Here is a 42340-nt window from a genome sequence, read left to right on the forward strand (position 1 = left end):
CCGGACAGGGTGAGCATCAGCAACTCGTCCTTGTCGCGTACGTGGTGGTAGAGCGCCATCGGCGTCGTACCGACCTCCTTGGCGACCCGGCGCATGGAGACGGCGTCGACGCCCTCCTCCCGGATGATCCGCCGGGCCACGTCGACGATCTGCGATGCCTCGATGCGGCGCGGGCGCCCCACTGGCTTGGGCCCGCGCTCCGCACTCCCTTTTTCTGCCACGGGAGCATTCTCCCCCGTTGGATTTCTATACGCGTATAGTAACCTGTCTGCCATGGTGAACTCGCAGATACAGCAAGCTCGTTGGCGAGCCGGGCTCATGCCCGTACTCCTCGCCGTGCAGTTCCTCGTCTCGCTCGACATGTCCGTCGTCAATGTCGCGCTGCCGGCCATCGGCAGCGACCTCGGATTCGGCGGCGAGTCGCTGACCTGGGTCGTCAACGCCTACGCGCTCACCTTCGGCGGCCTGCTCATGCTCGGCGGGCGGCTCGCCGACCTCGTCGGTCGGCGACGGGTGCTCATGGGCGGCTTCGCGGTCTTCGGCGCCGCGAGCCTCGCGGGCGGACTCGTCGGCTCGCCGGGGGAGTTGATTGCCGCGCGCGCCGTGCAGGGTGTCGGCGCTGCCTGTCTGGCCCCCGTCGCGTTCGCCCTCATCACCGCCACCTATCCGGCGGGGGCGGCCCGTTCACGTGCGCTCGGGCTGTGGGGCGCGGCCGGCGCGGTCGGCGGTGCGGTCGGGATGCTCGCGGGCGGACTGCTCACCGACTGGGCGGGCTGGCGCGCGGTCATGCTCATCAACGTGCCGGTGGTGATCGCCGCCCTGGCGGTGGCCCGGTACGCCGTCCCCACCGACCGGCATACGGGGGCGAGGGAGCGACTCGACCTGGCGGGCGCCCTGCTGGTCACGGCCGGAACGACCGCACTCGTCTTCGGACTGGTTCGCACGCAGGCGTCCGGCTGGACGGCCGGGCCGACCCTCGGCACCCTCGGCGGGGCGGTCCTGCTCCTCGGCGCCTTCGCCATCACGGAGGCGCGCGTACGGCGCCCGCTGCTGCGACTCGGGATCCTGGCCGGCGGCCCGGTGCTCGCCGCGAACGTCTTCACCCTGCTGATGTCGGCGGGCCAGATCGCCGCCTTCTACTTCACGTCGCTCTACATGCAGCAGGTGCTCGGGTATGGGCCCACGGCCACCGGATGTGCGTTCCTGCCGTTCTGCGCGGGCATCGTCGTGGGCTCGGCCTTCGCCACCCGCCTGATGGGGCGAGTCGGCGCGCGGGCGCTGCTGGTGGCGGGCGGGCTGCTGGGCGCGGCCGGGTTCGTGTGGTTCGCGCTTGCCGTGGCGGTCGACGGAGGCTTCTGGCTGTCGGTGCTCGGGCCGTCCGCGGTGGCGAGTGTCGGCATCGGGATGTGTTTCGTACCGATAGGGACTGCCGCCACGACGGGGGTGGCCGCGCCGGAGACCGGGATGGCCTCCGGGCTGCTCAACAGCTCGCGTCAGGTCGGTGGAGCCGTGGGGCTCGCGGTGTTGGTCACGGTCGCGGCGAGCGCGACGGGAGCCGGTCCCGCAGGGCGCGTGCAGGGGTTCTCGGCGGCCTTCTGGCTGACCTCCGGGCTGCTGACCGCGGCGTCCGTGGCGGCCGCCGTGCTGTACGGGAAGCCGCAAGGGCGGCTGCGACCTGCGAAAACGCTTCCTGGGGAAGAAATCTCGAAAGTTTCCGGAGACAGTGTCGAGACAGGCGTCGCCCGTTCGACGCATGAGTGAGAGGCAGGGACAGTCCCCGCCCCACTGCTGAAGGAGTCACCATGCCGCGCTATCTGTCGATGGTCCGTATCGACGAGGCCAATGCCCCCGCCGAGGGCCCCAGCCCCGAGCTGATGCAGCGGATGGGGGAGCTGATCGAGGAGATGACCAAGGCGGGCGTGATGCTGGACACCGCCGGGCTCACGCCCTCCTCGCAGGGCACCCGGGTCCGCTGGGAGAAGGGTGAACTGACCGTCACCGACGGCCCGTTCACCGAGTCCAAGGAGGTCGTCGGCGGCTACGCGATCATCCAGGCCAAGGACAGGGCCGAGGCGATCGAGTGGACCAAGCGCTTCCTCAAGGTCCACGAGGAGCACTGGACGGTCACGTCCGAGGTGCGGGAGATCGCGGAGGGCTGAGCGGTCGGGCGAGCGGTTCCTTGGCCTACGGCCGCCGCGCGTGTCTGAGCGGCCCTTGGCTCACGGCCGCCGCGGGTGTCTGATGGGCTGCTGTGGAACAGCAGCCCCCCAGCGCTCCCAGCACCTCAGCCCAGACTGCCGCCGCCGCGGAAGGCGTAGCCGCCTCCGACGCCGCGGTAACCGTAGAGACGATCTTCCGGATCGAATCCCCGCGGGTCATCGCCGGCGTCACCCGCATCGTCCGCGACGTAGGCATCGCCGAGGAGCTGGCGCAGGATGCCCTGGTCGCGGCGCTGGAGCAGTGGCCGCGGGACGGGGTGCCGGACAACCCGGGTGCCTGGCTCACGGCCGCGGCCAAGCATCGCGCGATCGACCTCGTACGCCGCCGGGAGCGGTACGCGCGCAAGCTGGAGGAGATCGGGCGTGACCTGGACACGACCACGCCCTTCGAGGAGCCCGCCGACCCGGACGACATCGACGACGACCTGCTGAGGCTCGTCTTCACCACCTGTCATCCCGTCCTCTCCGCCGAGGCCCGTATCGCGCTCACGCTGCGGCTGCTCGGCGGCCTGACCACCCCCGAGATCGCCCGCGCCTACCTCGTCCCGGAGGCGACGATCGCCCAGCGCATCGTGCGCGCCAAACGGAAACTGGCGACGAAGGGGGTCGCCTTCGAGGTGCCGTACGGCCCGGAGCGGGAGGCGCGTCTCGGGTCCGTCCTGGAGGTCATCTACCTGATCTTCAACGAGGGGTACGCGGCCACCGCGGGCGAGGACTGGCTGCGCCCCGCGTTGTGCGAGGACGCCCTGCGACTGGCCCGCGTACTGGCCGAGTTGATGCCCAAGGAACCCGAAGTGCACGGTCTGGCTGCGCTGTTGGAGCTCCAGACCTCCCGTGCGACCGCCCGCATCGGCCCGTCGGGCGAGCCGGTCCTGCTGAAGGACCAGAACCGCCGCCGCTGGAACCGCATGCTGATCCGCCGTGGCTTCGCCGCCCTCGGCCACGCGAACGCCGTCACCACCACCGGCCCGTACGCCCTCCAGGCCGCCATCGCCGCATGCCACGCGCAGGCGTACGCGTACGAGGACACGGACTGGGGTCAGATCGCCGCCCTGTACGGACTCCTGGCCGTCCGGTCCCCGTCCCCCGTGGTGGAGTTGAACCGTGCGGTCGCCGTCTCGATGGTGGACGGCCCGGCGCCCGCCCTGGAGATCGTCGACGCCCTCACCGCCGAACCGGCCCTCCGCGACTACCACTTGCTGCCCAGCGTCCGAGGGGATCTGCTCGCCCGACTCGGGCGTACGGCGCAGGCGCGGGCGGAGTTCGAACGGGCGATCGCGCTGACGCGCAACGAGCAGGAGAGGGAGCTGCTGCGGACGCGGGTGCGTGAGCTGGGCCCGCCGCAGTCCTGAGACGGCGAGATCAGACGGGCCCCAGCGGGTGTCCCACCAGCATCGTCGGCGCCCCCGAGACCCGGGTCAGGAACACCGTCGCCGAGTTCGGACCCTGCGCCTTCGGAAGCACCTTCCGTCGCAACTCCTCCGGCTCGACGGCCGACCCCCGCTTCTTCACCGTCAGCACCCCGACCCCCCGCTCCCTCAGCAGCGCCTTCAACTTCTTCACGCCGAAGGGGAGTTGGTCGGTGATCTCGTACCCGGCGGCGTACGGGGTCGTACGCGCCTCGTCCGCCGTGATGTACGCGATCGTCTCATCGACCAGCCCGCCGTCCAGCTCCTCGGCGACCTCCGCGACCAGATGGGCACGGATGACGGCGCCGTCGGGCTCGTACAGATACCGCCCGAGGGACCGCACTGCCGGATCCGGCAGCCCGCGCCCCCGTACCTCGCGCGGACCCGGCAGCAGCGTGGCCCGCACCAGGCCCGGCTCGGTGCCGAACCAGAGCACCGCTTCCTTCACATCGCCGCCGTCCGAGATCCACTCGGCCTCCGCCTCGGCGGGAATGGCCTCGTGCGGGACACCGGGAGCGATCTTCAGGGCGGCGAGGGGAGCTTTCGAGGCGGCGCCGACCGCCCAGGACAGGGGCGGTGAGTAAGCCTCCGGGTCGAAGATCCGGCCGCGGCCGCCCCGGCGCCCGGGGTCCACGAAGACGGCCTCGTACGCCGACACGTCCACCTCCGTGACATCCGCCTCGCGCACCTCGATCAGGTCCGCTAGACCGAGCGCGTCGGCGTTCGCGCGCGCCACCGCCACGGTCAGCGGGTCACGGTCGACGGCGAGGACCCGGATCCCGGCGCGGGCGAGTGCGATCGCGTCACCGCCGATGCCGGAGCAGAGGTCGGCGACCGAGCGGACGCCGAGGGCGTGCAGGCGCTGCGCGCGGTGCGTCGCGACGGTCGTGCGGGTCGACTGCTCGACCCCGTTGGGGGTGAAGTACATCCGCTCGGCGTCCTCGGCCCCGAACTTCGCCGCCGCCCGCTGCCGCAACCGTGCCTGTCCGAGGGCCGCCGAGACCAGTGCGGCGGGGTGCTCGCGGCGCAGCCGGGTGGCGACGACCAGTTCCTGCGCCGGGTCGGTGCCGCGCACCTCGTCGAGCAGGGCGCGGCCCTCGGGGGTGAGGAGGGTGGCGAAGGAGGCGAGGGGGGACGGCGGATCGAGGTCGTTCACCGGGCCATTGTGGGCCAGTCGGTGGACGGTGCGCGTCCGGCCGCGGTGTCGTGGCCTCGTACGGGCCGTGGGCTGCGAGGATCCGGCGCCATGCGATCAGTACGACAAAATTACAAAAACGGTATGAAATTGACGGCTGCCCGTACGGGGATCGCCGCGCTCGCCCTGGCCGGCATCGTGTCCGGCTGCGCCTCGGGCGCCGACCCCGCGTCCGTGAAACCGGCCCCCGGCCGCCAGGCGCCGCCCGCCCTCGACGCCGCCGCCAAGGCCCGGCTCGCGCAGGCCGCCCGAGCCGCCGCGGCCAAGCGCTGGGGCCTGGCCAAGACGCCGCTGACCGCGCCCGCGCCGCCGGCCAAGAAGCCGGTCATCGAGTTCCGCGACGGCTTCGAGGTCGAGGACGGGGAGGATCTGCCGCCCGTCTTCACCACCATCCCCACCAAGGACAAGGTCGTCTTCCTCACCATCGACGACGGCGCCGAGAAGGACCCGGCCTTCCTGCGGATGATGAGCGATCTGAAGATCCCGTACACCGCCTTCCTCAGCGACTACCTGGTCAAGGAGGACTACGGGTACTTCCGCACGATGCGCGACCGTGGCGTCGTACTCAACAACCACACCCTCCACCACCCCTACCTGCCCGGGCTCTCCTACCAGCGGCAGAAGCGCGAGATCTGCGGCATGCAGGACGTGATGAAGAAGCAGTTCGGCAAGCGCCCGACGCTCTTCCGGCCGCCGTACGGCAACTACAACGAGGACACCCTGCGGGCCGCCAAGTCCTGCGGCATCAAGGCTGCTCCGCTGTGGAACGAGGAGATCTTCGTCGACCACTGGGACTACCGCGAGTGGGACCGCGATCTGCACCCCGGTGACATCGTCCTGACCCACTTCCGGGGCAAGGAGGACTGGAAGGGCACGATGCCCGACATGGTCCGCCGCTTCATGAAGATGGTGACCGACAAGGGGTACGCGGTGGCCCGCCTTGAGGACTACTTGTGAGACCGCGGTCCTGCGGGCTCATCGTGGGACTGCTCAGCTCCGTGCTGCTGTCGGGCTGCGCCCAGTCCGTCGACCCGATCGAACGGCTGGGAACGAAGGCGGCACACGAGGTGAGCAAGGCACGCTCGCACGGGCCGACCCTGGCGACGTACCACCGCTGGGGCCTGTCCGCGCCGCTCGCCCCCGCGCCGAAGCCGTCCGCCCGGGCCACCGTGCCCGTCGCGGGCCCGGGCCTCGCGCCGGTCGTGGACCGGGTGCCCACCCGCGACAAGGTGGTCTTCCTGACGTACGACGACGGTGCCGAGCGGGATCCGCGGTTCGTCGACATGGTCCGTGAACTGCGGCTGCCGGTCAGCATGTTCCTCACGGACAGCGTGGTCGGGCCGGGGTACGGACACTTCGCGCGGCTGCGTGCGGTCGGCGCGACCGTGCAGAACCACACCCTGGACCACCCCTCCCTGCGGGGCCTGCCGTACGTCGGCCAGCGCGCCGAGATCTGCGGCCAGCAGGACAAACTCAAGCAGCGCTTCGGCATCCGCCCCCGCTTTCTGCGGCCCCCGTACGGGACGTACGACACCACCACGCTGCGTGCCGCCGCGGACTGCGGGATCGCTGCCGTCGTACGAGGGCGGGACGCCGACGACGAGGGCGCGCTGCGGACCGGCGACATCCTGTCCGGCTTCGACGACCCGAACCTCACGGCGGCGACGGTCGCTCTGCTGCGCCGGGTACAGGCGGAGGGGTTCACTGCGGCCCGCCTGGAGGACTATCTCTGACGCATCCCAGGGCCGCGATTTCACGGGTTCGTGGGCGCCGCGTTGGCACTCCGCTTGACCGAGTGCTAATCGCGGTCATAGTCTCAGGTCTGGCACTCCCCCCTGGAGAGTGCCAATGACGACAGGTAGATCCGGCTCCCGCGACGACGGGTCCACCTGGTCGCCACCTCAGACAGTTAACCCCGTGAGATCTCCGAAGGGGGAGGTCGGATCGTGACGACCACCAGCTCCAAGGTTGCCATCAAGCCGCTCGAGGACCGCATTGTGGTCCAGCCGCTCGAAGCCGAGCAGACCACGGCCTCTGGCCTGGTCATCCCGGACACTGCGAAGGAGAAGCCCCAGGAGGGCGTCGTCCTTGCCGTGGGCCCGGGCCGTTTCGAGGACGGTAACCGTCTTCCGCTCGACGTCGCCGTCGGCGACATCGTGCTGTACAGCAAGTACGGCGGCACCGAGGTGAAGTACAACGGCGAGGAGTACCTCGTCCTCTCGGCTCGCGACGTGCTCGCGATCATCGAGAAGTAATTCACCCAGTTTTTGCAATGAGCTGCGCCCCTGGCCCCCCGCGACCGCAAGTAGCCGGGCGTCGGGGGCGCCGTTCGTTCTCCCCAGATTTTCCAGAGTTTCGAGAGGGCTGAATCGCTCCCATGGCGAAGATCCTGAAGTTCGACGAGGACGCCCGTCGCGCCCTCGAGCGCGGCGTCAACAAGCTGGCCGACACGGTCAAGGTGACGATCGGCCCCAAGGGCCGCAACGTCGTCATCGACAAGAAGTTCGGCGCTCCCACCATCACCAACGACGGCGTCACCATCGCGCGCGAGGTCGAGCTCGACGACCCGTACGAGAACCTCGGTGCCCAGCTGGTGAAGGAGGTGGCGACCAAGACCAACGACATCGCGGGTGACGGTACGACCACCGCCACCGTGCTCGCCCAGGCGCTCGTGCGCGAGGGCCTGAAGAACGTCGCCGCCGGCGCGTCCCCCGCCCTCCTCAAGAAGGGCATCGACGCCGCCGTCAAGGCTGTGTCCGAGGAGCTCCTCGCGACCGCCCGGCCGATCGAGGACAAGGCCGACATCGCGGCCGTCGCCGGTCTGTCCGCCCAGGACAGCCAGGTCGGCGAGCTCATCGCCGAGGCGATGGACAAGGTCGGCAAGGACGGTGTCATCACCGTCGAGGAGTCCAACACCTTCGGTCTGGAGCTGGACTTCACCGAGGGCATGGCCTTCGACAAGGGCTACCTGTCGCCGTACTTCGTGACGGACCAGGAGCGCATGGAAGCGGTCCTGGAAGACCCGTACATCCTCATCCACCAGGGCAAGATCTCCTCCATCCAGGACCTGCTGCCCCTGCTGGAGAAGGTCATCCAGGCCAACGCCTCGAAGCCGCTGCTGATCATCGCCGAGGACGTCGAGGGCGAGGCCCTGTCGACCCTGGTCGTGAACAAGATCCGCGGCACCTTCAACGCCGTCGCGGTGAAGGCCCCGGGCTTCGGCGACCGCCGCAAGGCCATGCTGGGCGACCTCGCCACCCTCACCGGCGGTCAGGTCATCGCCGAGGAGGTCGGCCTCAAGCTCGACCAGATCGGCCTGGACGTGCTGGGCACCGCCCGCCGCGTCACCATCACCAAGGACGACACGACCGTCGTCGACGGTGGCGGCGACTCCTCCGAGGTCGTGGGCCGCGTCAACCAGATCAAGGCCGAGATCGAGAACACCGACTCCGACTGGGACCGCGAGAAGCTCCAGGAGCGCCTCGCGAAGCTGGCCGGCGGCGTGTGCGTGATCAAGGTCGGCGCCGCCACCGAGGTGGAGCTCAAGGAGAAGAAGCACCGTCTGGAGGACGCCATCTCCGCGACCCGCGCCGCGGTCGAGGAGGGCATCGTCTCCGGTGGTGGCTCCGCGCTCGTCCACGCCGTCAAGATCCTTGAGGGCAACCTCGGCAAGACGGGCGACGAGGCCACGGGTGTCGCGGTCGTCCGCAAGGCCGCCGTCGAGCCGCTGCGCTGGATCGCCGAGAACGCGGGCCTGGAGGGTTACGTCATCACCTCCAAGGTCGCCGAGCTCGACAAGGGCCAGGGCTTCAACGCCGCCACCGGCGAGTACGGCGACCTGGTCAAGGCCGGCGTCATCGACCCGGTCAAGGTCACCCGCTCCGCTCTGGAGAACGCCGCCTCCATCGCCTCCCTGCTCCTCACGACCGAGACCCTGGTCGTCGAGAAGCCGGCCGAGGAAGAGGGCGACGCGGGTCACGGCCACGGTCACGGCCACTCGCACTGAGGCACCGGCTTCCGAGGAAGCCCTCGTTCCCCCAGGGAACGGGGGCTTTTTCCGTGCACCGCGGGCTCCGGCTCTGCCGCTCCCACTGGTCCTGCCGGCCCTACTGGGGCCCGTACTTCCGCCCGGTCCTGGACGCGACCCCGCCCAGCAGCGCCTGCGGTGTCACCTTCACCAGGCCCAACAGCGCCTTGTAGCGCGGATCGGGAATCGACAGGGTCTTGCCGCGGGCCAGGTCCGTGAGCGCGGCGGCGACCAGCTTGTCGGCGTCCAGCCACATCCAGTTGGGGATGTTGTCCGTGCTCATGCCGGCGCGCTCGTGGAACTCCGTGCGCACGAATCCGGGGCACAGCGCCATCAGCCGTACGCCGCTGCCGGCCAGGTCCCCCGCCGCGCCCTGCGTGAACTGCACGACCCACGCCTTGGACGCCCCGTACGTCCCCCGGGGCAGGAACGCCCCCACCGAAGCGACGTTGACGACCCCGCCCCGCCCGCGCTCCCGCATGGCCTCGGTCGCCGCCGAGGTCAGCCGCAGCACCGCCTCGCAGTGCACCTTGAGCATCGTCAGCTCGTCGGCCATCGACACCTCGAGATAGCGGCCCCTGTTGCCGAAGCCGGCGTTGTTGACCAGAAGGTCGACCGGGTTCTTGCGGTCGCTCAGCCGCTTGGCGACCGCCTCGATGCCTTCGTCCGTCGCCAGATCCGCGGTCAGCACCTCCGCCTCGATGCCGTGCCGGTCGTGCAGCTCCGTCGCCTGCTCACCCAGCCGCTCGGTGTCACGCGCCACCAGCACGAGATTGTGGCCGTCAGCCGCCAGACGCCGCGCGAAGGCGGCGCCGATACCCGCGGTCGATCCAGTAATCAGAGCCGTTGTCATGGCGCAAGGTTAATGACCTGTCCTGTGGTCCGGCGCCCCGCGCCCCCACGCCCGCGCGCGCCGCACGACTTCCGCGCAGGGTCTGCGACCGCCCGCGTATCCGCTGCCCGGACAGGTCCCCCAGGTCCTCAGGCGCCGAGCGTCGTCACGTACTTCTCGGCGATCGCGCGCGACTCCGGATGCAGCGAATCGCCCGCGCCCAGCAGTCGCGGCAGCAGTTGCCGCTCGGTCGTGACCGCACGGAACTGGAGGGCGACCGTGACGTCGTGGTCCGGCCTGTACACGACCTCGATCGGGTCACCGGAGCGGATCTCGCCGGGTTCGACGACCCGCAGATACGCGCCGGGTGCCCCCTTCTGGGTGAAGCGCTTCACCCAGCCCTTCTCGCCGAGGTGTTCCTGGAAGGTCCGGCAGGGGATGCGCCCGCAGGTGACCTCAAGGACCACCTCGGGCCCGATGCGCCAACGCTCACCGATCAGCGCCCCGGACACGTCGACTCCCTGTGTCGTGAGGTTCTCGCCGAAGGAGCCGGCGGATATCGTCCGGCCCAGCTCGCGTTCCCAGTCGTCGAGATCCTCGCGCGCCACCGCGTACACGGCCTGGTGCTCCCCGCCGTGGTGCCGCCTGTGGCACACCGCGTCCCCGGCGAGGCCGCTCCCACCGGTCCCCTTGGGCCCGGGCGCCTCGACCCGCACCGGCCCCGGCACCGGCTGTTTGTCGATGCCGGTCACCCCCTCGGGCTGGTCCGTGTACTCGACGGCCTGCGCCCGGCCCAGATTCAGCGACAGAAGCTTCATGACGGCCACGCTAGGCGATGGAGAGCCAAAGCTGCGACGCAATATTCGCTTCTGCACCCAAGAAACCCTTATGCTCAAAATGTGATCGAGGCCCGTCATCTCCGTGTCCTGCGCGCCGTCGCCGCCACCGGCTCCTTCTCGGCGGCGGGACGTGAACTGGGCTGCACCCAGCCCGCCGTCAGCCAGCAGATGAAGGCACTCGAAGCGTCCGTCGGCACCCCGCTGCTCATCCGTACGGGCCGCGAGATGCGTCTGACGCAGGCGGGCGACGCACTCGTCCGGCACGCGGCCGGCATCATCGCGGGACTGACGGCCGCCGAGGAGGAGGTCGCCGCCATCGCGGGCCTGCGCGCGGGCCGCGTCCGGCTCGTCTCCTTCCCCAGCGGCAGTTCCACGCTCGTACCCACGGCCCTCGCCGCCCTGCGCGCCGCGCACCCCGGCACCCGGGTCTCCCTGGAGGAGGCCGAGCCGCCGCGCTCCGTCGAGATGCTCCGCGACGGCGACTGCGACATCGCCCTCGCGTTCCGCTACGAGGGGGTGACGGGCGTCGATGCGGTCGAGGAATGGGACGACCTGGTCGTACGTCCCCTGCTGCTCGACCGCCTGGTCGGGCTCGTCCCCGAGAGCCACCCCCTCGCCGGATCCGGGTCGGTCGCGATCGGCGAACTCGCCGGGGACCCGTGGATCGCGGGCTGCCCACGCTGCCGCCGACAACTGGTCGAGGTCTGCCGCGGTGCGGGCTTCGAGCCCCGTATCGACTTCGCCACCGACGACTACCCGGCCGTGGTCGGCCTGGTGGGCGCCGGCCTCGGGGTCGCGGTCCTTCCAGAGCTCGCCATCGAGTCCGTACGGCCCAAGGGGGCGCGCATGGTGGCGGTGGAGCCCCCGTTGCGGCGGGAGATCGTCGCGCTCACGCTGCCGGATCTCGCCCAGGTGCCCGCGGTGGCGGCGACGCTGGACCGGCTGGCGCGGGCAGCGCAGCGGTAGTCCCGGCGCGGGGCACGTAGGGGAGCGGGATCAGAAAAGTAGCGGCACGCGTGCGCGTGCCTGGTTGGAAGAAACGTTCCTTCAGTTGTTCGAAGGAGGACTGCTTCCGGTGGCCGACGCCGAGACCAGCCGGTTGCGTGCCCGTCCCATGAGTTCTTCGCGCTCGTCCTCGGTCAACCCGCCCCACACGCCGTACGGCTCGCGCACCGCCAGCGCGTGTGCCGCGCACTCCGCGCGAACCGGGCATCGCATGCAGACCTCTTTGGCCGAGTTCTCGCGAGCGCTCCGTGCCGCACCGCGCTCGCCCTCCGGGTGGAAGAAGAGCGAGCTGTCGACCCCGCGGCAAGCCGCGAGGAGCTGCCAGTCCCAGAGATCCGCGTTCGGACCGGGAAGGCGGGAGAAATCTGCCATTGCGTGTCCCCTTGTTGCCGTTCTGGGCTGCTATGTGCCCACCGACCGTACATCTACGATCTAAGGAGATGAAAATATGACTCATTGCGAATCTAGCCTCAGACACCAGGAAAAGGGAAGAAATCGGGCTAAATGGGGCATGGGTTGTGATGAAAGGTTGTGGGTCCGCCGCGCATGTCTGCACCGTGTCCGCGCCCTCACGTACAGTGCCGAAGACGACCGGCTGCCCCGTAACTCTTTCGAGTGACCATCGTTGAGATTGCCGAGGCGGTCGAAGGAACAAGCGCTCGGGCAGACGGCAGTTTCCGTCGGCGAGTGTCGACCGCATTGGTGACGATTCGTACCAGCCTGGAGGCTCAAGGTGACGCGCATCAGCTGCGGAGGACGGCCATGACATCTGTCCTCGTCTGCGACGACTCCCCGCTTGCCCGAGAGGCGCTGCGCCGTGCGGTGGCGACCGTGCCCGGCGTCGAGCGTGTGACGACGGCGGCCAACGGCGAGGAAGTACTCCGCCGCTGGGGTGCCGACCGTTCGGACCTGATTCTGATGGACGTACGCATGCCCGGTCTGGGCGGCGTCGAGACTGTTCGGCGGCTGTTGTCCGCCGACCCCGGTGCGCGCATCATCATGCTCACCGTTGCCGAGGACCTGGACGGCGTGGCGCTCGCCGTCGCCGCCGGTGCCCGCGGCTATCTGCACAAGGACGCCTCGCGTGCCGAACTGCGCGCGACGGTGACCCAGGCGCTCGCCGACCCCACCTGGCGGCTCGCCCCGCGCAGACTGCGGTCGGCCGAGATGGGCGCCGCGCCCACGCTCACCGCGCGGGAGATCCAGGTCCTGGAGGGTATGAGTCACGGTCGCTCCAACGCGGAGATCGGCCGTGAGCTGTTCCTCTCCGAGGACACCGTGAAGACGCACGCCAGGCGGCTCTTCAAGAAGCTCGGTGCCTCGGACCGTGCGCACGCCGTGGCGCTCGGTTTCCGGTGGGGCCTGGTTCGCTAAGTGTGCCGCCGTGGGGGTACAACGGCAGTAGTCCCTGCCCGTCTTGTGACGGGCGGGGCCGGGCCCTCGGAGAGAGCTTCTTCGATGCCCGATCCCCGTTTCCCGGCGGATGCCGCATCCTTGAGGTGTGGAGTTCCTCGGGAACGATTCGGTCGAGCGGAAGGGGAGGGCGCAGGAGATGAGTTCCGGCGCACCTGCTCATAACGCTTCGGTGCACAACTATGGACGCGGTGCCACGGATCGAACGACGCCGAGGCACCATGGACCGATGCGCGACGACGAGACGACGGTGATCGGTGCGCTCGTCCATCGCGCGGTCGACGGCGACGAGCAGGCAACACACGATCTGCTCGCCCATGTTCACCCCCTCGCGCTGCGCTACTGCCGCACCCGTCTGTCCCGGCTTCCGGGCGATGCGCGGCACTTCGTGGAGGACCTGGCGCAGGAGGTCTGCGTCGCGGTGCTTCTCGCGCTGCCGCGCTATAAGGACACCGGACGCCCCTTCGAAGCGTTCGTCTTCGCCATCGCCGGGCACAAGGTCGCCGACCTGCAGCGCGCGGCGATGCGGCATCCCGGTTCCACCGCCGTCCCCTCGGACGAGATGCCCGAGCGGCCCGACGACTCCCTCGGCCCCGAAGAGCGCGCCCTGCTCAGCAGCGACGCCGAATGGGCCAAGAAACTCCTGGCCAACCTCCCCGACAACCAACGCGAGCTACTCCTGCTGAGGATCGCGGTGGGCCTCACGGCCGAGGAGACCGGCCAGATGCTGGGAATGTCACCGGGAGCGGTACGGGTGGCCCAACACCGGGCACTGAGCCGCCTGCGGGCGTTGGCGGAGCAGTAGCCGGACCTGTCTTTGGGGCGGGTTTCCTGGTTCTTTTGCGCTCCTTGCTGCGCCGCGATGGCGTGTGGGAGGGGTGGGGTGTTCGGCGGTGCCGGGTGTGGGTTGGCCCGGGGTGGTGGCTTTTCTCCGCCGCGACGGCGGGCAGCCGCACGGTGGTGTGCGGCGGGCCGAGCTTGGCCCCGTCGGGACGGCAGTTGTCCGTCGCCGCGACGACGGGGAGCCGGACGTCGAAAACCGGTCCGCGGTGGAGTGGTCGGTCTGCGCGGGGAAGCGCCGGTCCGCGGTGGAGTGGTCGGCCTGCGCCGGAAAGCGCCGGTCCGCGGTCAAGTGGTCGGCCCGCAAGGAAAAGCACCGGTCCGGGCCGTGCGGGCCGGGGGCGCGGAGGCCTGGCTCGGGCCCAGGGCAGGGCTTCCGGTGCCGGGATGAACGGCGATGCCGCCAGACCCGTACGAAAGTACGAAGCCCCGGGCTTACCCAGGCCATGGAATGAGAGACCCTTGCTTCCCGTTAGCATGGACATCCGCACCGATCAAGGCCATTTGGGGAAGGTGTCATGACTGCCAACGTCGACGGAGTGCCCGCTAAATTCGCGACACTCGGGCTGACCTACGACGACGTGCTGTTGCTGCCGGGCGCTTCGGAAGTGCTGCCCAACGCGGTCGACACCTCGTCCCGCATCTCCCGCAACGTACGTGTGAACATCCCGCTGCTCTCGGCGGCGATGGACAAGGTGACCGAGTCGCGCATGGCGATCGCCATGGCACGGCAGGGCGGCGTGGGCGTGCTGCACCGGAACCTCTCCATCGAGGACCAGGTCAACCAGGTCGACCTCGTGAAGCGCTCCGAGTCCGGCATGGTCACCGACCCGATCACGGTGCACCCGGACGCGACGCTGGGCGAGGCCGACGCACTGTGCGCCAAGTTCCGCATCAGCGGTGTCCCCGTCACCGACGGGAACGGCAAGCTGCTCGGCATCGTCACCAACCGGGACATGGCCTTCGAGACCGACCGCTCGCGCCAGGTGCGCGAGGTCATGACCCCGATGCCGCTGGTCACCGGCAAGGTCGGCATCTCGGGCAACGACGCCATGCAGCTGCTGCGCCGCCACAAGATCGAGAAACTTCCGCTGGTCGACGACGCGGGCATCCTCAAGGGCCTCATCACGGTCAAGGACTTCGTGAAGGCCGAGAAGTACCCGAACGCCGCGAAGGACGCCGAGGGCCGCCTGCTGGTCGGTGCCGCCGTCGGCGCCAGTCCCGAAGCGCTGGAGCGGGCCCAGGCGCTGGCCGAGGCCGGGGTGGACTTCCTGATCGTCGACACCTCGCACGGACACAACAGCAACGCCCTCAACTGGATGGCGAAGATCAAGTCGAGCGTCGACGTCGACGTGATCGGCGGCAACGTGGCCACCCGTGACGGCGCCCAGGCGCTGATCGACGCCGGTGTCGACGGCGTCAAGGTGGGCGTGGGCCCCGGCTCGATCTGTACCACCCGTGTGGTCGCCGGCATCGGCGTCCCCCAGGTCACCGCCATCTACGAAGCGGCCCTCGCGGCGCGCGCCGCCGGTGTCCCGGTGATCGGCGACGGCGGCCTGCAGTACTCCGGCGACATTGGCAAGGCCCTCGCTGCCGGCGCCGACACCGTGATGCTCGGCAGCCTCCTCGCGGGCTGCGAGGAGTCGCCCGGCGAGCTGCTCTTCATCAACGGCAAGCAGTTCAAGTCGTACCGCGGCATGGGCTCCCTCGGCGCCATGCAGTCCCGGGGCCAGGGCCGGTCGTACTCGAAGGACCGCTACTTCCAGGCCGACGTGGCCTCCGACGACAAGCTCGTCCCCGAGGGCATCGAGGGCCAGGTGCCCTACCGCGGCCCGCTGGGCAACGTACTGCACCAGCTCGTCGGCGGTCTGCGCCAGACCATGGGCTACGTGGGCGCCGCCTCCATCGACGAGATGGAGACCAAGGGCCGCTTCGTCCGCATCACCTCGGCGGGCCTCAAGGAGAGCCACCCGCACGACATCCAGATGACGGTCGAGGCGCCGAACTACAGCCGCAACCAGTAGTCGTCAGCAGTAGCCGTAACCAGTGGTCGTACGGCTTGAGGGCGGTCCCGGGGGTTCCCGGGGCCGCCCTTGTCGTGGGCGTCGGCGATACTGGGAGACGCAGAAGCGAAGAGGGAAAGGCCACAACGTGACTGAGATCGAGATCGGGCGCGGCAAGCGCGGCCGCCGGGCGTACGCCTTCGACGACATCGCCGTCGTCCCGAGCCGCCGTACCCGGGACCCGAAGGAGGTCTCGATCGCCTGGCAGATCGACGCCTACCGCTTCGAGCTGCCCTTCCTGGCCGCCCCGATGGACTCGGTCGTCTCCCCGGCCACCGCGATCCGTATCGGTGAGCTCGGCGGCCTGGGCGTGCTCAACCTCGAAGGGCTGTGGACGCGGTACGAGGACCCGCAGCCGTTGCTCGACGAGATCGCGGAGCTGGACTCGGACACCGCGACCCGCCGCCTTCAGGAGATCTACGCGGCTCCCATCAAGGAGGAGCTGATCGGGCAGCGCATCAAGGAGGTGCGCGACTCAGGCGTCGTCACCGCCGCGGCCCTGTCCCCGCAGCGCACGGCTCAGTTCTCCAAGGCCGTCGTGGACGCGGGTGTGGACATCTTCGTCATCCGCGGTACGACGGTGTCGGCGGAGCACGTCTCCGGTGCGGCCGAGCCGCTGAACCTCAAGCAGTTCATCTACGAGCTCGACGTCCCGGTGATCGTCGGCGGCTGCGCCACGTACACCGCGGCCCTGCACCTGATGCGCACGGGCGCGGCGGGTGTTCTCGTCGGCTTCGGCGGCGGCGCCGCGCACACCACGCGCAATGTGCTGGGTATCCAGGTTCCGATGGCGACCGCGGTCGCCGATGTCGCCGCCGCGCGCCGCGACTACATGGACGAGTCCGGCGGTCGCTACGTCCACGTCATCGCCGACGGCGGTGTCGGCTGGTCCGGCGACCTCTCCAAGGCCATCGCCTGCGGGGCCGACTCCGTGATGATGGGCTCCCCGCTGGCCCGCGCCACCGACGCGCCCGGCAAGGGCCATCACTGGGGCATGGAGGCCGTGAACGAGGAGCTGCCGCGCGGCAAGAAGGTCGACCTCGGCACGGTGGGCACCATCGAGGAAATCCTCGCCGGTCCCTCGCACATCCCGGACGGCTCCATGAACTTCTTCGGCGCACTGCGTCGGGCGATGGCCACCACCGGCTACAGCGAGCTGAAGGAGTTCCAGCGCGTCGAGGTGACGGTGGCGGACTCGCAGCACAAGCGGTAGGTCGTACGGCGGTTTTTGTCCCACGGAGCGGAGGGGCCCGGTCACCTGGTGGTGATCCGGGCCCTTCGTCGTGCGCGAACCGGGTTACGCGGCGGCCTTCTTGGTCCCCGAGAAGGCGGCGAAGGCGCCGATCGCGAAGAACAGGTAGGTCATGAAGTCGGCCGACTCCTTCCAGGCTGCGGTCACCAGGTCGAAGTGGTCGGTGAGGAGCGTGGTCGCGGAGACAAGGCCGTCGGACTCGTCGGCTCCGATCATCGCTACACCGATGAGCTGGCCCAGGTAGACGGCGCCCAGGGAGACGACGGCGCTCACGATCGGCAGTATGGGGTTGCTGCCGCCGATCTTGCCCGCGGCGAGGCCTATGAGGAAGCCGACGCCGACCGCGGCGTAGCCGATCTCGTACCCCGTGCCGCCGATGATGGCGCCGTAGATACCTGCGGTCACCAGCGCCGCGACGACTGCCGCCACGATGCCGAGGCCGACATTGCCCCGGCGCGGCGCCGGCGGAACAAAGCCGGGCTGCTGGCCGGCGAACGGGTTGCCACCTGCGGGCTGCTGCTGGCCCGCGAACGGGTTGCCGCCCGTGGGCTGCTGACCGGCGTACGGATTGCCGGAGACAGGCGGCTGGCCGGCGTACGGGTTGCCCTCGGTGGGCTGGGAAGGAGGCGTGGGCTGGCTCATGGTGGAGATCCCCCGAATTGGTGTGGGTGGTGGACGCACGATGTGCGTGGGGCGTGGGCGCACTCGTGTGCGACAACGGCCCCGGACACTAGCAGTCACCACTGACATACGGGAGATGTAATTTCCAGGGGTCAGAGCCGGTGGGCCGCTCCGGTCGGGGTCGCTCCCCTTGTGTCCAGGAGAAGTTGGGCCTTCACGGACAGTCCTTGGAGGTCGTACGTGCGGTGCTGCTGGAGCAGGATCGTGAGATCGGCGTCGGCCGCGGCCTCGTAGAGGGAGTCGGCGCGCGGGACCGGGCGGCCGAGGACGCGCCACGCCGGGACGAGCGGGTCGTGGTAGCTGACGGACGCGCCGAGTTCCATCAGGCGCAGGGCGATCTCGTGGGCGGGGGTGCCCTGTTGGTCGGCGAGGTCCGCCTTGTAGGTGACGCCGAGGAGGAGCACGCGCGCGGCGCGGGCCGACTTGCCGTGCTCGTTGAGGAGGGTGGCGGCACGCTGGATGACGTACTGGGGCATGTGGTTGTTGACCTGCTGGGCGAGTTCGACCATCCGTAGGGTGCGTCCGGAGTGGCCTGTCAGGTCCTGGGCGATTCCGTGGCCGCCGACTCCGGGGCCCGGCCGGAACGCCTGGAAGCCGAAGGGCTTGGTCTCGGCGCAGCGGATGACGTCCCACAGGTCGACGCCCAGGTCGTGGCAGAGCACGGCCATCTCGTTGACCAGGGCGATGTTGACGTGCCGGAAATTGGTCTCAAGGAGTTGCACGGTTTCCGCTTCGCGTGGTCCACGCGCGCGTACGACCTTGTCGGTGAGGCGTCCGTAGAAGGCGGCGGCCGACTCGGTGCAGGCGGGTGTCAGGCCGCCGATGACCTTCGGGGTGTTGGCGGGGCCGAAGTCGCGGTTGCCGGGGTCGACCCGGCTGGGCGAGTAGGCGAGATGGAAATCGCGGCCCGCGCGCAGTCCGGAGCCTTCTTCGAGGAGCGGCCGGAGGAATTCCTCGGTGGTGCCTGGGCGCACGGGCGATTCGAGGATCACCGTGGTGTGCGGGCGCAGCTGTGCGGCCAGGGTGCGAGCGGCCGCCTCCAGCTGGCTCAGGTCCAGTGCGCCGTCCGCGCCGCGCGAGGTCGGGGCGCAGATGACCGCCGTGCGGACGCGGCCGAGCTCCGCGGGGTCGGTGGCCGGCCGGAAGCCCCCCGAGAGCATCCGGCGCAGCTCGGCGGGGCTGAGGGAGCCGCCTTCAGGGCCGGTCTTGTAGCCGAGTGTGGGGATGCCGGCCGCCACGGCCGCCTGGGCCAGGGGCAGGCCGAGATGACCGAGTCCGATGACGGCGAGATCTGCGGGCATGGAGTGGGCCGTCCTTCCCAGTAGCCGAAGCGGGACAGGTGCGCAAGCCCTGTGGACAGGACGGGCGAGCGCAATGTCAGACTAGGAGTAAATATGACCGATATGCGGGATTGTGCGGCTGTGTTTCCGTGGGAGTCCCCGATTGCTGTCCACAGGCTGCTGATGACTGGTGGCCGAAGGAGGGGAAGAAGGTCAGACTTTGGGCATGGGGGATGTGAGCACGGGCCCGCCTGTCGGGTGAGGCCGACGCCACCAAGAGCGGGAGGCAGCGGTGAGGACAGCGACACTGGGGCCGGCGGAGCGCGCCGAGTCACTGGCGGGAATGGCCGAGCGTGAGCTGGATGTGCTGGTCGTGGGCGCGGGAGTGGTCGGTGCGGGCACCGCGCTGGACGCCGTGACGCGCGGCCTGTCCACAGGGCTGGTCGAAGCGCGCGACTGGGCGTCGGGCACGTCGAGCAGGTCCAGCAAACTCATCCACGGCGGTCTGCGCTATCTGGAGATGCTCGACTTCGCACTGGTGCGCGAGGCCCTGAAGGAACGCGGGCTCCTCCTCGAACGGCTCGCGCCGCACCTCGTGAAACCCGTTCCGTTCCTCTATCCGCTCCAGCACAAGGGCTGGGAGCGGCTGTACGCCGGCTCGGGCGTCGCGCTCTACGACGCCATGGCGATGGCCCGAGGACACGGCCGGGGCCTGCCCCATCACCGCCACCTGAGCCGCCGCCACGCCCTGCGCGTCGCCCCCGCCCTGAAGAAGGACGCGCTGGTCGGCGCCCTGCAGTACTACGACGCGCAGATGGACGACGCCCGCTATGTGGCGACCCTGGTGCGCACGGCGGCGGCGTACGGCGCGAAGGTCGCCAACCGCGCGCGCGTGACCGGCTTCCTGCGCGAGGGCGAACGCGTTGTCGGTGCCAAGGTGCAGGATGTCGAAGGGGGCGGGGAGTACGAGGTCCGCGCCAAGCAGGTGGTGAACGCCACGGGCGTGTGGACCGACGACACCCAGGCGATGGTGGGGGAGAGGGGCCAGTTCCATGTACGGGCGTCCAAGGGCATCCATCTGGTCGTACCGAAGGACCGGATCAACTCGACGTCGGGCCTGATCCTGCGTACCGAGAAGTCCGTGCTCTTCGTGATCCCGTGGGGGCGCCACTGGATCATCGGCACCACCGACACCGACTGGGACCTCGACAAGGCCCATCCCGCGGCGTCCAGCGCGGACATCGACTATCTGCTGGAGCACGTGAACTCCGTGCTCTCGGTGCCGCTCACCCGCGACGACGTCCAAGGTGTGTACGCGGGGCTGCGGCCGCTGCTCGCCGGTGAGTCGGACGCCACCAGCAAGCTGTCGCGCGAGCACACCGTGGCGCATCCGGTGCCGGGGCTCGTGGTGGTGGCGGGCGGCAAGTACACGACGTACCGGGTGATGGCCAAGGACGCGGTGGACGAGGCGGTGCACGGTCTCGACCAGCGGGTCGCCGAGTGCGTCACGGAGGACATTCCGCTGCTCGGCGCCGAGGGGTACCGGGCGCTGTGGAACGCGCGAGCGCGGATCGCGGCGCGCACCGGGCTCCATGTGGTGCGCGTGGAGCACCTGTTGAACCGGTACGGCGTGCTCGCCGAGGAACTGCTCGACCTCATCGCCGCCAATCCCTCACTCGGTGAGCCCCTGGGGGCCGCCGAGGACTATCTGCGGGCCGAGATCGTCTACGCCGCCTCGCACGAGGGCGCCCGGCACCTGGACGACGTGCTGACCCGGCGCACCCGCATCTCGATCGAGACCTTCGACCGGGGAACGCGCAGTGCGCGGGAGGCCGCGGAACTCATGGCGCCGGTGCTCGGCTGGGACAAGGACCAGATCGAACGGGAAGTGGAGCACTACGAGAAGCGGGTCGAGGCGGAGCGGGAGTCGCAGCGGCAGCCGGACGACCTGACTGCGGACGCGGCGCGGCTGGGAGCGCCGGACATCGTGCCGTTCTGACCGGCGGGCTCTGCTGCCTGGACTCCGGCTGCCGCTGCGGCTCCCGCTGACGGCTCGAGCCGATGGCTCCAGTTGATGGCTCCAGCTGATGTCACTCGAACGAGTGTCGTGAGCTGGGATCTTTGCTCGGAAGGTGTCCGTTCTACTCGGTGCGGGGGCAGAACTCGGCGGCGAGCAGGGCCGGTTCGAGGTCAGGGTCTGCGATCCCGTCCGTGTTCACCCGGAAGGTGAGGACACGACGACCGTCGACGGTGGCTGCGGTGCGCACGTAGCTGCCGGATATGCGGCCGTTGTGGCCCCACACGGTGGTGCCGCACGGCAGCTTCACCGGGTAGAGGTCCATGCCGTACGAGCCATGTGCGGAGCGGGTGTTGAGCATCTCCCGCAGTTGGCCGGGCGGGAGCAGCTCGCCGGAGAGGAGGGCTGCGTAGAAGCGGTCCAGGTCGGCGAGCGTGGTGACGAGCTCGCCCGCCGCGCCGGCCACGCGCGGGTCGAGTTCGGTGACGTCGGAGCCGTCGGCGGCGTAGGCGCGGCCGTGCGGTGAGGGGAGAGAGGTGCGGGCGCCCGGGAAGGAGGTGCCGGTCAGGCGGAGAGGGGTGAGGATGCGGCGCTCGGCCTCGGTGGCGTACGAGTTGCCGGTGACCTGCTCGACGACCATGCCGAGCAGGACGTAGTTGGTGTTCGAGTAGGCGTAGTGGCCGGGGGCGGCCGGGGGATGGGTGAGCGCGATGCGTACGGCCTGACGTGGGGTGACGGGGACGGCGCCCATGGTGTCGGCGGTGAAGTCGTACAGGCCGCTGGTGTGGGTCAGCAGGGCGCGCAGGGACAGGCGGCTGCCGTCGTTGCCCGCGCCGCTCACCAGGCCCGGGAGGTGGGCGTCCACGGTGTCCGACAGGGACAGCCGGTGTTCGGCGGCCAGTTGCAGGACCACGGTCGCGATGAACGTCTTGGTGATGCTGCCCGCGCGGAAGTGGTCGGAGCGGTCGATTCCTTCACCGGCGTCGGCGAAGCGTGTGCCGGAGTCGTCCTGAGCCAGCAGGGCCGCCGCGGGAGCCTTGCCTCGGGTGACGAGGAGGGCGAGGGCGGCGTCCGTGGCCGGGGTGGCTGGGGTCTGCGGTTCGGTCGGTGCTGGGGACGCGAGGGTTCGGGCGCCGGTTGAGGGTGCGGACGTGAGGGTGTGCGGGCCGGTTGGGGGCGTGGACGTGGGGGGTCGGGCGTCGGTGGAGGGCGTGGGTGTGGGGGTTTGGGCGCTGGTTGGGGTCGGGGCGGGCAAGCCGGTCAGGGCCAGGACGAGGAACGCCAGGGCGGCGGGTATCGCCAGGAGTGTCCGAGGTGTCCGGCGGGGCGCCATCGGCGGTCCTTCCTTGTTGGGGGCCATCATGCGGGACCGCGGGGCACCGGACGTCGGGCGGTCCCTTCTTGAGGGCCCCCACGGCGTCGGTCACTTGTCGGGTGAGGGACAATGAAGGCTCTGTCAGGGCGGGTTGCTTGAGGGGACGCATGTCGGAGGCGGAGCGGGCGGGAGCATCCCGTCAGGACAGGAGCGAACGTCTCCTCGCCGGGCGATACCGGCTGGGGGATGTTCTCGGCCGCGGTGGCATGGGCACGGTGTGGCGGGCCAAGGACGAGACCCTGGGCCGCACGGTCGCGGTCAAGGAGCTGCGGTTCCCGTCGAGCATCGACGAGGACGAGAAGCGGCGGCTGATCACGCGCACCCTGCGTGAGGCCAAGGCGATCGCGCGGATCCGTAACAACGGCGCGGTGACGGTCTTCGACGTGGTCGACGAGGACAACCGGCCGTGGATCGTGATGGAGCTCGTCGAGGGCAAATCGCTCGCCGAGGTCATCCGCGAGGACGGCGTACTCACGCCGATCCGGGCCGCCGAGGTCGGGCTGGCGATTCTCGATGTGCTGCGTTCGGCGCACCGGGAGGGCATCCTGCACCGCGACGTGAAGCCGTCGAACGTGCTGATCTCCGAGGACGGCCGGGTCGTGCTGACCGACTTCGGGATCGCGCAGGTCGAGGGCGACCCGTCCATCACCTCGACCGGCATGCTCGTCGGCGCGCCCTCGTACATCTCGCCGGAGCGGGCGCGCGGTCACAAGCCCGGGCCCGCCGCCGACCTGTGGTCGCTGGGCGGTCTGTTGTACGCGTCGGTGGAGGGCGCGCCGCCGTACGACAAGGGCTCCGCGATCGCGACGCTCACCGCGGTGATGACCGAGCCGGTGGAGCAGCCGAAGAACGCGGGCCCGCTGGAGAACGTGATTTACGGGCTGCTCGCCAAGGACCCCGAGCAGAGGCTCGATGTCGAGGGTGCGCGGGCGATGCTCAATGAGGTGCTGCACGCGCCCGCACCCAAGGTGGTCGTGCCGGAGCAGGTGGACGCGACGAAGGTCGTGGCGTTGCCGCCGGTGCCGGACGAGGGGCCGGGCAAGGGGAGTTCGGGTTCTGCCGGCTCGGGTGGTTCCGGTGCCAAGCGGGGCGAGGAGGCCGGGGAGCGGTTGCGCGGGGCGATGCGTTCCGTGCGGCAGGCTGCCTCGGCGGCCGGGGCGGCCACGGCTGCGGTCGGCGCGGCGGCGACGGCGCGGGCCAAGTCCGGGGGCGCGGGGGCCGCTGGTTCGACGGGCGGTGAAGGGGCAGCTGCTGGTGCGGGTGCTGGTGCGGGTGCGGGTGCGGGTCGGGGTCTGGGTTCTGGTTCCGGTTCCGGTTCCGGTTCGGTCAAGCCTGCGTCCACGCCTCCGTCCGTATCTCCTTCCACGCCCGCGCAGAGGAAGGCCGGCACTGCTGCAGTTACTTCTGTCTCCGCGTCTGTCTCGGCCGATACGTCCGCTGCTGCCACGCCCGCCGGCAAGGCTTCCGGGTGGCCCGTGGCTCCGGAGCGGCCGCCGCGGCCGGTGCCTCGGGCGCCGTTGACAGATGTGGTGCCGCGCCGGACTTTGGTGATCATCGCGGTCGTCGTGGCGCTGGCGGTGCTCGGGACCGTGCTGGCCCTCACGCTCAACGGGGGCGACGACAGCTCGAACGACACCAAGAACGGTGACACCAAGGCCGCGTCCAGTGGGGCGACCGCCGGAAGTGGCAGCGAGGAGAGCAGCGGCACCCAGACGGACAGCGGTGACGGGGCGGACGACCCGGCCACCGGTTCGGCCGGAGACGCGGCCTCGGACAGCACGCCGAGCGCTGAGGCCGGTACGTCGAGCGGGGCGGGCAGTGACGACGAGGCGTCGGACTCGGACTCGGACTCGGACTCGGATTCCGCGGACGGAACGACGTACAAAGGGAGTCAAGGGTTTTCGATCGTGCTGCCGGAGGGGTGGAAGTACGCGTCCACGGACGCGGCGGGCGCCCGGTTCACCGGTCCCGACGGGCAGAAGCTCCTGATCGGCTGGACGACCACGCCCAAGGACGACCCGGTGGCGGACTGGGAGAAGCAAGAGCAGAGCATGACGCGGTCGCAGTACAAGCGGGTGCGAATAGAGGCGGTGGACTACCGCGGCTGGAACACGGCCGACTGGGAGTTCACCTACGAGGACGGCGGCACGAAGTACCGGTCGATCGACCGCGGATTCGTCGTCAGCCCGCAGCAGGGATACGCGTTGATGTATACGGCGAAGGCCGCCGACTGGGACGGCGATCTGCGTAAGGACACGTGGAAGAGTCTGACCGAGACGTTCCAGCCGAAGTCGTGACGTACCACTCGCCGATGTGACGTTCCGCCATGCGTGGGCACGCTGAGATGTCGCATCCCTACTTTGCGAGTTGCCTCCGGCACGTATCGTGAGTGCTTGCGGACCGTACAAAGCCATAACGGGACGCAAGGCGAACGGAATTGACCAACCGGGCGGCCGGGGGAGGCATCGTGGACGAGTACGCGGGACGGGTTCTCGCCGACCGATACCGCTTGCCGCTACCGCCGTCCGAGGAGCACGAACTCGCCGAGGCGACCCGGGCGTTCGACACCTACAGCGGGCAGGAAGTCCTGGTCCGGCAGGTGCAGTTGCCGGAGGTCGTCGAGGCCGAGGTGCTCGACGCGGACGGGCTGCCCGAGGGGTTCGTGGCGCGGGACGGCGGCGTGCGCCGGGCGTCCGCGCGGACCACGCGCCGGCCCACCGAACCGGCCGTGCGGCGGGCGATCGATGCCGCGCAGGCGGCCGCTCAGATACCCGACCATCCCCGGCTCGACCAGGTCTTCGACGTGTTCGCCGAGGGTGGGTCGCTGTGGATCGTCAGCGAGTTGGTGGCTGCGAGGCCGCTGGCCGCGTTGCTCGCCGACAAGCCACTGAGCCCCTATCGCGCGGCCGAGGTAGCCGCCGACGTCCTCACCGCGCTGCGGGTGCTGCACGCGCACGGGTGGGTGCACCGGAACATCACCGCACGCACGGTGCTCGTCTGCGACGACGGCCGCGTGATGCTGACCGGCCTGGCGGCCGGAGCCGCGGAGGAGGCGCTGTGCGGGTATGACCCTGTGCCGGTGCGGGACTTCGAGGGTGAAGTCGGTGGGCAGGCGGAAGTTGCCCGCGGTGCGGGTCCGGGTGTGGGTGCGGGTCCGGGTGTTGGGTCGGGGGCTGGGCGGTCTGGTGGTGCTCGTGGTGGGGCCTCGCACGGGGTCGGTTTCGGTGGGCAGGCCGGAGCGTCGTCCGGTGCGCCGGGTGCTGTGGCCGGTGGTGCGGCTGGAAGGGATCCCGAAGCCGCGCGGCGGGCCGCGATCGAGGCTCGGGCGGAGCGCGGAGGGCCTGTCGCGGAGACGGCGGCGGCTGGTGCGGGGGGCGTAGGTCCGCGTGCGCTCGAAGCGCGGGGCGCCGGAGGAGCCGGTGATGCGGGGGGTGCCGCAGGTACCGAGGGCGACATTCGTGCGGCGCGTGCCGGGGCCATTGCCGCGTACCGCGCCGGAGCGCGCGCCGCCGCCCGGGTGCACGAAGAGCAGCGGGGCGGTCAGGCGGCGCTGCCCGCGCCCCGGCCCGTATCGCAGACTGACGTGTCGGCGGCCCAGATCCAGGCTCAGGCTCCTGTCCAGTCACAGGCCCACGCCCAGCAGGCCCAGACACAGGCCCAGGGTCCGGGGCAAGGGCAGGGTGCGTCGTCGGCTTCCGGGCGCGAGGTCGCCGGGTACGGCGGGTATCCGCAGGCATCCGGGGGTAGCGGGTTCGCGCAGGCCCCGGAGCACGGCGGGCCGGCCCAGGCCCACGCCCAGGGGGCCGGTCCCGGGCAAGTCCTCGGTCAGGCCGCGGGTCACGGCCAGGCCGCGGGTCACGGTCAGGGCCAGGCCCCGTACCAAGTCCCGGGCCACGGTATGGAGCACCGGCCCAACTCCCCGCCCCCCGGCCAGATAGCCGACCCGTACGGAGTGGGGCGCACCAATCCCTGGCATGGTGCCCAGCCCCGCCCCGGAACCGGAGCTGGGACCGGAGCTGGGACCGGAACCGGAGCTGGTACCGGGACCGGAACAGGCGTCGGCAGCGGCGGTGATGGCCGCCCCGCACTCCCGGGAGCCGCGAACCGCGGACTGGCTCCGGGGAGTGGCACCTCGGCAGGCATGTACTCGGGGAGCGGTACGTCCACCGACGCGCCGCCGGCGAGCAGTGTCCCCTGGCCCGTCTCCGGTGGGCACTCCGTCCCCGGCGGGCACACAGCCCCCGGAGCGGTCGGCGCGCCCGTCGGTAACGCCCAAGGGCAGGGCGCCCGTTGGGACCAGACAGTCGTCGGTGCGCCGCCGCGTCGGGGACCTGCCACCGCGCTCGCCGCGGAGCGGGCCCGGCAGGCGCGGATGGCTGTGGTCGGTCCCGTGACCGAGCGGTGGGCGCCCGAGCAGGCCGGGCCGGTGCACGAGAACTGGCAGTTGGCGGCGCCGATCGGGCCCGCGACCGATCTGTGGGCGCTGGGGGCGCTGCTCTTCCGGGCCGTGCAGGGGCACGCGCCCTACCCGGAGGAGAACACCGCCGAACTCGTACAGCTCGTGTGCGCGGAGCCGCCCGCCTTCGCGGAGGAGTGCGGGCCGCTGAGGCCCGTCGTGGAGTCGCTGCTGCGGCAGGACCCCACCGAGCGGCTCGACTTCGAGGAACTCCGCGGCTGGCTGCGGTCCTTGGTGCGGTCGGCGCCGGAGGCCGAGGCAGGGGCCCATGTCGTCGCCGCGCCCCCGGTCAACCCCAGTCGGCTGCCGATCGTACGGCGGCGGGGCGAGCTCGTCCGCAGGCGCCGCGCCGGGCTCCCCGCGACCAGCCCGCACGCCCGCCACAAGCGGGCCAAGGAGAACAAGCAGAACAGGCAGGTCAAGCCCCGAAGGCTCGGGCGGAACCTGGTTCTGCTGGTCCTGCTCCTGCTGGTCGCGGCGATCGCGTACGCCATGATGTTCATGCCGAAGGCCGAGCCGGACAGCGGGACGGACGGCGAGCGGACCGGTTCCGCCGGAGAGGTCAGCACCGCCCCCGACACCGGTTCGGGAGGGAGCGCGAGCAGCGAGCCACGCCCCGACCAGACCTCACCGGGAGGGGACAAGAGCCCCTCGGCTTCGACGAGTTCGACGAGTTCGACGGGTTCACAGGGCAACGATCCCGAAGTCGCCCAGGGATTCACGCTGCGTGATGACGCCGAGGGCTTCCGGGTTGCCGTGGCCAACGGCTGGGACCGTTCGCCGAAGAACGGAAATGGCCAAGTCGTCTACTCCCACGGAGACTTCGAGCTCATCCTCGTCCCCGGCCGGGACAGCACGAGCACGTTCGGCAGTGATCCGATGGCGTATCAGCGGGAGCGGGAGAGCGAGTTGCAGCCGTTCCGCGACTCGACCTGGGCCACGTCCAGTGGGATGCGGCGGATCGACGTGGGCGGACTGGTCATGGCCGAGGGGCAGTTCACCTGGACCGACGGGGAAGGGCACGAGCTCTTCGTACGCAATCTCGCGATCATCGTCGACGGGCACTACCACGTGGTGCAGGTGCGCGGCCCGGAGGCCGAACGGGACGAGGTGACGCGGCTGTACGAGCAGGCGTCGGGGACGTATCAGGCCACGGGATGACAGCGAGCAACGGCATGGGTGACACTGACTCAGGGCACTGGCAGGTGCCTCCATGGGCTTCCGTAGACTCGTGGTTCCCTTGGTTCCCGTCCGTGCGCGGAAGGGATAACCGTCACAGTGCGGTTTCCGTAGGGCGTCGGCGGTTCCCTGCCTAGGGGGCCGCTCTTTAGTCTGACCCTGTCAAGACCATTGCGGGGAAACGTGAATCAGATGCAGGGCCAGCTCCTCGCGGGCCGCTACCGGCTTGTCGAAACCATCGGCAGCGGTGGCATGGGCCGAGTGTGGCGCGCACATGACGAGGTGCTGCACCGTGTGGTCGCGGTCAAGGAGTTGACGGCCGCACTGTACGTCGCCGAGAGCGACCGGGCTCCGATGATCGCCCGGACGCGCGCCGAGGCGCGGGCCGCCGCGCGGATCAACCATGCGGCCGTCGTCACCGTTCATGACGTCCTGGAGCATGACAACAGACCGTGGATCGTCATGGAGTTGGTCGAGGGCAACTCGCTTGCCGACGAGGTCAAGGAACAGGGGCGCGTCGAACCGGCCGAGGTGGCGCGGATCGGGCTGTGGGTACTGCGCGCGCTGCGGGCCGCGCATGCCGCCGGTGTGCTGCACCGCGACGTAAAGCCGGGAAACGTCCTCCTCGCCGCCGACCGGCGCGTACTGCTCACCGACTTCGGGATCGCGCAGGTCGAGGGCGATACGACCATCACGCGCACCGGCGAGATCGTCGGCTCGGTCGACTATCTGGCTCCCGAGCGGGTGCGCGGCTACGAATTCGGTCCGTCCTCCGACCTGTGGGCGCTGGGCGCGACCCTGTACACGGCGGTGGAGGGCAGGTCGGCCTTCCGGCGCACCACGCCGCTGACCACCATGCGGGCCGTCGTGGAGGACGAGCCCGAACCGTCCGCGTACGCCGGTCCGTTGGGGCCCGTGATCACCGCGCTGCTCCGTAAGGACCCCGCCCTGCGGCCCGGTGCGGAGGAAACCGAGCAGATGCTCGCCGAGGTGGCGGAGGGTCGTCGGCCGGGCGAGGCGCAGGCGTATGTGCCGACGCAACATCTGGTAGCCGGGGCGGATGTGGATCATCCCTACCGTGGTGACACTGGGGACCATGGCGCGTCCGCACAGGACGCCAATGGTCATGGCTCCAATGGACATGGCTCCAATGGATACGGCTCCAATGGACATGGCGTGAGCGCACATGTCTCGTCGTCTCATGTCCCGGCCGGGACCGAGGACCCGGACTTTCTGCTGGCCGGGCCCGCTCTGGCCGCTCCTGCCGCCCCGGCCGTCCCCGGGAAACCGCACCGGGTCCGTACCATCGCCCTTGTCCTCGTACTGGCAGTGCTGGTCGGCGCCGGTGCTGCCGCGGTGATCAAGTACGCCGGCGACTGGCGCTCGGGCGCGGACGCGGTCACCCGTACCGAGGAACAGGGCGGTACGGGGCAGTCGGGCGCCGCCACCAGCCCACAGGCCAGTGAGGGCGCGCAGCAGCCGACCGGTGCCGTGCCCGACAACTGGGTACGCGTCGACGACGTCGAGGGCTTCAGCCTCGCCGTCCCCAAGGGCTGGAAGCGGCAGGCCAACGGCAGTCAGGTCGACTACACACCCGACGACGGCGATCACTTCGTACGCATCGCCCTGGACGACTCACCGGACTTCGAGAACCCGTACATGCACCAGCTCGACCTGGAGGAGCAGTTGACGAAGCTGGTCGACTACCACCGGGTGAGTCTGGACTCCAACACCTTCCGCGACTGCGACGGCGCGCTGTGGGACTTCACCTGGACCGCGCTGGCCGAGCAGACGGAGTTCCCGGGGCCGCGCCGTGCCATAGAGCAGACGTATCTCGCCCGTGACGGCGTCGAGTACGCGATCTACATGTCCGCGCCGGCCGCGGACTGGGACACGGCGCGCGAGCAGTTCGACGCGATGCTGAGGAGCTGGCGACCCAAGGCCTGACAGCGACGCCTGGCAGCCGGTGCCCGACATCGTTGTCTGGAAGCGATGTCTGGAAGCGATGCCTGATAGCAACGTCTGACAGTGACTCGGGACAGCAGGGCCGGATACCGGCCACGGCAGCTCGCTGTCCCGGAGGGCCGGGCTCCGTTGCGGCATGATGGGACGCATGGGGACCGAGGGGGACAACGTCCGTGCGATCGCCGGCCGGTACCGGCTGGAGGCCAGAATCGGGCGGGGCGGCATGGGTGTCGTCTGGCGCGCGACCGACCAACTGCTCGGCCGTGACGTCGCGGTCAAGGAAATCGCCCTCGACACCACGCTCTCCGCGGAAGAGGCCCGCCAACAGCGCGACCGCACCCTGCGCGAGGCCCGCGCCGTCGCGCAGCTGCAGCACCCGCACATCATCGTCGTGCACGACGTGGTCGAGGACGACGAACGCCCTTACATCGTCATGGAGTTGATCGAGGGAGGCTCGCTCGCCGAGCGGATCTCCGCGGGTGGCCCCGTGGACGCGCGCGAGGCCGCCCGCATCGGCATCGGCCTCCTCGGCGCGCTGCGCCGCGCGCACGACGCGGGTGTCCTGCACCGGGACCTCAAGCCCGCCAACGTACTGATCGCGGACGACGGCCGGGTCGTCCTCACCGACTTCGGTATCGCCCAGGTCGCGGGCGCGACGACGCTCACCGAGAGCGGGGCGTTCGTCGGTTCGCCGGAGTACACCGCGCCCGAGCGGATGTCCGGGGTCAGGACGGGCCCCGAGTCCGACCTGTGGTCGCTCGGCGTGCTGCTGTGCACCGTCCTGAGCGGTGAATCGCCCTTCCACCGCGACTCGTTGGGTGGCATCCTGCACGCGGTCGTCGTCGACGAGATCCGGCCGCCGGCCCAGGCCGCGCCCCTGCTTCCCGTCGTACGGGGGCTGCTTGAGCGCGATCCCGAGCAGCGGCTCGACGCGGCGGAGGCGGAGCGGATGCTGCGCGCGTTCCGGGACACGGGACGGACGCCGCCGGTCACGGCCGGATACACGCCCACCCAGCGGGACATACCGACGAGGACGCCCCCCTCTGCCCCGCCATCCTTGTCGCCTCCCGGGGCGCCGCGCTCCACCCGGAGCATCCTTGTCGCCGCCGCGCTGGTCGCGGCCATGGTCGGGGCGGGGGTGTCGGCGGCATCGTTGCTGATGAACGACGGTCGGGGTGGGGGTGGTACGCCGACACCTTCGAGCGCGACGAGCGCGACGAGCGCGACGAGTACGAGCACAACGACGAGTACGGCGAGTGCGGGCAGTACGGCTGGTACGTCGACGACCGGGGCGCCGGGGGCGTCCGCGAGTGCGTCGGCCTCCAGTCCGCCTGCCGGTCCGGCCGCCGTCCGCAAGGTGCCCCCGGGATACCGGTTCGCGCAGGATCCGAGCGGGTTCGCGCTCGCTGTACCAGACGACTTCACCCGGGAACCGGAGGGGGAGCGGGTCTTCTACGTGTCGCCGGGGCGGACCTTCCGCCTCGGCATCAAGGTGGCCGACCCCGAACCGGGCGGCCCGCTCGCGGTGATGCGGCGCGGGGACGCCAAGGGGCCCGCCACGAACCCGGGTTACCGCGATGCCGCCGTCACCTCGGCCACGCACGGTGGACGGCCCGCCGCGTTCTGGGAGTTCACCTGGAACGGGTTCACCGAGACGGAGGGCGCGCGGCACACGTACGACCTGTGCTGGGAGGAGGGCGGCCGGATGTACGACGTGTGGGTGTCGGCGCCGGTCGGGAGGGCGACGGAGGGGAAGGAGTACCTGGACGTGGCGGTGGACTCGTTCGTGGTCTCGTAGTGCTGTAGCTGTGTAGCTCCGTAGTGCCGTGGCTCCGTAGTTCCGTAGTTCCGTAGCGCCGTGTTGGAGAGGGGCTTCCCTCGTACCGGATAAAGCGGAGATAAAGGGCGGCTCGCGTCACGGGTCTGTGACTGGAAAGCGGCGGGGCTGGAAGCCGAAGCGCTTGCCGCGATATGGATGGACTCATGAGCAATAACGGGGGAGTTTCCTACGGGGCCGATGAGCCAACGAGTTTCGGTCTGCACCCGCCGCGACCGGGTGTGCCCTACCCCGGTAACCCGTACGCCGCGCCGACCCAGCAGGTGGAACAGCCCCAGCAGGAGCAGCCGGAGCCGGGTGTGGGGCGTCTCGTCGCGGGCCGCTACCGGCTGCTCGCCAAGCTCGGCCACGGGGGCATGGGCACGGTCTGGCGGGCCAAGGACGAGACGGTGGACCGCGAGGTCGCCGTCAAGGAGCCTCGGGTTCCGGACCATCTTCCCGAGCGTGAACGCGGCAACGTCTTCGAGCGGATGCGCCGGGAGGCGCGTGCGGCGGCCCGGCTCGACCATCCGTCGGTCGTGAACGTCCACGATGTCGCGGTGGTGGACGGACAGCCCTGGATCGTCATGGAGTTGGTGCAGGGGCGTTCGCTGGGCGACGCTCTTCAGGAGGGCACGCTCGGTGTCCGCGAGGCGGCGCGCATCGGCCTTGAGGTACTCGGTGCGCTGGAGGCCGCGCACGCGGCGGGCATTTTGCACCGGGACGTGAAGCCGGACAACGTCCTGCTCGGCCGGCACGGCCGCGTCGTTCTCACCGACTTCGGCATCGCCCAGATCGAGGGCGAGACCAGCCTGACGGACGTGGGTGGCTTCGTCGGATCGCCCGAGTACATCGCGCCGGAGCGGGTGTTGGGGCAGCGCCCGGGCCCGGCGAGTGACCTCTGGTCCCTGGGCGTCGTGCTCTACGCGGCCACCGAGGGCGTCTCGCCCTTCCGCCGCAGCAACACCCCGGCGACCCTTCAGTCCGTTCTCAACTCCACGCCCGCGGCGCCTGCTTCGGCCGGCGGTCCGCTCGCCGAGACGATCAACGGGCTGCTGGACAAGGAGCCCTCTCGACGTCCGGACGCGCCCCGGGTCCGCCAGCTCCTGGAGGAGGCCGCCAAGCCGCCCGCTCCGGCGCCGACGCAGGTCGTGCAGATCGCGGCCCCGGAGGGAGGCAGGGGGATCCGTGTCGGCCGCAAGACCCTGATCGGACTGGGTGCGGTGATCGTCGCCGCGGCCGTGGCCGCGTACCTGGTGGTCGCTGACCCGTTCGCGGGCCCGCTGCCGGACGACTGGAAGACCCGGGCACACCCGAAGCTGGGCGTGACGCTGGCGGTCCCCGCGAACTACCAGGTGACCAGGCCGGCCGCCGACGACACGGACAAGAACTGGGTCACGTACTCCGACTGGAGCGGCAGCATCTGGGTCGGCCTGACCCTCGCGAAGAAGTCCGAGGACACCGGTGGTCAGATCAGCCCGTCCGCCGCCGCCGAAATGTACGACGACGACGGTGAGTTCAAGGAGAGCGGCGCGTACGAGCTCGACATGCCCGAGGGTCCTGGGACGTCCCCGAAGGAGACTCAGTACCAAGGCGGAAAGTCCGCCGAGAACACGGTGACCTACGCGACCACCGACAGCCAGAACCCCCGCCCCCGCGAGCTCAAGATCTTCTACTACAAGTCGAAGGCGGGCGACATGTACAAGCTCACGATCAGCTATCCCGGCAAGGGCGACTTCACGGCACGCGGCCGTGAAGTCGCCAGGACGGCGATCGCGAACCTGGACATCGACAAGCTGTGAGGAAGGGTGCGGGCCCGGCTGGTTCGGGGCTCAGCTGAGCTTGGCGGCCTGGGCTGTGATGATCTCGGCCGGGACGTCGTAGTCGTCGGCTCCTGCCTCGCCGGCGAGGGCGGCCAGGTTCAACGAGTAGTAGGTGGCGATCGTGCTGCCATGGCGTACGACCTCGCCCTTCACCACGGCCTTGTCGCCCTCCGCCTCGACGGTCACCGCGAACGCGACCGATTCATCGCCGCTTCCGGAGGCCTTCTCGGACGCGACCTTCGTGAACTTCTCGGTATCGCCGTCCGCCGCGGCGGTGAACCCGCTCGCGCAGCCCTCGACCGCGTCGGAGACCGAGGTAAAGGCCTCCTGGGCGCCCTCACCCTCGTACGAGGAGAGCGAGACGATCGTCGCCGTGCTGCTGAAGGCATCGGTGAGCGCGTCCATCGCGTCCTGGAGCTCCTCGTCCGTCACATCGTCCAGGCTCTTGGTGGAAGATGCGCTCGGCTTGACCTCCTCGGTGGCCGGTATGACCTGGCGGTTGAGGTACGCGGTCGAGTCGCCGGGCGCGAACCCGGTGAGGACGTACGCGATCGGCGCGCACTTCTCGTCGACGACCTTGACCTCCTCCTTGGAGGAGGCGAACGCCTCGGAGTCCGTGGCCGACGTGACCTCGTAGCCGTCGATGTCGCCCGCGGCGACGATCACCTTCGCCAACTCGCCGCTGCTCAGCGCCTTCACGGCGGCCGTCGTCTCCTTGGCACCGGCGGCCTTGCCCCCGTCGCCGGAGTCGGATCCACCGTCCGAGCAGCCGGTGGCCAGAGCGAGCGACAGCACCGACGCGGCCGCTGCGACGCCGGTACGGGGCAGCGCGAATCTCTTCATGTTCGAGGGGGTCCCTTTGGTGTGTGCCGTGTGTGCCGTGTGTTCTTTGTGTGCTGGTGGTGCAGCTGGACTATGTGGGCGCAGTAAAGGGGAAGTCAAGTGACAGGGGCACTTGCGCCCGAGTTGGGGTGATCCGCACCTCACGGCTTCAGTCGGCTGACGAGGGCCTTCACGAGGTTGGTCCGCGCGACCACCATCGCGAACTGCTTGCCGCTGTCCGGGGCCGGCTTCGTGTACCAAGGCCGGCCTTGGCGACGCCACTTGGCCGGAGGCAGGTTCCGGGGGAGCGCCGGAAGGGGTACGGACCAGTCCGCGAGGCGGAGTTCACCGCTCCATGTGCCGGCGGACAGGGCAGTGACCGGCACCCGCGCCGTGAAGGTGTCGCCGTCGTCGGCGGTCCGGCGGACGGGGAACGCGGCGGTCTCCCCCTGACCGTTGGACAGACTCACCACGAGTGCACCGTCCGGGTACGCGGCGAGCGTGCACCGTCCGGTGAACTCCAGCTCGGTGGGCGCATCGGCGGCCCAGCGGACACCGCCGGGACGGAGGTGTGGCGGCACGCGGTGGCCGTTCTCGCCGAGGTCGAGCGTGAAGTTGCCGTGCGGCTTCGTGGTGTACAGGGCGACTGCGCGTGCCCCCTGTTCGGTGTCCACGACACGCGTGCTTGCCCGGCCGGACACACTGTCGGCCCGCTTGCTGCCGATGCGCACCTCGCGGCTCAGCCCCTGGGCCCCGACAGCGAGGGAGATGTCCCAGAACCCGTCACCCAACGGCTTGCCGTCAGCGGCCGTCGTGACGTCGACGGTGCATTCGAACCCGGCCTTGTCGTACGTGTACTGCCCCTGGTCCTCGTCGCTGCCGAGGCCGGGGGTGGCGGTGTGCGCGACCGGCAGCACGTACTCCGTCCCGTCGGCGCGTTCCCGCAGGACGAGCCGGGTACTGACGTCTTCCGTCGCGACGCGGTGGACGTACGCGTGCCCGGCCAGGTGCAGTGTGCTGCCGTGCATTTCGGCGCGGGTGACGTGGTGACGCGGGCCGAGCTCGGAGGTGACGTCGTAGCAGTCGTCGGGGACGGAGTGGTCGGTGTCACGGAAGTAGGGGAACCGGGCGTAGGCGCGGCCGGTGTCGACGACCACAGGAGTGGTCACCTCGCTCTTGGCCGATTCCTCCTCGAACCTGACGAGTTCGAGGATCTCGTCGAGCATCCGGTGCCGCACCAGGTGCAGCCGGAGCCGGGTCAGGGCCGACAGCCGGTCGCCCAGTCCTTCGTGCCACAGAGGCTCGATGATCCCGGCGAGCTGGTCCAGAGCCTTCTGCTGCGTCTCGCGGGGTTCGAACGGCAGGTGCTCGACGAGGAAGTGCCGCACATCGGCGGTCAGATGCCGGACCGCGAGATGGTCGCGTCCCGGGCCTGGCGGCACGTTCTCGACGATCAGGTCGATCACGCGCGGGAGGAAACGCAGCCCGAGCTCCGAGTCCGAGGTGCGCCGGGTGATGTTGCCCTCGTCCTCCCTCAGCACCCAGAACAGGCAGTCGTAGTCGGCGACCACTGAGATCCCCGAGGCATGCAGGTACGCGGCACCCACGAACAGCTGGTCCTCGCCGATGGACAGATCGGCCGGGAACCGCAGGCCGTGCCGCTCGATCAGCTCCCGGCGGAACAGCTTCATGGGGTTGAGCGTCCAGTACACGCGGGACGAGAAGACGTCCGTGCGCGGTTCGTTGCGCCGGAACATCGACTTCGGTGCGTTCCGGCCCCCCACGCCCACCATTTTTCCGAGCACCACGTCAGTGGCGTTCTTCTCGGCCATGGCCACCATGCGCTCCAGCGCCTCGGGCCCCAGGTAGTCGTCGGCGTCCAGGAAGAACACGAACTCCCCACGCGCGAGATCGAGTCCCACGTTGCGTGGCACGGAGGGACCACCGGAGTTCTCCTGGTGCTCAACGTGCAGCAACTCGGGGTACACGTCGGCCAGTCGGTCAAGTTCGGCCGAGGTCCCGTCCGTCGAGCCGTCGTCGACGACGATGACTTCCAGCTGGTCCTGGCCGATACTTTGCTCAGCAACTGAGGAAATGCACCGTGTGATATAGGGCATCGCATTGTATGCGGCAATAATCACCGAAACAGTTGGCGTAGCCATCTTCACGTTCTCCAAGAATACGGGGCACTCCCGTTTCTCGGATTGGCATTCGGGGCGAATGCGCTCGCCATGGTCGGGCTATGCGCGCTGACTGTCTTGTGAAGATACCGTGACTTGCCTATGTATTCAAGGTGGATCCGATGTAGGGCCTGGTCAAGGCGGTGAATCAAGCCACATCCTCCTGACCGTTTTGCCTGCTTTCTTAGGTATGAGGGTCGTTCTGCCTCGCGGTGAACGGTAAAGGTGGAAGTGTTCGAGGCTGTGAAGTTTCTGTGGATTGAGCTTCCGGGATAAAGGCTTGACATGCTTTATAAATTTCATATTCAGTATGCATTCAAAACATTCACACAGCGGACACAGCGGTGTCCGATCAAACGGGGACAAGGGGTGGGGTGTGCGTACGCGTACACGGCTGACCAGGACACTGGTCGCGCTAGTAAGCGTTTGCGGTATGGCAGGGGTGATGGTTTCGCTGGGCTCGACCCAGGCGGTGGCCGCTAGCTGTACGGCGGGTACGGCGAATGACTTCAACGGTGACGGAGTCGCCGACACGGCCATCGGCGACCCGAACGCCACCGTGAACGGAGTCAAGGGGGCCGGCCTTGTCCGCGTCGTGTTCGGCGGCGGCAAGGGGGTATCCGAGATCTCCCAGGCGACCAGCGGCATGGGTGGGGCGCCCGAGGCCAATGATCACTTCGGCTTCTCTCGCGCGGCCTACGACGCCAACGGTGACGGCTGCACGGACCTCGTGGTCGGTGCCCCGAACGAGGACCTTGCCAGGGACGGGATTCAGCAGGTCGACGCCGGAGCGATCTACGTGATCTACGGCACGCCCACCGGTATCGGTGCGGGGTCCACGATCAAGGGCTACTCCCAGAACGCGCTGGACTCCACGTCGACCATCGAGGCGTACGACTGGTTCGGCTACGCGGTGAAGGCCGGTGAGACCGCGACCGGCGCGCCCTACCTTGTGGTTGGCGTGCCCGGTGAGGGCGTTTCCGTGGACGGCACCCCGTATGCGGGCGCCGGCATCATCGAGTACGTCCAGGGCACGACCGTGGTGTCGGTGAAACAGAACGACGTGGGCGTGCCCGGCGTCGTTGAGGCGAACGACCGCTTCGGCTACTCGCTGGCCGGGACGAACCGTTACTTCGCGGTGGGTGCACCAGGTGAGGCGATCGGTACCGAGGAGTTCGCCGGTACTGTCATCGTCTTCAATCACACGCTGGCCGGCGGCCTGCCCACCCCGCTTGTGGGGTTCGACCAGAACGTCGCCGGAATCTCAGATGCAGCCGAGGCCGGTGACGGATTCGGCACCTCGCTGTCCGTGACGGGCTACCGGCCCAGCGACCAGACGTACAACTCGGACGTGCTGTTGGCGATCGGCATACCGGGCGAGGACGTCGGCGCGTCGGCCGACGCGGGTTCCGCAGTTGTCATCCGGGTCCAACCCTCGGGGGTGTACACGGAGACCAAATGGATCGAGGCAAGCATCAGTGGTGTCGACGGCGACCCGGCCGCCGGAGACTTCTTCGGCCAGCGGGTGACGATCGCCAACACCGACACCGCCGTCGTCACCACCAGCGCCACCGTCCGCCTTGCCGTCGGCATCCCCGGTAGGGACACCGCCTCGGTCAAGGACGCAGGTGCCGTCCAGATCTTCCGGCCGCTCGACGCCGCCATCGGCACGAACGACAAGATCCTCACCCGCGGATCAGGAGTTCCCGGCACCGCGGCTGCCCGCGACTACAACGGCATGGCCCTCCTCGCGGGGTCCACCTACCTCTACCTCGGTGTGCCCTACAGCAAGGCGTCCGACTCCGCCAAGGGCGTGCTGTACGCGCTGCGTTGGTCGGATATCGACGGGACGACCAATACCGGTAGCACCACCTACCTGCCCGGCACCGGTGGGCTGCCCGACGCGGGCGTGGCGTTCGGAACGGTCGGATGAGCGGCGGCCAGGGGAGAAGGAAGCACAGCACGATGAAGCTCCGCATGAGCGGCGGACGCCGTACCGTCGGCGTCGCCGCGGCCCTCGCGGCCCTGTTGACGACCGGAATGAGCGGCGCACCCGCCGTAGACCAAACCCTTGTCGACGCGGTCTCCAGCACGGGCGACACCGACGACAGCCCGGCGCTCACCCAGGACGCGGCGCAGGCCGAGGCCGCCAAGTCGGGCGACCCCGTCGAGATCCTGAGCCTGCGCGACGAGCGCAGCACCACGGTCGCCAACCCCGACGGAACCTTCACGGTCAAGGAGTACGTCCAGCCCGTCCGCACCCGCGTCGACGGTAAGTGGACAGCCATCGACACCACGTTGGTCAAGCAGAAGAACGGGTCGTACGCACCCAAGGCCGCGATCACCGCCATGTCCTTCTCCGGCGGCGGTGACACGACGTTCGCCGAGATCGAGAAGGACGGGCGCTCGCTCGCCCTCGACTGGTTGGACAAGCTGCCCAAGCCGAAGGTCGACGGCTCCACCGCCACGTACGCAAACGTCCTGGACGGGGTCGACCTCAAGGTCACCGCCAGCGCCGAGGGCTTCTCGCACGTGCTGGTGGTCAAGAACGCGCAGGCGGCGGCCAACCCGCAGCTGGCGACGATCGAACTGCCCGTGGATTCCTCCTCCGTCGAGCTGACGGAGGCCGAGGGTGGCGGCCTGACCGCCACCGATACCGGCGCCGGCGGCACGGTCTTCGAGGCGCCGCAGCCCCTGATGTGGGATTCCAGCCACGAGGGTGGGGAAGCGGACGGCGAGGCCGACGCTACGGCGCCACCCTCCCCAACGGCCGAGGCGAGCGCGGACACCGAGGCGGTGACGCCTCCTGACGGCGCCCAAGTCGCCGATGTAGCAGTCGACGTGACGGCCGACACCATGACGCTCACCCCGGACACCGCGCTGCTCACCGACGAGGACACGGTCTACCCGGTCTACATCGACCCCGTGGTCAAGACCGCGAGCCGCACCAGCTGGGCCATGGTGTCCTCGTACTGGTCATCCAACTCGTACTGGAAGTTCGACGACGACGAGGGCGTGGGGCACTGCCCGAACGACGTTTCGTACCGCTGCGCCAGCAGCAGTGACGTCAAGCGGCAGTTCTTCGCGATCCCGACCGCGACCTTCGAGGACAAGAACATCATCGAGGCCTCGTTCGCCGTGACGATGGTGCACACCTACAGCACCAGCGCACGCGAGGTGCAGCTCGCGCGCGTCAACAGCAGTGGCGCGAGTGCGATCAACTCGAAGACGAACTGGTCGAACCAGCCGTCCTCGAAGGCCACCGTCGACTCCAAGTCGCCCACGAACCCGGCGGGTTCGTGCACGTCGACCAACCAGAACGTGGTCTTCGACGCCACCAGCACCATCCAGAAGGCGGCCGACAGCGGCTGGGACACCACCACGTTCCGCCTCAAGGCGGGCAGCGAGTCCGACACGTCGTACTGGAAGCGCTTCTGCGGCAACGCTTATGTCTCGGTGAAGTACAACCGGCCGCCGCTACAGCCCGATACGGACCAACTGGAGATGACGCCCGGCGGCTCCTGCCAGTACGGCCAGGCCACCAAGCACTACGTAACCGAAGCGCCGCGCGTCGTCGCCGTCATCAAGGACTACGACCACAACGACGTCCAGGGCAACAGCGAGTCGCTGCAGGCGCAGTTCAAGGTCTGGTGGACGAACAGCTCCGGTGTCGAAGTCAGCCACACGGCGACGACCGGCAAGCTGAACACCACCGGCAAGGGGCAGACCGGTCAGGCCGTGTTCAAGTACACCATCGGCAGTGACGTCAGCGGCGACGGTGAGGCGGGCTTCTCCATCCCGTCGAACACCACTGTCGCCTGGGCGGTCCGCGGCTACGACCAGACCTCGTACGGTCCCTGGTCCATCGACGGTGACCAGACCCGCTGCGAGTTCATCTTCGACAGCACCAAGCCGAAGGCGTCCGTGGTCACCTCGGTTCTGTACCCGGATGACGACGCCTGGCACGCGGGCATCGGCGACTACGGCAACTTCACCATGGACTCGCCGTCGACCGACGTGACGAAGTATGAGTACTACTTCACCGGCCCGCACGCCGTGAACACGCCCGTGAAGGTGGCTGCCGAGTCCACCGGCGGCCCGGCGACCATCCGCTGGATGCCGCCGAGCGAAGGGCCGTACTTCCTGCACGTCAGGGCGATCGACGGTGCGGGCAATGCGCAATTGACAGCGACTACCCACCCTTTCCTGGTCAGCGACGGCCGAGCCCCGGTCGCGGGCTGGACGCTCGGTGACGCAAGGGGTGCCACGTCGGCGGCCGGCAGCAACGGCGCGTCCAACGCGGCGGCCGGTTCCGGTGTGACCTTCGGCGCCGGGGGCCCGCTCGGCTCCACCGACACCGCGGCCTCCTTCGACGGCACCGAGAACGCCTACCTGGATGCCAGTACCCCGGCCGTCGACACGAGCGGCACCTTCTCCGTGAGCGCCTGGGTGATGCTGCCCTCGCTGCCCACCGAGAACATGACGGTCGTCAGCCAGGACGGCACGTCCCAGCCCGGCTTCGAGCTCAGCTACGACGTGGATACGGCCTCGTGGATGTTCAGGATCCCGATCAGCGACATGGAGACACTCGGCACCTGGAAGGTCTCGGGAGCGGCCGCCGTCCCCGGCAGCTGGACCCACCTCATCGGCGTCTACGACGCAGAGCTGGGCAAAATGATGCTATACGTCAACGGCGCCCTGGTCGTCAACGACGTACAGGCGCGACACACCACCTGGAATGCCGCGGGCGGGGTGCAGATCGGCCGCAGGATCTCCCTCGACGGCTACATTCACAACCTCAAGGGCAGTGTCGCCGACGTCAAGCTGCACGACCGGGTGATCCCCGAGACCGAGGGTCAGGAGCTGGGCGGCATCCAGCCCCACCAGCTCGCCTACTGGCAGCTGGACGAGGCGACCGCCGGTCTCTCGCCGGAGACGGCTGGGGGCACCGGCCTGACGCTGGGCGGCGGGGCATCCATCTACGTCCCCGACGAGTCCTGCGACCTCGAGTTGGATCCGGACTGCGTGCCCCCAGCGCAACCCCTTTGGGGTGACGGCCACTTGGCGCTGAACGGCACGAATGCCTACGCGACCAGGACCGCGGGTCTGCTCTCGGCAGAGGACAGCTTTACGCTGACCGCTCGCGCACGGCTCGCCGCTGTGAACCCGAGTGTGAACGAGACGGTTCTTTCGCTGTCCGGCACGAACGGCAGCGCGATCACCGTGAAGTACCTGGCCGCCAGCGGCCGTTGGCAGTTGGTCGTGACGGGCTCCGACACGTCTGCTCCGGTCACCACCACGGTCCTCGACACCGGTGACCAGCCCAGTTCACAGGGCAACGGTGATCACCTGGCCCTCGTCTATAACGCGGTCTTCGGCAATGCACTCCTGTACGTCAACGGCGTCGCGGTGGCCGAAGCCCCCTGGGACAACACCTGGGACTTCAGCAAGACGGGCCTCCAGGTCGGACGGAGACTGACCGGTTCGACCCCGAGTGAGTACTTCTCCGGTGCTATCGACGAAGTACGCATGTACCAGGGGCCGTTGGACGCCTCGCTGGTGACACAGGTGGCGGTCATGCCGTCGGGCGCCAGCATCGACGAGACCTCTGCATAACCCACGGACGCGGGGGTGTGGGGGGGGGGGGGGGGG

At 69.7% G+C, this 42340-nt stretch carries 30 protein-coding genes (1 of these 30 only partly in view); 20 read left to right on the forward strand and 10 right to left on the reverse strand.

The genetic code is table 11. From position 1 onward, the window contains the following. On the reverse strand, nt 1-221 hold the 5' portion of the coding sequence (locus ACFWP7_RS13055) for a TetR/AcrR family transcriptional regulator (protein WP_384380528.1). It extends 472 nt beyond the left edge of the window; the window shows 221 of its 693 coding nt (coding positions 1-221); it begins with the start codon at nt 219-221; the stop codon falls past the left edge of the window. Nucleotides 222-273: 52 nt separating this feature from the next. Between ACFWP7_RS13055 and ACFWP7_RS13060 the strand changes: the two genes are divergently transcribed. The 3 genes from ACFWP7_RS13060 (at nt 274) to ACFWP7_RS13070 (ending at nt 3571) form a co-directional block, all read left to right on the forward strand. After that, entirely contained in the window at nt 274-1761 is a 1488-nt protein-coding gene (locus ACFWP7_RS13060; protein WP_384380531.1) for an MFS transporter, read from the forward strand. Between the two features lie 41 nt (nt 1762-1802). After that, the gene (locus ACFWP7_RS13065; RefSeq protein WP_384380534.1) at nt 1803-2159 is read left to right on the forward strand and encodes a YciI family protein; all 357 of its coding nucleotides are present in this window, start codon (nt 1803-1805) and stop codon (nt 2157-2159) included. 191 nt (nt 2160-2350) lie between these two features. Continuing rightward, nucleotides 2351-3571: an RNA polymerase sigma factor gene (locus tag ACFWP7_RS13070; protein WP_384380602.1), complete on the forward strand. Its 1221-nt coding sequence runs from the start codon at nt 2351-2353 to the stop codon at nt 3569-3571. A gap of 10 nt (nt 3572-3581) precedes the next feature. On the opposite strand, the gene ACFWP7_RS13075 is transcribed toward ACFWP7_RS13070, so the two are convergent. Beyond that, entirely contained in the window at nt 3582-4784 is a 1203-nt protein-coding gene (locus ACFWP7_RS13075; protein WP_384380537.1) for an SAM-dependent methyltransferase, read from the reverse strand. 123 nt (nt 4785-4907) lie between these two features. On the opposite strand from ACFWP7_RS13075, the gene ACFWP7_RS13080 reads away from it, so the two are divergent. The 4 genes from ACFWP7_RS13080 to groL all read left to right on the forward strand — a co-directional run bounded on the left by ACFWP7_RS13080 (nt 4908) and on the right by groL (nt 8829). Further along, nucleotides 4908-5780, forward strand: a complete 873-nt coding sequence (locus tag ACFWP7_RS13080; protein ID WP_384380540.1) for a polysaccharide deacetylase family protein — start codon at nt 4908-4910, stop codon at nt 5778-5780. Then, the gene (locus ACFWP7_RS13085) at nt 5777-6556 is read left to right on the forward strand and encodes a polysaccharide deacetylase family protein (protein WP_384380543.1); all 780 of its coding nucleotides are present in this window, start codon (nt 5777-5779) and stop codon (nt 6554-6556) included. Before ACFWP7_RS13080 ends, ACFWP7_RS13085 begins: the two co-directional genes overlap by 4 nt. A gap of 213 nt (nt 6557-6769) precedes the next feature. Beyond that, entirely contained in the window at nt 6770-7078 is a 309-nt protein-coding gene (groES, locus tag ACFWP7_RS13090; RefSeq protein WP_266455850.1) for a co-chaperone GroES, read from the forward strand. 122 nt (nt 7079-7200) lie between these two features. Beyond that, nucleotides 7201-8829 (forward strand): chaperonin GroEL, encoded by a 1629-nt coding sequence (gene groL / locus ACFWP7_RS13095; protein WP_384380546.1) that lies wholly within the window; start codon nt 7201-7203, stop codon nt 8827-8829. 100 nt (nt 8830-8929) lie between these two features. Here the strand turns inward: groL and ACFWP7_RS13100 are convergent, their stop codons facing one another. Next, complete coding sequence (locus ACFWP7_RS13100) at nt 8930-9703, reverse strand: SDR family NAD(P)-dependent oxidoreductase (RefSeq protein ID WP_384380549.1); 774 nt, start codon at nt 9701-9703, stop codon at nt 8930-8932. 128 nt (nt 9704-9831) lie between these two features. Next, on the reverse strand, nt 9832-10500 hold the full coding sequence (locus ACFWP7_RS13105; protein WP_384380552.1) for an MOSC domain-containing protein: 669 nt from the start codon (nt 10498-10500) through the stop codon (nt 9832-9834). Between the two features lie 81 nt (nt 10501-10581). Here ACFWP7_RS13105 and ACFWP7_RS13110 point away from each other — a divergent pair, with 81 nt between their 5' ends. Continuing rightward, on the forward strand, nt 10582-11487 hold the full coding sequence (locus tag ACFWP7_RS13110; protein WP_384380555.1) for a LysR family transcriptional regulator: 906 nt from the start codon (nt 10582-10584) through the stop codon (nt 11485-11487). 81 nt (nt 11488-11568) lie between these two features. Here the strand turns inward: ACFWP7_RS13110 and ACFWP7_RS13115 are convergent, their stop codons facing one another. After that, complete coding sequence (locus ACFWP7_RS13115; RefSeq protein WP_365436969.1) at nt 11569-11898, reverse strand: WhiB family transcriptional regulator; 330 nt, start codon at nt 11896-11898, stop codon at nt 11569-11571. A gap of 390 nt (nt 11899-12288) precedes the next feature. Here ACFWP7_RS13115 and ACFWP7_RS13120 point away from each other — a divergent pair, with 390 nt between their 5' ends. The 4 genes from ACFWP7_RS13120 to ACFWP7_RS13135 all read left to right on the forward strand — a co-directional run bounded on the left by ACFWP7_RS13120 (nt 12289) and on the right by ACFWP7_RS13135 (nt 17055). Beyond that, nucleotides 12289-12900, forward strand: coding sequence for a response regulator transcription factor (locus tag ACFWP7_RS13120; protein ID WP_003948568.1), 612 nt, complete (start codon nt 12289-12291; stop codon nt 12898-12900). Between the two features lie 268 nt (nt 12901-13168). After that, on the forward strand, nt 13169-13744 hold the full coding sequence (locus ACFWP7_RS13125; RefSeq protein ID WP_266455832.1) for a sigma-70 family RNA polymerase sigma factor: 576 nt from the start codon (nt 13169-13171) through the stop codon (nt 13742-13744). Nucleotides 13745-14297: 553 nt separating this feature from the next. Then, nucleotides 14298-15803, forward strand: coding sequence for an IMP dehydrogenase (gene guaB / locus ACFWP7_RS13130; RefSeq protein WP_384380560.1), 1506 nt, complete (start codon nt 14298-14300; stop codon nt 15801-15803). Between the two features lie 127 nt (nt 15804-15930). After that, nucleotides 15931-17055: a GuaB3 family IMP dehydrogenase-related protein gene (locus ACFWP7_RS13135; RefSeq protein WP_384380563.1), complete on the forward strand. Its 1125-nt coding sequence runs from the start codon at nt 15931-15933 to the stop codon at nt 17053-17055. Nucleotides 17056-17139: 84 nt separating this feature from the next. Here the strand turns inward: ACFWP7_RS13135 and ACFWP7_RS13140 are convergent, their stop codons facing one another. Next, nucleotides 17140-17736, reverse strand: a complete 597-nt coding sequence (locus tag ACFWP7_RS13140) for a hypothetical protein (RefSeq protein ID WP_384380566.1) — start codon at nt 17734-17736, stop codon at nt 17140-17142. Nucleotides 17737-17867: 131 nt separating this feature from the next. Continuing rightward, nucleotides 17868-19076 (reverse strand): nucleotide sugar dehydrogenase, encoded by a 1209-nt coding sequence (locus ACFWP7_RS13145; RefSeq protein ID WP_365436983.1) that lies wholly within the window; start codon nt 19074-19076, stop codon nt 17868-17870. A gap of 271 nt (nt 19077-19347) precedes the next feature. Between ACFWP7_RS13145 and ACFWP7_RS13150 the strand changes: the two genes are divergently transcribed. After that, nucleotides 19348-21054: a glycerol-3-phosphate dehydrogenase/oxidase gene (locus tag ACFWP7_RS13150; RefSeq protein WP_384380570.1), complete on the forward strand. Its 1707-nt coding sequence runs from the start codon at nt 19348-19350 to the stop codon at nt 21052-21054. A 142-nt stretch (nt 21055-21196) separates the two neighbouring features. Here the strand turns inward: ACFWP7_RS13150 and ACFWP7_RS13155 are convergent, their stop codons facing one another. Beyond that, the gene (locus tag ACFWP7_RS13155) at nt 21197-22405 is read right to left on the reverse strand and encodes a serine hydrolase (RefSeq protein WP_384380573.1); all 1209 of its coding nucleotides are present in this window, start codon (nt 22403-22405) and stop codon (nt 21197-21199) included. A gap of 149 nt (nt 22406-22554) precedes the next feature. Between ACFWP7_RS13155 and ACFWP7_RS13160 the strand changes: the two genes are divergently transcribed. The 5 genes from ACFWP7_RS13160 (at nt 22555) to ACFWP7_RS13180 (ending at nt 33665) form a co-directional block, all read left to right on the forward strand. Beyond that, nucleotides 22555-24744: a protein kinase gene (locus tag ACFWP7_RS13160; protein ID WP_384380576.1), complete on the forward strand. Its 2190-nt coding sequence runs from the start codon at nt 22555-22557 to the stop codon at nt 24742-24744. A 170-nt stretch (nt 24745-24914) separates the two neighbouring features. Then, nucleotides 24915-28064 (forward strand): protein kinase, encoded by a 3150-nt coding sequence (locus ACFWP7_RS13165; protein WP_384380605.1) that lies wholly within the window; start codon nt 24915-24917, stop codon nt 28062-28064. A 210-nt stretch (nt 28065-28274) separates the two neighbouring features. Continuing rightward, on the forward strand, nt 28275-30029 hold the full coding sequence (locus ACFWP7_RS13170) for a serine/threonine-protein kinase (RefSeq protein WP_384380608.1): 1755 nt from the start codon (nt 28275-28277) through the stop codon (nt 30027-30029). A gap of 166 nt (nt 30030-30195) precedes the next feature. Further along, a complete protein-coding gene (locus tag ACFWP7_RS13175; RefSeq protein ID WP_384380579.1) occupies nt 30196-31845 on the forward strand; it encodes a serine/threonine-protein kinase in 1650 nt (549 codons plus the stop codon). 185 nt (nt 31846-32030) lie between these two features. Continuing rightward, nucleotides 32031-33665, forward strand: coding sequence for a serine/threonine-protein kinase (locus ACFWP7_RS13180; RefSeq protein WP_384380582.1), 1635 nt, complete (start codon nt 32031-32033; stop codon nt 33663-33665). A gap of 30 nt (nt 33666-33695) precedes the next feature. On the opposite strand, the gene ACFWP7_RS13185 is transcribed toward ACFWP7_RS13180, so the two are convergent. Both ACFWP7_RS13185 and ACFWP7_RS13190 read right to left on the reverse strand, forming a co-directional pair. Further along, entirely contained in the window at nt 33696-34529 is an 834-nt protein-coding gene (locus ACFWP7_RS13185; protein WP_384380585.1) for a hypothetical protein, read from the reverse strand. Between the two features lie 140 nt (nt 34530-34669). Next, nucleotides 34670-36670 (reverse strand): glycosyltransferase family 2 protein, encoded by a 2001-nt coding sequence (locus tag ACFWP7_RS13190; RefSeq protein WP_384380610.1) that lies wholly within the window; start codon nt 36668-36670, stop codon nt 34670-34672. Nucleotides 36671-37121: 451 nt separating this feature from the next. Here ACFWP7_RS13190 and ACFWP7_RS13195 point away from each other — a divergent pair, with 451 nt between their 5' ends. Next, nucleotides 37122-38621 carry an integrin alpha gene (locus ACFWP7_RS13195; RefSeq protein ID WP_384380588.1) on the forward strand — a complete coding sequence of 500 codons (1500 nt, stop codon included), beginning with the start codon at nt 37122-37124 and terminating at the stop codon, nt 38619-38621. A gap of 32 nt (nt 38622-38653) precedes the next feature. Then, the gene (locus ACFWP7_RS13200; RefSeq protein ID WP_384380591.1) at nt 38654-42304 is read left to right on the forward strand and encodes a LamG-like jellyroll fold domain-containing protein; all 3651 of its coding nucleotides are present in this window, start codon (nt 38654-38656) and stop codon (nt 42302-42304) included. The last annotated feature ends 36 nt before the right edge of the window (nt 42305-42340 follow it).

The sequence above is a fragment of the Streptomyces sp. NPDC058470 genome (assembly GCF_042721055.1).
Lineage (GTDB): Bacteria > Actinomycetota > Actinomycetes > Streptomycetales > Streptomycetaceae > Streptomyces.

Coding starts and splice junctions, on each gene's coding strand:
- groL (WP_384380546.1), top strand. CDS start 7,201: ATGGCGAAGATCCTGAAGTTCGACGAGGACGCCCGTCGCGCCCTCGAG.
- guaB (WP_384380560.1), top strand. CDS start 14,298: ATGACTGCCAACGTCGACGGAGTGCCCGCTAAATTCGCGACACTCGGG.
- ACFWP7_RS13115 (WP_365436969.1), bottom strand. CDS start 11,898: ATGGCAGATTTCTCCCGCCTTCCCGGTCCGAACGCGGATCTCTGGGAC.
- ACFWP7_RS13200 (WP_384380591.1), top strand. CDS start 38,654: ATGAAGCTCCGCATGAGCGGCGGACGCCGTACCGTCGGCGTCGCCGCG.
- ACFWP7_RS13190 (WP_384380610.1), bottom strand. CDS start 36,670: ATGGCTACGCCAACTGTTTCGGTGATTATTGCCGCATACAATGCGATG.
- ACFWP7_RS13105 (WP_384380552.1), bottom strand. CDS start 10,500: ATGAAGCTTCTGTCGCTGAATCTGGGCCGGGCGCAGGCCGTCGAGTAC.
- ACFWP7_RS13185 (WP_384380585.1), bottom strand. CDS start 34,529: ATGAAGAGATTCGCGCTGCCCCGTACCGGCGTCGCAGCGGCCGCGTCG.
- ACFWP7_RS13120 (WP_003948568.1), top strand. CDS start 12,289: ATGACATCTGTCCTCGTCTGCGACGACTCCCCGCTTGCCCGAGAGGCG.
- ACFWP7_RS13170 (WP_384380608.1), top strand. CDS start 28,275: ATGCAGGGCCAGCTCCTCGCGGGCCGCTACCGGCTTGTCGAAACCATC.
- ACFWP7_RS13065 (WP_384380534.1), top strand. CDS start 1,803: ATGCCGCGCTATCTGTCGATGGTCCGTATCGACGAGGCCAATGCCCCC.
- ACFWP7_RS13125 (WP_266455832.1), top strand. CDS start 13,169: ATGCGCGACGACGAGACGACGGTGATCGGTGCGCTCGTCCATCGCGCG.
- ACFWP7_RS13060 (WP_384380531.1), top strand. CDS start 274: ATGGTGAACTCGCAGATACAGCAAGCTCGTTGGCGAGCCGGGCTCATG.
- ACFWP7_RS13140 (WP_384380566.1), bottom strand. CDS start 17,736: ATGAGCCAGCCCACGCCTCCTTCCCAGCCCACCGAGGGCAACCCGTAC.
- ACFWP7_RS13100 (WP_384380549.1), bottom strand. CDS start 9,703: ATGACAACGGCTCTGATTACTGGATCGACCGCGGGTATCGGCGCCGCC.
- ACFWP7_RS13180 (WP_384380582.1), top strand. CDS start 32,031: ATGAGCAATAACGGGGGAGTTTCCTACGGGGCCGATGAGCCAACGAGT.
- ACFWP7_RS13195 (WP_384380588.1), top strand. CDS start 37,122: ATGGCAGGGGTGATGGTTTCGCTGGGCTCGACCCAGGCGGTGGCCGCT.
- ACFWP7_RS13160 (WP_384380576.1), top strand. CDS start 22,555: ATGTCGGAGGCGGAGCGGGCGGGAGCATCCCGTCAGGACAGGAGCGAA.
- ACFWP7_RS13080 (WP_384380540.1), top strand. CDS start 4,908: ATGAAATTGACGGCTGCCCGTACGGGGATCGCCGCGCTCGCCCTGGCC.
- ACFWP7_RS13175 (WP_384380579.1), top strand. CDS start 30,196: ATGGGGACCGAGGGGGACAACGTCCGTGCGATCGCCGGCCGGTACCGG.
- ACFWP7_RS13145 (WP_365436983.1), bottom strand. CDS start 19,076: ATGCCCGCAGATCTCGCCGTCATCGGACTCGGTCATCTCGGCCTGCCC.
- ACFWP7_RS13155 (WP_384380573.1), bottom strand. CDS start 22,405: ATGGCGCCCCGCCGGACACCTCGGACACTCCTGGCGATACCCGCCGCC.